General features: G+C 40.7%; 61 protein-coding genes (1 of these 61 running past the window's edge). 36 read left to right on the forward strand and 25 right to left on the reverse strand.

Annotated elements, in window-relative coordinates; genetic code table 11:
- Positions 1–15 precede the first annotated feature (15 nt).
- Entirely contained in the window at positions 16–606 is a 591-nt protein-coding gene (locus tag AC4J95_RS12160; protein ID WP_494550117.1) for a TetR/AcrR family transcriptional regulator, read from the reverse strand.
- Positions 607–717: 111 nt separating this feature from the next.
- Between AC4J95_RS12160 and AC4J95_RS12165 the strand changes: the two genes are divergently transcribed.
- From AC4J95_RS12165 to AC4J95_RS12180, 4 genes are all read left to right on the forward strand, one after another.
- Entirely contained in the window at positions 718–1,794 is a 1,077-nt protein-coding gene (locus AC4J95_RS12165) for an ABC transporter permease (protein WP_494550118.1), read from the forward strand.
- A 1-nt stretch (position 1,795) separates the two neighbouring features.
- Positions 1,796–2,467: an ABC transporter ATP-binding protein gene (locus tag AC4J95_RS12170; RefSeq protein ID WP_494550119.1), complete on the forward strand. Its 672-nt coding sequence runs from the start codon at positions 1,796–1,798 to the stop codon at positions 2,465–2,467.
- 260 nt (positions 2,468–2,727) lie between these two features.
- Positions 2,728–3,732, forward strand: coding sequence for a nucleoid-associated protein (locus tag AC4J95_RS12175; RefSeq protein WP_316401093.1), 1,005 nt, complete (start codon positions 2,728–2,730; stop codon positions 3,730–3,732).
- A 63-nt stretch (positions 3,733–3,795) separates the two neighbouring features.
- Positions 3,796–4,746, forward strand: a complete 951-nt coding sequence (locus tag AC4J95_RS12180; RefSeq protein WP_494550120.1) for a P1 family peptidase — start codon at positions 3,796–3,798, stop codon at positions 4,744–4,746.
- A gap of 206 nt (positions 4,747–4,952) precedes the next feature.
- On the opposite strand, the gene AC4J95_RS12185 is transcribed toward AC4J95_RS12180, so the two are convergent.
- The 5 genes from AC4J95_RS12185 to AC4J95_RS12205 all read right to left on the reverse strand — a co-directional run bounded on the left by AC4J95_RS12185 (position 4,953) and on the right by AC4J95_RS12205 (position 8,959).
- Positions 4,953–5,489: an Asp23/Gls24 family envelope stress response protein gene (locus tag AC4J95_RS12185; RefSeq protein WP_494550121.1), complete on the reverse strand. Its 537-nt coding sequence runs from the start codon at positions 5,487–5,489 to the stop codon at positions 4,953–4,955.
- A 76-nt stretch (positions 5,490–5,565) separates the two neighbouring features.
- Positions 5,566–5,754, reverse strand: coding sequence for a DUF2273 domain-containing protein (locus tag AC4J95_RS12190; protein WP_316401090.1), 189 nt, complete (start codon positions 5,752–5,754; stop codon positions 5,566–5,568).
- Positions 5,755–5,765: 11 nt separating this feature from the next.
- Complete coding sequence (gene amaP / locus AC4J95_RS12195; protein WP_494550122.1) at positions 5,766–6,335, reverse strand: alkaline shock response membrane anchor protein AmaP; 570 nt, start codon at positions 6,333–6,335, stop codon at positions 5,766–5,768.
- Positions 6,336–6,600: 265 nt separating this feature from the next.
- Entirely contained in the window at positions 6,601–8,343 is a 1,743-nt protein-coding gene (locus tag AC4J95_RS12200; RefSeq protein WP_494550123.1) for an ABC1 kinase family protein, read from the reverse strand.
- Positions 8,344–8,497: 154 nt separating this feature from the next.
- On the reverse strand, positions 8,498–8,959 hold the full coding sequence (locus AC4J95_RS12205; RefSeq protein WP_494550124.1) for a DUF441 domain-containing protein: 462 nt from the start codon (positions 8,957–8,959) through the stop codon (positions 8,498–8,500).
- Between the two features lie 149 nt (positions 8,960–9,108).
- Between AC4J95_RS12205 and AC4J95_RS12210 the strand changes: the two genes are divergently transcribed.
- The 3 genes from AC4J95_RS12210 (at position 9,109) to AC4J95_RS12220 (ending at position 11,503) form a co-directional block, all read left to right on the forward strand.
- Positions 9,109–10,059: an aromatic acid exporter family protein gene (locus AC4J95_RS12210; protein WP_494550125.1), complete on the forward strand. Its 951-nt coding sequence runs from the start codon at positions 9,109–9,111 to the stop codon at positions 10,057–10,059.
- An 86-nt stretch (positions 10,060–10,145) separates the two neighbouring features.
- On the forward strand, positions 10,146–10,961 hold the full coding sequence (locus AC4J95_RS12215) for a DUF4097 family beta strand repeat-containing protein (RefSeq protein WP_494550126.1): 816 nt from the start codon (positions 10,146–10,148) through the stop codon (positions 10,959–10,961).
- Between the two features lie 26 nt (positions 10,962–10,987).
- Entirely contained in the window at positions 10,988–11,503 is a 516-nt protein-coding gene (locus tag AC4J95_RS12220; protein ID WP_494550127.1) for a VanZ family protein, read from the forward strand.
- 42 nt (positions 11,504–11,545) lie between these two features.
- Here AC4J95_RS12220 and AC4J95_RS12225 read toward each other — a convergent pair whose 3' ends face one another.
- Positions 11,546–12,235, reverse strand: a complete 690-nt coding sequence (locus AC4J95_RS12225) for a YoaK family protein (protein WP_494550128.1) — start codon at positions 12,233–12,235, stop codon at positions 11,546–11,548.
- Positions 12,236–12,742: 507 nt separating this feature from the next.
- On the opposite strand from AC4J95_RS12225, the gene AC4J95_RS12230 reads away from it, so the two are divergent.
- Positions 12,743–13,498 carry an AzlC family ABC transporter permease gene (locus tag AC4J95_RS12230; RefSeq protein WP_494550129.1) on the forward strand — a complete coding sequence of 252 codons (756 nt, stop codon included), beginning with the start codon at positions 12,743–12,745 and terminating at the stop codon, positions 13,496–13,498.
- Entirely contained in the window at positions 13,491–13,808 is a 318-nt protein-coding gene (locus AC4J95_RS12235; RefSeq protein ID WP_494550130.1) for an AzlD domain-containing protein, read from the forward strand. The genes AC4J95_RS12230 and AC4J95_RS12235 overlap by 8 nt, the downstream gene beginning before the upstream one ends.
- Positions 13,809–13,856: 48 nt before the next feature.
- Here the strand turns inward: AC4J95_RS12235 and AC4J95_RS12240 are convergent, their stop codons facing one another.
- From AC4J95_RS12240 to AC4J95_RS12250, 3 genes are all read right to left on the reverse strand, one after another.
- Complete coding sequence (locus tag AC4J95_RS12240) at positions 13,857–14,165, reverse strand: hypothetical protein (RefSeq protein WP_494550131.1); 309 nt, start codon at positions 14,163–14,165, stop codon at positions 13,857–13,859.
- Between the two features lie 86 nt (positions 14,166–14,251).
- Positions 14,252–15,301: a sensor histidine kinase gene (locus tag AC4J95_RS12245; protein ID WP_494550132.1), complete on the reverse strand. Its 1,050-nt coding sequence runs from the start codon at positions 15,299–15,301 to the stop codon at positions 14,252–14,254.
- A complete protein-coding gene (locus tag AC4J95_RS12250; protein WP_494550133.1) occupies positions 15,298–15,972 on the reverse strand; it encodes a response regulator transcription factor in 675 nt (224 codons plus the stop codon). Before AC4J95_RS12250 ends, AC4J95_RS12245 begins: the two co-directional genes overlap by 4 nt.
- A gap of 129 nt (positions 15,973–16,101) precedes the next feature.
- Between AC4J95_RS12250 and AC4J95_RS12255 the strand changes: the two genes are divergently transcribed.
- Positions 16,102–18,450, forward strand: coding sequence for an ABC transporter ATP-binding protein/permease (locus AC4J95_RS12255; RefSeq protein ID WP_494550134.1), 2,349 nt, complete (start codon positions 16,102–16,104; stop codon positions 18,448–18,450).
- 49 nt (positions 18,451–18,499) lie between these two features.
- Here AC4J95_RS12255 and AC4J95_RS12260 read toward each other — a convergent pair whose 3' ends face one another.
- Both AC4J95_RS12260 and AC4J95_RS12265 read right to left on the reverse strand, forming a co-directional pair.
- The gene (locus tag AC4J95_RS12260; RefSeq protein WP_494550135.1) at positions 18,500–20,119 is read right to left on the reverse strand and encodes a hypothetical protein; all 1,620 of its coding nucleotides are present in this window, start codon (positions 20,117–20,119) and stop codon (positions 18,500–18,502) included.
- Positions 20,120–20,302: 183 nt separating this feature from the next.
- The gene (locus AC4J95_RS12265) at positions 20,303–21,496 is read right to left on the reverse strand and encodes a YdcF family protein (RefSeq protein ID WP_494550136.1); all 1,194 of its coding nucleotides are present in this window, start codon (positions 21,494–21,496) and stop codon (positions 20,303–20,305) included.
- A 290-nt stretch (positions 21,497–21,786) separates the two neighbouring features.
- Here AC4J95_RS12265 and AC4J95_RS12270 point away from each other — a divergent pair, with 290 nt between their 5' ends.
- Complete coding sequence (locus tag AC4J95_RS12270) at positions 21,787–22,272, forward strand: GyrI-like domain-containing protein (protein ID WP_494550137.1); 486 nt, start codon at positions 21,787–21,789, stop codon at positions 22,270–22,272.
- Between the two features lie 47 nt (positions 22,273–22,319).
- Here AC4J95_RS12270 and AC4J95_RS12275 read toward each other — a convergent pair whose 3' ends face one another.
- From AC4J95_RS12275 to AC4J95_RS12290, 4 genes are all read right to left on the reverse strand, one after another.
- Complete coding sequence (locus AC4J95_RS12275; protein ID WP_494550138.1) at positions 22,320–23,612, reverse strand: serine hydrolase; 1,293 nt, start codon at positions 23,610–23,612, stop codon at positions 22,320–22,322.
- A 142-nt stretch (positions 23,613–23,754) separates the two neighbouring features.
- Positions 23,755–24,549, reverse strand: a complete 795-nt coding sequence (locus AC4J95_RS12280; protein ID WP_494550139.1) for a TPM domain-containing protein — start codon at positions 24,547–24,549, stop codon at positions 23,755–23,757.
- Positions 24,546–25,616 (reverse strand): TFIIB-type zinc ribbon-containing protein, encoded by a 1,071-nt coding sequence (locus AC4J95_RS12285; RefSeq protein ID WP_494550140.1) that lies wholly within the window; start codon positions 25,614–25,616, stop codon positions 24,546–24,548. The genes AC4J95_RS12280 and AC4J95_RS12285 overlap by 4 nt, the downstream gene beginning before the upstream one ends.
- Before the next feature lie 29 nt (positions 25,617–25,645).
- A complete protein-coding gene (locus AC4J95_RS12290) occupies positions 25,646–26,881 on the reverse strand; it encodes an SPFH domain-containing protein (protein ID WP_494550141.1) in 1,236 nt (411 codons plus the stop codon).
- Positions 26,882–27,063: 182 nt separating this feature from the next.
- On the opposite strand from AC4J95_RS12290, the gene dnaX reads away from it, so the two are divergent.
- From dnaX to AC4J95_RS12345, 11 genes are all read left to right on the forward strand, one after another.
- Positions 27,064–28,809, forward strand: a complete 1,746-nt coding sequence (gene dnaX, locus AC4J95_RS12295) for a DNA polymerase III subunit gamma/tau (protein ID WP_494550142.1) — start codon at positions 27,064–27,066, stop codon at positions 28,807–28,809.
- A 121-nt stretch (positions 28,810–28,930) separates the two neighbouring features.
- Positions 28,931–29,245 (forward strand): YbaB/EbfC family nucleoid-associated protein, encoded by a 315-nt coding sequence (locus AC4J95_RS12300; protein WP_494550143.1) that lies wholly within the window; start codon positions 28,931–28,933, stop codon positions 29,243–29,245.
- 28 nt (positions 29,246–29,273) lie between these two features.
- Positions 29,274–29,870 carry a recombination mediator RecR gene (recR, locus tag AC4J95_RS12305; protein WP_207106848.1) on the forward strand — a complete coding sequence of 199 codons (597 nt, stop codon included), beginning with the start codon at positions 29,274–29,276 and terminating at the stop codon, positions 29,868–29,870.
- Positions 29,871–29,930: 60 nt separating this feature from the next.
- Positions 29,931–30,575: a dTMP kinase gene (gene tmk / locus AC4J95_RS12310; protein WP_494550144.1), complete on the forward strand. Its 645-nt coding sequence runs from the start codon at positions 29,931–29,933 to the stop codon at positions 30,573–30,575.
- A 12-nt stretch (positions 30,576–30,587) separates the two neighbouring features.
- The gene (gene darA / locus AC4J95_RS12315; protein ID WP_010740793.1) at positions 30,588–30,917 is read left to right on the forward strand and encodes a cyclic di-AMP receptor DarA; all 330 of its coding nucleotides are present in this window, start codon (positions 30,588–30,590) and stop codon (positions 30,915–30,917) included.
- 1 nt (position 30,918) lies between these two features.
- Positions 30,919–31,857, forward strand: coding sequence for a DNA polymerase III subunit delta' (gene holB / locus AC4J95_RS12320; protein ID WP_494550145.1), 939 nt, complete (start codon positions 30,919–30,921; stop codon positions 31,855–31,857).
- 26 nt (positions 31,858–31,883) lie between these two features.
- Positions 31,884–32,696, forward strand: a complete 813-nt coding sequence (locus AC4J95_RS12325) for a PSP1 domain-containing protein (RefSeq protein ID WP_316401065.1) — start codon at positions 31,884–31,886, stop codon at positions 32,694–32,696.
- The gene (locus AC4J95_RS12330) at positions 32,696–33,043 is read left to right on the forward strand and encodes a DNA replication initiation control protein YabA (protein ID WP_316401295.1); all 348 of its coding nucleotides are present in this window, start codon (positions 32,696–32,698) and stop codon (positions 33,041–33,043) included. The genes AC4J95_RS12325 and AC4J95_RS12330 overlap by 1 nt, the downstream gene beginning before the upstream one ends.
- An 83-nt stretch (positions 33,044–33,126) precedes the next feature.
- On the forward strand, positions 33,127–33,981 hold the full coding sequence (gene rsmI / locus AC4J95_RS12335; protein ID WP_494550146.1) for a 16S rRNA (cytidine(1402)-2'-O)-methyltransferase: 855 nt from the start codon (positions 33,127–33,129) through the stop codon (positions 33,979–33,981).
- Positions 33,982–34,132: 151 nt separating this feature from the next.
- Positions 34,133–35,347 (forward strand): ammonium transporter, encoded by a 1,215-nt coding sequence (locus tag AC4J95_RS12340; protein WP_494550147.1) that lies wholly within the window; start codon positions 34,133–34,135, stop codon positions 35,345–35,347.
- 24 nt (positions 35,348–35,371) lie between these two features.
- A complete protein-coding gene (locus AC4J95_RS12345) occupies positions 35,372–35,716 on the forward strand; it encodes a P-II family nitrogen regulator (RefSeq protein WP_316401062.1) in 345 nt (114 codons plus the stop codon).
- A gap of 38 nt (positions 35,717–35,754) precedes the next feature.
- Here AC4J95_RS12345 and AC4J95_RS12350 read toward each other — a convergent pair whose 3' ends face one another.
- Positions 35,755–36,294 carry an SHOCT domain-containing protein gene (locus tag AC4J95_RS12350; protein ID WP_494550148.1) on the reverse strand — a complete coding sequence of 180 codons (540 nt, stop codon included), beginning with the start codon at positions 36,292–36,294 and terminating at the stop codon, positions 35,755–35,757.
- Positions 36,295–36,823: 529 nt separating this feature from the next.
- Here AC4J95_RS12350 and AC4J95_RS12355 point away from each other — a divergent pair.
- From AC4J95_RS12355 to AC4J95_RS12385, 7 genes are all read left to right on the forward strand, one after another.
- The gene (locus AC4J95_RS12355) at positions 36,824–37,927 is read left to right on the forward strand and encodes a baeRF6 domain-containing protein (protein ID WP_494550149.1); all 1,104 of its coding nucleotides are present in this window, start codon (positions 36,824–36,826) and stop codon (positions 37,925–37,927) included.
- Positions 37,928–38,119: 192 nt separating this feature from the next.
- Entirely contained in the window at positions 38,120–38,320 is a 201-nt protein-coding gene (locus AC4J95_RS12360; protein WP_010745638.1) for a cold-shock protein, read from the forward strand.
- A 134-nt stretch (positions 38,321–38,454) separates the two neighbouring features.
- Positions 38,455–38,820, forward strand: a complete 366-nt coding sequence (locus AC4J95_RS12365; RefSeq protein WP_494550150.1) for a hypothetical protein — start codon at positions 38,455–38,457, stop codon at positions 38,818–38,820.
- A 660-nt stretch (positions 38,821–39,480) separates the two neighbouring features.
- Positions 39,481–39,954: a hypothetical protein gene (locus AC4J95_RS12370; RefSeq protein ID WP_494550151.1), complete on the forward strand. Its 474-nt coding sequence runs from the start codon at positions 39,481–39,483 to the stop codon at positions 39,952–39,954.
- Positions 39,955–39,957: 3 nt separating this feature from the next.
- Positions 39,958–41,172: an efflux RND transporter periplasmic adaptor subunit gene (locus AC4J95_RS12375; RefSeq protein WP_494550152.1), complete on the forward strand. Its 1,215-nt coding sequence runs from the start codon at positions 39,958–39,960 to the stop codon at positions 41,170–41,172.
- Positions 41,173–41,859 carry an ABC transporter ATP-binding protein gene (locus AC4J95_RS12380; protein ID WP_494550153.1) on the forward strand — a complete coding sequence of 229 codons (687 nt, stop codon included), beginning with the start codon at positions 41,173–41,175 and terminating at the stop codon, positions 41,857–41,859.
- Positions 41,856–43,055, forward strand: coding sequence for an ABC transporter permease (locus tag AC4J95_RS12385; protein WP_316405409.1), 1,200 nt, complete (start codon positions 41,856–41,858; stop codon positions 43,053–43,055). Before AC4J95_RS12380 ends, AC4J95_RS12385 begins: the two co-directional genes overlap by 4 nt.
- A gap of 83 nt (positions 43,056–43,138) precedes the next feature.
- Here the strand turns inward: AC4J95_RS12385 and AC4J95_RS12390 are convergent, their stop codons facing one another.
- The 4 genes from AC4J95_RS12390 to AC4J95_RS12405 all read right to left on the reverse strand — a co-directional run bounded on the left by AC4J95_RS12390 (position 43,139) and on the right by AC4J95_RS12405 (position 45,357).
- Entirely contained in the window at positions 43,139–43,525 is a 387-nt protein-coding gene (locus AC4J95_RS12390) for a type II toxin-antitoxin system HicB family antitoxin (RefSeq protein WP_494550154.1), read from the reverse strand.
- A gap of 22 nt (positions 43,526–43,547) precedes the next feature.
- Complete coding sequence (locus tag AC4J95_RS12395) at positions 43,548–43,742, reverse strand: type II toxin-antitoxin system HicA family toxin (RefSeq protein ID WP_494550155.1); 195 nt, start codon at positions 43,740–43,742, stop codon at positions 43,548–43,550.
- Positions 43,743–44,046: 304 nt separating this feature from the next.
- Positions 44,047–44,979: a membrane protein insertase YidC gene (gene yidC, locus AC4J95_RS12400; RefSeq protein ID WP_494550156.1), complete on the reverse strand. Its 933-nt coding sequence runs from the start codon at positions 44,977–44,979 to the stop codon at positions 44,047–44,049.
- Positions 44,980–45,084: 105 nt separating this feature from the next.
- Positions 45,085–45,357, reverse strand: coding sequence for an acylphosphatase (locus tag AC4J95_RS12405; RefSeq protein ID WP_316405407.1), 273 nt, complete (start codon positions 45,355–45,357; stop codon positions 45,085–45,087).
- A 118-nt stretch (positions 45,358–45,475) separates the two neighbouring features.
- Here AC4J95_RS12405 and AC4J95_RS12410 point away from each other — a divergent pair, with 118 nt between their 5' ends.
- From AC4J95_RS12410 to AC4J95_RS12435, 6 genes are all read left to right on the forward strand, one after another.
- Positions 45,476–46,237, forward strand: a complete 762-nt coding sequence (locus AC4J95_RS12410; RefSeq protein WP_494550157.1) for a TrmH family RNA methyltransferase — start codon at positions 45,476–45,478, stop codon at positions 46,235–46,237.
- 128 nt (positions 46,238–46,365) lie between these two features.
- Positions 46,366–46,863, forward strand: coding sequence for an HD domain-containing protein (locus AC4J95_RS12415; protein WP_316405405.1), 498 nt, complete (start codon positions 46,366–46,368; stop codon positions 46,861–46,863).
- A 251-nt stretch (positions 46,864–47,114) separates the two neighbouring features.
- Positions 47,115–47,747, forward strand: a complete 633-nt coding sequence (locus AC4J95_RS12420) for a YczE/YyaS/YitT family protein (protein ID WP_494550158.1) — start codon at positions 47,115–47,117, stop codon at positions 47,745–47,747.
- A gap of 163 nt (positions 47,748–47,910) precedes the next feature.
- Positions 47,911–48,474 carry an elongation factor P gene (gene efp / locus AC4J95_RS12425; RefSeq protein ID WP_494550159.1) on the forward strand — a complete coding sequence of 188 codons (564 nt, stop codon included), beginning with the start codon at positions 47,911–47,913 and terminating at the stop codon, positions 48,472–48,474.
- 164 nt (positions 48,475–48,638) lie between these two features.
- Positions 48,639–49,340 (forward strand): MarR family winged helix-turn-helix transcriptional regulator, encoded by a 702-nt coding sequence (locus tag AC4J95_RS12430; protein WP_316404757.1) that lies wholly within the window; start codon positions 48,639–48,641, stop codon positions 49,338–49,340.
- Between the two features lie 65 nt (positions 49,341–49,405).
- Entirely contained in the window at positions 49,406–51,184 is a 1,779-nt protein-coding gene (locus AC4J95_RS12435) for an ABC transporter ATP-binding protein (RefSeq protein WP_494550160.1), read from the forward strand.
- A 65-nt stretch (positions 51,185–51,249) separates the two neighbouring features.
- Here the strand turns inward: AC4J95_RS12435 and leuD are convergent, their stop codons facing one another.
- From leuD to AC4J95_RS12455, 4 genes are read right to left on the reverse strand one after another with little or no spacing between them, the layout of a single operon-like run.
- On the reverse strand, positions 51,250–51,831 hold the full coding sequence (gene leuD / locus AC4J95_RS12440) for a 3-isopropylmalate dehydratase small subunit (RefSeq protein ID WP_494550161.1): 582 nt from the start codon (positions 51,829–51,831) through the stop codon (positions 51,250–51,252).
- Positions 51,831–53,204, reverse strand: a complete 1,374-nt coding sequence (leuC, locus tag AC4J95_RS12445; protein WP_494550162.1) for a 3-isopropylmalate dehydratase large subunit — start codon at positions 53,202–53,204, stop codon at positions 51,831–51,833. Before leuC ends, leuD begins: the two co-directional genes overlap by 1 nt.
- Before the next feature lie 2 nt (positions 53,205–53,206).
- A complete protein-coding gene (gene leuB, locus AC4J95_RS12450) occupies positions 53,207–54,256 on the reverse strand; it encodes a 3-isopropylmalate dehydrogenase (protein ID WP_494550163.1) in 1,050 nt (349 codons plus the stop codon).
- 51 nt (positions 54,257–54,307) lie between these two features.
- Positions 54,308–55,822, reverse strand: coding sequence for a 2-isopropylmalate synthase (locus AC4J95_RS12455; RefSeq protein ID WP_494550164.1), 1,515 nt, complete (start codon positions 55,820–55,822; stop codon positions 54,308–54,310).
- Between the two features lie 603 nt (positions 55,823–56,425).
- Here AC4J95_RS12455 and AC4J95_RS12460 point away from each other — a divergent pair.
- A protein-coding gene (locus AC4J95_RS12460) for a peptide ABC transporter substrate-binding protein (RefSeq protein WP_494550165.1) crosses the window boundary here: on the forward strand, positions 56,426–57,047 show its beginning. 1,040 nt of this gene lie beyond the right edge of the window; 622 of the gene's 1,662 nt are visible here — the first part of the coding sequence; the start codon lies at positions 56,426–56,428; its stop codon lies off the right edge, out of view.

Genomic DNA, 57,047 nt, shown 5'->3' on the forward strand with positions numbered 1-57,047 from the left:
ACGCTGAAGTTCGCTTCAGCGTTTTTTTATGCCTTCAAGCAGCCAACGAGTTTTAAAACGAAAATCTTTGAGTAATTCTTCTTCGTCCCAGTTGTTCGCAAGCATATCTGTTAATGAGTCAATCACCAGCTTCATTGAGAAATATAAAAAACTGATTTGTTCAGCTGAGGTTGTCATCTGAAAGTCATTTTTCACTAATAGTTCCTCCCAAGCAGCGACACCATGATCTGCTTCTGGTCGATAAGAAAAGAGGTAACTGTTTTGCGCTAAGAGAACTAGTTGGCGATATCGAGAGGAATCATGGTCTAGATCAACATACAACAGCAGAAAGGCTTCGATTCCTTGGAAGAAGTCGCCTTCTTGTCGGGTCATATATTCAATGATCTCGCCATGAATCTGCCCAGCGTAGTAGTGAATCAAATAGTCATAAGCATCATTCAAATCTTCAAAATATTTATAGAAAATGCCTCGGGACATTTGCAAAGCATCAACGATTTCGCTGACTTTGACTTGACTGACAGGTTTCTCATAAAAAATCGTCAGAAGTATTGTTCGAATCTCCGCCTGACGTGTTTCTGGTAAGTTTAGAAATGTTTTCTTCGGCATGGGTGACCTCCCCAAAAGGTTATCATTATTTTTATATAGTATAGCATATGAGCAAAATCGGTGACATTTTGTCACCGAAAGAGTATTCTTTCTTCAGAAAGGGTGAGAGAGATGTTTTTAGCTTGGAAAGAAATTCGCTATGCGAAATTAAGATATGGATTGATCGTTGGAATTATGATTCTTGTGGGGTATGTGGTCTTTATGCTGTCAGGATTAGCCAATGGATTGGCAGATGGTAATCGGACAGCGATCGATGATTGGAGGGCTTCGACAATTATTCTATCGGAAGATAGCAATAAAATCGCAAATGCCTCACAGCTCCAGAAAAAGGATGTCGATCGGGTAACAGCCAAAGAAAAAGCAGGCGTTGGTATCTATTCCACCGCAGTTGAGGAAAAATCAGGCGGAGAAAAGACAAACGTTTCTATTTTTGGCACAGATACAGATAATGATGCATTTATCGTTCCGAAAATTATTAAGGGACGATTGTACAAAAATAATAATGAAGTGATCGTGTCTGAAAACCTATTGTCAGAGGGGTACAAACTGCATCAGAAGATAAAAATAAATGATCAGACATTGAAAATTGTCGGTGTTACAAAAGAAACGACCTATACACTGGCACCCGTGATCTATTTGGATTACTCAACGTTTAAAACGTTGAAATACGGTTCTCAACCGACTGGAAATGAGCCAATCAACTTGATTGTGACAAAAGGAGAAACGACCATCGATAATCCAAATGGGCAGACAAAACTAGATAAAATGACGCCTGAAACCTTTATCGAAAATATTCCTGGATATACGCCAGAAAAATTAACATTGAATACGATGATCTATTTCTTATTCATTGTCGTAACAGCGATTATCGGGATTTTTATGTATGTAATTACACTGCAAAAAACCGCGATCTTTGGCGTGATGAAAGCTCAAGGAGTCTCAACGAGTTATTTGGTTCGGTCGATTTTAGCGCAGGCATTTCTAGTAGGAATCATTGGCGTTTTTGTTGCTATTGTTTTAAGCGTGGGGACTAGTTTAGTCTTACCAAGTGCGATGCCGTTTTCGGTTCATTGGACGGAGTGGGCGTTGTACAGTGTCATTTTAGTATTTGTTGCAATGATCGGCGGCTTATTCTCCATGCGCACGGTAACCAAGGTCGACCCAGTAACAGCGATTGGAGGAGAATAGGATGAGCAATGTATTAATGATGGAAAAAGTCGTAAAAAAATTCGGCCAAGGACATACAGAAGTAACAGCATTAAAAAATGTTGATTTTAACGTAGCGGAAGGCGAGTTTGTCAGCGTGATCGGACCTTCGGGTTCTGGGAAGAGCACCTTTTTGACGATCGCTGGCGGCTTGCAGACACCGACAGAAGGAACGATTACCATCAATGGATCTGATTTTGGAAAAATGAATGAAAAAACGCGTTCAAAAGCTCGTTTCAAAGAGATCGGGTTTATTCTGCAAAGTTCTAATTTGATTCCCTTTCTAAAAGTCCAAGAACAGTTTCAATTGGTAGAAAAGATTGAGAAGGAAAAAAATTCAGCAAAAATCGAAGAGCTGCTGAAATCTTTAGATATTTGGGAGCTGCGGGAGCAATACCCTAAAGCATTATCTGGTGGAGAACGTCAACGGGTGGCTATTGCTCGGTCCTTGTTCAATGATCCGCAGTTGATATTAGCTGATGAGCCAACCGCTAGTCTTGATTCAGATCATGCTTTTGATGTAGTGAAGCTATTAGCCAAGGAAGCCCATGAACGCAATAAAGCGATCGTGATGGTTACCCATGATGAACGGATGACTCAGTGGAGTGATAAAATTTATCAAATGAAAGACGGCGAACTTTTAGTGAAACAATAGTTGCCATTTTCCCTGTTTCCTGTGTATGATAGTTTAGTTGCCAGTTCTGCTTTTGGCAGTTTACTAAGTCTGAGCTGTAATCATCAATTTTAGAAATATAGATAACTTCCAGCTTAGTAGGATGGCATGCGTACGAAGATAAGGCTTTTCGATCTTTAAAAAAGTTTCTTCAGTAATGAGCTAGCAGTTCTATTTCTAGCTTTTGCAGGATTAGCAAATACAGAAATGAGAGCATCAATTTTTTAGAAAGCAGGGAATCCATGGATATTTATTTAAAAAAGGCCGCACTCCATATTGTTGATCGAGAATCAGGTGATCCGATTTACAGTCAAAGCGAACTAGATTTAACCAAAGAATATGTTCGCGAGTATTTAACGAAAAAAATTCAAAAATTATCTTCTGCCCAAACCAAAACAGGAACCTTAACAGAGGATTCAACCTTTGCCCTATTGAGCCAACAGGCGGAACATGATTTTCTATCTGTCAGCGAAAGAATCGTGGCTCGCTGGTACGAAGCGTATAAAGAAAGTGAAGAAGCGCCTAGCGCGGATGCTTTTGTCGCACTGTATGAAGAAGATACACAAATGTATCTGGCTTTTTTGAAGGTTAATTATCATGAAGGTTATACCCATATCGTTGATTCCGACGATGCTGGATTGAAAAATGAATTGATCGTGCATCGTGCCTTGCTATCAAGTAAGACACAAAAAGCCGATGAAGGCATCGTCGTTAACTTGGGTAATTTGACTTATGAAATGATTGAGAAGAAATATCCTTTCTCTGGTGAGAAACGGTTGTATTTTTCAACGCAGGTGATCGAAAGCCGTCCAGCTCCTTCTTTAGAAGAAAATGTTCGCGTGATAAAAAAAGTAGCGGAAAAAATCGGAGCTAAGTTTGAAAATCAAAAACATGATGTGATCGCAGATGTGAAGGAAGCTGTTTACGATGTAGTCGAAGAAAGCGGTCAGATTGATGCGAAAGTCGTTGCGCAAAAAGTCTTCAAGGACAATGTGTCAGCTCAAATGGCTTTCCAAGAGGAAGTTGTGGAAAAGGGCTATGTAGACCAAGCACCGCTTTTACGTGAAGTCCGTGAGATCACCGAGAAGAAATACGGCAAACAAAAGCTGAAGCTATCGAACGGCATCGAGCTGATCGTACCGTTAGATGTTTATCGGAATCCCGAATTAATCGAATTTATCAACAATCCTGACGGCACGATCTCTGTGACGATCAAGAATGTCGATGAAGTGATCAACCGTCTGTAATAGGCGGTTGTTTTCTTTTATGGGAATAGGCTAGAATAGAGAAAATATCTCTGGAGGAAAAAGATGGAAGCATATCAAGATTTTTTTCGCATTGGACAATATACCGATCCTGAAGCGATGACAGGCTGTACCGTAATTCTTTGTGAGGATGGCGTGACAGGCGGTGTCTCTGTTCGAGGCGGTTCACCAAATACACGCGACACGGATGCTTTGAAGTCTGAGAACAATCGGAAATTTGTCCACGGTGTAACGTTATCCGGCGGCAGCGCCTTCGGCTTAGCGGCAAATGCCGGGGTCGTAGACTTTTTGGAGAGTAATGGAATTGGACGAGACATGGGAATCACGTTTGTACCGAATGTTGTAGGGGCTAGCTTGTTTGATTTGCGGATCGGTCGTTCCGATGTTCGTCCGAATTATCAAGCTGGTCAAAAAGCCTGTGAAGAAGCTTTTAACGGACAGTATTTTCAGGCAGGGAATTACGGTGCCGGAACTGGCTGCAGTGTTGGCACGATCAATGGTGCGAAAAACGCCATGAAAGGCGGGATCGGTCTCCACACGATTCGACATGGAAAGCTATGGGTCACTGCAGTGATCGCGGTTAATGCTGTTGGTGATGTCTACGATGAATCGGTCGGGAAAATTATTGCTGGTGCACGTAAGCCCGGCGAAAGTAAAATTGGTTTTTCAGAAGAACTGTTTCTTGACTATTATCAAAATGAAGAAGCTTTATTTGATGGCAATACGGTGATCGGCTGCGTAATGACTAATGCGACTTTTCCAAAGGCGAAGATGAATAAATTAGCAGATATCAGTCATAATGGGATTGCACGAGCGATTCGTCCATCTCATACAACTTATGATGGGGATACTTTATTTGTTCTAGGAGCCAATCAAATCAACGCAAGTTTTGAGTCAGTATCGATTCTTGCTGTTGAAGCTGTTCGTCAGGCAATTGTAAAAGGAACACAAGCAGCAGAGACCTATGGCGATTATTTGGCTTATCAGGATGTATAGTAGAAAACAGCCAAGACAGTATGTTGTCTTGGCTGTTTCCTTTTAGTCATTTACTTGGTTCTTTCGGATATCCGTTGCTGCTAAACAGTAACGTTTATGGCTTTAGTACAAAATACTGATCCACACTCGCCTTTGCAATAAACTGCGAAAAGAGTAACTCGCAAAAAGACTAACCAAGGTTCGGCTAGTCAGTGGGGAAGTTTGATTTATTGGACACGTGGTTCAGATTCTAAGTTGTCGCTGATTTTATCTGTTTGGTTGCCAATGGCATTCTTCGCACGATTTGTTTGTTTCGATGCGAATTTTCCAGTTGTTTGGGCAGCGCTAGTTACTTTATCTTGAACTGTTTCACTGTCTTCTTCATATTCTTCGCGTGTTTTGATGTCTACAACATTGACATTGACTTCAATTACGTCTAGGTGAGTCATTTTGTCGACTTCTTCTGAGATCAATTTTTTCATTTGGTCATAAATGTTTTCAATGTCTTTGCCATATTCAACGACCACATCCATATCAACTGCAACTTGTTTTTTGCCAACTTCAGTGCTGATTCCAGAAGTAACATCGTCGCTGTTCACTAGTTTGTCTTTGATGTTAGAGAAGAAACCGCCGTCTACAGTCAATAAGCCGTCTACATTCTCCAAAGCAATGCCGATGATTTTTTGAATTACCTTGTCTTCATAAGTTAATTCGCCTTTAACATCTTTTTTTGGTTCTGTTGGTTTGATTGTTGTGTTATCCATTCTTGTTTCCTCCTAATTTTGTTAATGTATTAACTTTTTTATCAAGAAAAAGTTTATCCAGATCTGATTGGGTTAACTATTTTTTTAAATAGTCATCTAATACATGATTGTTCTTTAGATAGATGCCGAGAGCTACACCGATGATTGTGATCAAAATCAGTAAGATCGTTTTAAAAAAGCCGATGGTAAAGAATAGCACAGCTAAGATAAAACCGAGGATACCAAAGATCACAGGTAGTTTGTCTCGTGTTAAAAATTCTTGCATTGCTGTTCCTCCTATTCTACGCGCGGCCGTGTCACCGTTGTTTCCATTGGGGTTGGTTCAAACGCTTGAAGCTTTACTTTGATCGAAACCTTTTCTTCTGGTCCTAATAAATCCCGAAGCATAGTTTCGACATTCTTTGCCCAGTGATCTGTCTGACCGACTAAGCCTGATGTTTTCTTCAATTGCCCGCGAACATTCACTCTAATTTTATTTTTCGTCGCTGCCACATTAACTTTGGGATTGTCCATAAAGTCTTCCTGTTTGATACTTGTCCGAACATAACCTTCGATTGCTCGTTTATCCAAAGCTAATTTTCCGCGTTGTTCTTTTAAAACAAATTTGGTTACTCTCTTCGGATAGAATAGGATCACGAAGATTCCGATCACCGTTAAGATCGCTAAAGCTGCTGCTACCCAGAATAAATAGAGCTGAGCATATTCATTAGTTAGTACAAATTGCTGCAGTGAACTGAAATCTAACGGATTTGAAGCGATAAAGTAATAGATTGCTACGACGGATAGAAAAATAGAAAGTAAAACCAATGAAAAAATAATTAGGATGGTTTTGAGAACTTTGTTCATACCGCACCTCCTCACTTCAATATTTTTAAATTGTTTACAGTAAAATAATAAAATGTTACCCCTTTTTTGTAAAAAAATATGCTTGGTTTTTGATTAGATGAACTATTTTATTCTGATTAAAACGTTATAACTAGAAGAATAATTATTTAATTAACGTTTTTTCGTTTTTTTTATCATTGTAGAAAAAAAAGAGGGAGCAGGACTTTTGAATAAAAAAAAGAAGTGTGCTAAATAAATCAGACACACTTCTAACTATGAAAAATCATTATTTTTCTTTCCATTTGCGGTAACGTCGATAGAGACTTTCGATGACTAAAAACAAGATGGAAAGTCCGGCTACCGAATAGCCAAAGACGCCCAAGTCTGAGATCAAAGTATCCCCTTGAGGAGAGGTTTGGACTAAGATCGAAGAACCAATTACTAAAGCGGATAGAATCAAGCCAATCACCAGCCGATTGACCATTGCTTCTGCCCGTTCTAGAAAATTATGCTGGTTTTTAACCTCAAGATTCAGCTTCCCTTTGCCCTTCGCAAAGGTATCGAGGACATTCAGTGTACGGCTTGGAATTTTTGGCAGAGCCTTTAATGAAGATAAGTAATCCATGCCAGTTTCTTGCAGCTCGTCCTTGAGATTTAATTGTTGCAGGAAGTATTTTTGAGCAAAAGGCGCGACCACTTCGAACAGGGATAGATCTGGATTAAGATCCTCGATCACGCCTTCCAGTGTACCGAATGCTTTGATCAGCATCGTAACGGAATCATCGATCTGGAGATTGTTATCATGACAAATGATCACCACCTGAGAAAATACTTTTTGCAGGTCAATCTCCTTAACGGGCAAATTCAAATAGCGATTCAAGAAATCATCCAGCTCGTAGGTAAATTTTTCCTCATCAAAGCTGCCGACTTGTTTACAGATCGAGTGAACAGCGTTAGTAATCCGTTGATTGTCTTTGCTGTAGATGGCGATGATCGTATTGCTCATTTTGGACTGCATCTCACGATTGATAGTGCCCATCATCCCAAAATCAATAAAGTTCAGTCTGAAAGGCCGTAGCTGTTCATTTCGAGAAAGAGTGATCTCATAGGGGATATTACCGATTTTTCCCTTGCGCTCCTTGGTTTTGAATAGCTGATCTCTTCGATTTTCTTCTTCACTCATCAGTTGTAATAAAAGATTGCCCGGATGGGGATCGGCATGGAAGAAACCGTCCTCGAAAACTTCTTTCATAAAGTGTTCGATTAATAACTGACTGATGGTCTTTTTCAGATCTTTATAGGTCGTTTCACCATGAACGATCTTGTCGTCTTCGGTATTGATCAGCTCTCTTAAATTCGTGCCAGGCATCAATTCCATTATGATGACTTTTTTTGAAGAGTAAGCGGGCTCCATCTTAGGTACCCGAACTTCTTTCCATTCGTTGTTCAAACGATAAAATTCCTCAGCTAAGACCAGTTCCTTTTGAAAATCCAGCTCATTTTGTAACGACACACGAATCTCTTTCAAAATATTTTTGAGATCGATCACTTTGCTCTCCGGTACCCAATTCGCGATGGGAATCGCCTTTTCGAATAAGGACAAATCTAGTTCGATTTCAGAGGCAATCCCAGGGTGTTGGACCTTTGCCACGACTTTCTGACCATTTTTCAAACGCGCGTGATGTGCTTGAGCGATTGAAGCAGAGGCGAAGGGTTGCTCGTCAAAGCTCTCGAAAATTTCGGTCAACGGCAGCTCCAGCTCTTTTTCAACCAAAGCTTTAACTGATTCAAAGTCATCCGTTTTTACGTCATCCTGCAGCTTGCGCAGTTCTTTTGTAAAGTCCAGTGTGAAAATGTCTGTCCTTACTGACATCATTTGGCCTACTTTGATGAAAGTGGGGCCAAGTTCTTCAAAGGCTTTTCTGACCTCTTCAGGATTTTTTTGTTGAGTAATATTTTTTACAACGCTATAGTGGTTGATGATTTTAACGATTTGACGCAGTCGTGCTGCTCTCGATTTACCTCTCATTGCTACACCTCCTAGCTCGCACTAAGTCAATTATGTTTTTTTCAGAAATAGGATCAGCAAACGTTCATTTCTATCTTACAAGAGATTTTTGCGATATACAAACAAACCCCTAATTATTCTTTTCAGAAGAGAATTAGGGGTTCATTCATTTATTTTAGTGATTTGTCACAACTTGGATGACCTGCATGATGCAATAAGTAATACCAGCAGCGATCACAGGTCCCGCAGCGACTCCCTTTAAGAAGACTACACCCATGATCGTACCGAAGACTAAGGCCACGGTTACTTCCGGCGACTGATTGATTAGCCCGACCCCTTTAGAAGATAGGACCGCAACCAAAACACCGCATAGTGTTGCCACCCAACCAAGCGGTGATTTTAAAGTATTTAACAAATCTTTCAGGACGATATCCCCAGTGGCGATCGGGACTAGGATTGTCGCTGATATCAGTGTAACACCCCAATTGATTCCTTGTTTGTTTAAGATCGATAAAAATTTATCTGAATGGGGAATTAATTTTAGAACTAAAATCGCGATTGTCGCGATCATTAAACTTTGATTTTTTGCAATCAAGGCAATCAATAAAATGACACCTAAGAAAAGCCAACTCTCCATCTTCTCACTCCTCGCATTAATGAATTCATTTTTCTTCCGGAAAATATGCCTGATATCCACAACGTATTTACTATACAAGATATTTCGATAAGTTGCGACTTTTTTCCGAAGCAACTTTAGTGTAAGCTTTTAAAGGAAGGGAGAAACAAATGAAAATAGGATTACGTACGATTAAAACCGCAGTGGCTGCACCTGTTGCGTTGTTGTTGGCCAGCGGTCTAAACTTGGAATCTGCTGCTTCGGCGGCTATCATAACCATCTTGACGGTCACAAATACGAAGCGTTCTACTGCAAAAACAGCATTGAATCGGCTTTTTTCTTTAACCTTAGCAACAGTGATTGCGGCCTTTTGTTTTTTACTTTTGGGTTTCCATCCGATTGTGTTTGGCTTGTATTTATTAGGCTTTATCCCGTTGTCGATCCAGTTCGATTTAGCTGATGGTGTCGCAGTTAGTTCTGTGCTGATCACCCATTATTTAGTAGCAGGGGAGATGCCATTGAGTTTGATCATGAATGAGTATATGTTGATGATTATCGGTGTTGGCTGTGCTCTAATAGCGAACCTCTACATGCCGAATACGGAGAAAAAAATTCAAGAAGATCAAACCGTTGTCGAGGTTTCAATGAAAAAAATGCTAGGACAGATGTCTAGCTATTTGAACCAACCGGCCAAAGAAGAACAGCTGCGGCAAGAATGCTTATCTTTGCGAGACTTCGTTCGTGAAGCACAAGTACGAGCGCAAGAATTCGAAGAGAATCGTTTCTTTTCTGGTAATAGTTATTATTTTGAATACTTTGCGATGCGTCGTTTACAGTTAAAAGTTTTGTCCGACATGCTGCAAATTTTGAATCGACTAGATGCAGAGCCAGAAGATGTGCACGAATTGCGGGAATTGTTTGAGTTTACATCTCAGACCTTGGCAGAAGACAACGATGGCTCAGCGATATTAACTAAAATTGCCGAAACAGATCAACGGTATCAGCAAAAGAAATTACCGGAAAATCGTCAAGCTTTCGAAGAACGCGCGATGCTTTTCCAGTTGTTTCAATTATTTCAGGATTTTATTGAGATCAAAGCTGGGTTTACTCGTAAGAAGTAATGAGAAAGAATCAGTCTTTTGTCCCATGTAAACGGTTGAGAAATTCTTTATGATAAAGGTAAGAAAAACAGGTGAGGGGTATAAGTATGAAAAAGATAGTTTTAGGGTTAATTCTAGTAGGAGCTGCGTTGGTATGTATGAGCAGTTTATTTTTTAATAATCGAATAAGAAATGAAGAATTCACAACAACAAAAAATGTACAGCGCTTAGTCGTGGATGATCGCAATATGCCGGTGGATGTCGTTGGAGTGTCTGGAAATCAAACTAAGATCAATTATAAAAGAAGCAGAGATATTAAATATAATATCAAACAAACAAGTAATACATTGACATTAGAACGTAAAAGAAGTATTGGCTTTAACTTTAGTTTCTTCAATTTTGGCAACCGCAATCCTAGAGTGACGATCGAAGTGCCGAAAGCAAAGTTGAAAGATTTACAAGTTGAAACGTCAAATGGTAAGATCACCGCAGAAAACCTTGTGTTAGACAATTTGGATTTGGAAACAAGCAACAGTAAAATGACAATCAATAAGGTGGATGCCGAAACAGTAGATGCTGAAACCAGTAATGGTAAAGTGGATCTGACACATCTGACTTTCGATGATGGATCATTTGAAACGAGTAACAGCAAGATGAACCTGCAAGATTTGAACTTCAAAGAAGGCGAGTTCCAAACATCGAACGGTAAGATCGATCTGATGAATCTGAAACCTGCCGAGTCACTTTCCTTAACTACCAGCAACGCTAAAGTTAGTGGAACTATCATTGGAGACAAGGATGATTTCGCAATCACTTCTAAAACCAGCAATGCTTCGAACAGCTTAGGCAATGATGATGATGGCTCAAAAGAATTGGAGGTAAGGACTAGTAATGGAGATATTGAAGTCGTGTTTGTCCGGTAAGTGATTTCTCTAAAGGAGGAGGAAGAATGGTCAATAAAAAACTTGGCAAAGTGCTGCTCGTAATTTATTCGCTGATACTAATTTGGATATTACTATTTAAATTGAGGCTTTCCTTTTCTAGCATTGCAGCAAGTTTAGAACATCCGATGAGGTCTCTCAACCTTGTTCCTTTTCAGGGCTCAACGATTGTGAATGGTGAAGTTGCAATAAATGAAATCATTTCGAACGCATTGATTTTTGCACCCTTGGGCGTTATTTTAGGAATCTCAGAAAAAAACAGTTCCTTCATAAAGAAGTTGGCCTTTATCCTATTGCTCTCATTGTTTATTGAAGGAATGCAATTCATTTTGGGAATCGGTGCTACCGATGTGACCGATATACTAATGAATTTTTCTGGTGGATTCGTAGGACTTATGATCTATCAAGGATTGAAGCTTGTTGTACCGGAAGCTAAGCTGGATAAATGGCTAGTGAGGATCGGTACAGCATTCGGAATTTTATGTTTTGGCCTCGTCATGTTCATATTGTTTGTGAACCGTTAGTATAAAGATACAGAAAAACACTTCAGTAACTATGCTGAAGTGTTATTTTTTATGCAAGATATTCGTATTTCGCTGAAACCGCCACACTAAGAACGTTTCGGAAAGTGCCAAATAAAGAAACAATCCCGCAATGATCAAGACCGCCTTCGTCTCAATCATTCGATAAGAGAAAACGGAGACGATTGCACCTGCAATGAAAGCCGTGACCACTAAAAGAAAATGAATGAAGCGCGTTTTTGCTCCTTGATCCTTTGTACTCAAGTAATCATATAAATTTGTTGCCACGCCTTTTAGATTGCCAGTGGTAAATAAATTCGTGTAGGCTAGTCCATTGATTTTATCAAAGGAGACCCATTGAATCGCAGCAGTAAAAGCGATCATGATGGTAATGAGGGCCGGATGGGGCTGTAAGAAATCTAAACTGATCACTAAAAAGATCGCTGCCTCAAAGTAAAGCAGGAATAATCGCCAAAAATGCAACTCTTTCTTTTTAAAATAATCAATCATAAACTTTGCTAAAAGAATACCAATAAAAAAGAAGAGGGTGGAAAGCAATTTTTTTCCAACCATGCTCCATTGCCGTTCGTAGGCTTGGATGATTGCTAAAATGATATTACCGGTTTGAGCCGAAGCAAACGCACCATAACGAATATAGGTATAACTATCCATCATGCCGCCGATGAAAGTCAGCAGCAAACCAACCGAACGATTCTCATGAAAACTATTATCCATTTGTTACTCAACTCTTTTCGCTGACTATCTTACCACATTTTTTCAGAAAATGGATAATCAGTTTCACGATCTATGTGTATACAATAAATAGATTGCCGCTACTAAGCTGATCAAACTGAGTCTCAACTAGCGAAAACTTGAAATTCTCATACTGCTTTTGGGAAGAGTCTGAAGGCATGCCTCAGCTGGCGATTGGATTCGACAGGAACAGAGAAGCAGGAATAGTTGAAAACGTACATGAATTTTCCATAAGAATATTTTAAGACTTTCCTTCTTTTTTAGGCGGAAAGCAGATGTTCTTTCTATTACTAAAAAAATAATTCGGATTGTCGGCAAAAACAATCGTTAAGGCGATTGGGAATGGAGATCAACGCTCGATTTTCCGAATGATTGAGAGCTGGTTTGCATGGAGTTAAGATGTTCGTGGAGTGCTATCTTTTTCGGAAGAATGTGTTAGAATGAAAATGCTTTTTATCCTGTGAACGTGAAGGGAATTGAGAACTCACCATGTCTGTAAAAAAAAGGACACCATGGTTAGAGGCGTTATATGCGGTTATGCCGCTTTGTTTTAGTTATATTCCAGTTGGCTTAGCCTGTGGAATGCTCTTACAAAAAGCTGGATTCAACATCTTATTAACAGCCTTGCTTTCGATGCTTGTTTTTTCAGGAGGCGCACAATTTTTAGTCGTCTCGATGATTAGTGTACATGCATCATTTGTGTCCACTATCCTAATGGTTTTCTTCTTGGAACTGCGCTATGCATTGCTAGGTTCCAGTTTGTCGCATTTTTTTAAAAAAGAAAAACGATCATTTATCGCCTTGTTTTCACAATCAATGAACGATGAAAATTATGCAGTAAATTATTTGAAATACTCCACCGATCCTGATTGGAATCGTAAGAAAGCCTTATACGTCAACTGGTTTTCAATGGCTTCTTGGACAGGGAGTACGGTGCTGGGAACTATTTTTGGTTCTGTGATCCATGTTGATACGGAACTGGTTCACTTTGCTTTGACAGCGATGTTTATCTTTATGTTTATGATGCAACTGAGCAACGGTCTGTTATTAGCTACTGGTTTGTTTTCTGGCGGGTTAGCAGTTATTTTCATGCTAGTCTTCAAAAATACTTTCGGGTTGATCTTAGCAACTTTGCTGGCCTCTTTTATCGGCTATTTGATCGAGCGCTTTTGGAAAACCGCTCATACAGAAAACGACGGGCCAGATCATTATGATTTGACTGGTGGGGAGGTTCACCATGAGTAATACCTCTTTGCTGCTGTTGATTCTTTGCTTATTTGGTGCTTCCTACTTGCCGCGCCTTTTTCCCATGCTGTATTTTTCACAACGGCAGGTACCGCAATGGTTCAGTGATTGGATGAAATATGTACCAATCTCATTATTTGCGGCTTTGGTATTTAAGGATGTATTTATTAGCGACAATCATTTTGATTTGATCGGCAATGTCAGAATTATCGCGATGTTTTTAGTAGCCGGAGTTGCTTACAAAACCCGGTCAATGGCTATTTCAGTTATTACCGGATTAGCAGCGGTCTTCTTATTATCGATGCTTTAAAAAACGAGACACTCTGAAAATGAGTGCCTCGTTTTTTCCTGTTTGATGTTAGTTTTGATACTCAGCGATCGGCCGATAGGTAAGGACCTGCATCTTTCGATAAAATTCAGCTGGTAGGTTTTTCCATGATTGCAAAAGATTATGGAAAAAGCCGCCATCTGCATTGATGATATATTCGTTCAATAAAAGACCAAACGATTTCTTTGGCTGTTCTTTGATTAATTTTTCGTAGACTTCGGTTGCCTGCTCTTGATCTTCTGCAACAAAAAGTGTATTGACTTCAACGTATGCGCCCTCGATATTTTGTGTCTCTTCAACAAAATAAACCGATTTCGTAACTTTTTGCTCCTCTATCATTTGGGTCACCCTTTCTTTAAGTTACTCATAGCTTACAAGATAAATATTAACTAATGATGAATTAATTCGCTTTTTACGTCATTTAATTATGAATTTTTCGGGTTATTTGGCAAAAAAAGTTTAAAGTTGCTACCTTTATTAGGTGAACTGTTGACTTTGATTGTCCCATGATGTAGCTCAACGATTTGCTTTGCTAAGGCCAGACCAAGTCCATTCCCTTTGGTTTTACGGCTGGTATCACTTTGATAGAACTTATCGAAGATTCGATTAGCAACTTCTTTTGTCATCCCAATACCTTCGTCACTGATTGTAATGATTTGTCCGTCCTTTTCATTTTTTAAATGAACGTGAATGTTGCTGTTCTCTTGGCTATATTTAATCGCATTATCCATCAGATTCAGCCAAACTTGATAAAGAAACTCCTCATTGCCATAATACTCTGTCCATGGTAGATCCAAATCCAAAGACAAGTTCAATTGTTCCCATTTTGGTTGTAAGAAAAGAATCACTTCACGAATCTGTTCATCCAAGCGGAAGGTTTGAAAGTCCAATCCGATCCCTTGGTTATCCAGTTTGCTCAATTTTAAAATATTGTCGGTCAAATGAGTCAGCTGCTGGGTACCATCTAACATTCGTTCTAAGTAAATCTGTCTTTCTTCTTTTGATAAGTCCTCATTTTGCAGGAGCTGGACATAACCTTTGATCGTCGCGATCGGTGTTTTGAATTCGTGGGAGACCGTCGAGACAAAATCATTGCGCAATGTTTCAATACTACTCAATTCTTTTACCATGACATTGAAATCATGGTAAAGTTCCTCAACATCCTCTATTTGATCCTGTGCATCTAATTGGATCGTGAAGTCGCCTTTAGCCACTTTACTCATGGCTTGCCGCAAGTCACCGATCGGCTGCAAGATTCGTTTTCCCACAAAAAAAGAAAGAACCAATCCCAAAATCAAACTGATCATAAAGATGATTCCTAAAGGGAAAAAATGGGAATCTCGTTCCGGTTCCAGGAGTTGAAAATGATTGCATACAAAAAGCAAAGAAACAAAGACACCTAATACAATAACCATGATCAAAAAAATGATTCCGACAAAATACATCCATAATTGGGAAAATAATCTTTTTCTCATGAGTGGATGACCGCCTTATAGCCCAATCCGCGAATCGTTTCAATCGAAAAATCAGTATTATTTTCTAAGCGCGACCGCAATCGTTTAATATGTACATCAATCGTTCGTTCATCAGTATCGGAGTCTAATCCCCAAATTTCATCCATCAACTGTTGGCGTGTGAAGATTTTATTGGGGTAGGCCAGTAGTTTATATAGTAGTAAAAATTCTTTTTGCGGCAGCGTTTCGGTTTGTTCAGAAGTCTTGATTTGATAAGTTTCTTGATCCAGTCGCGTATTTCCTACGACCAGTTCTTTCGTGTGAACGATTTGCGCCCGCCGCAGCAAAGCATCTACCCGTAAGATCATCTCGTTGACATCGATTGGTTTTACCATGTAGTCATCGACACCGATTGTAAAGCCGCGTTTTTTATCTTCAAACGAATCCTTCGCAGTAATAAATAAAATCGGCAAATCATAATCTGCCTCGCGTAAGCTTTCAGCCAATTCATAGCCATCCATGTCTGGCATCATGATGTCGCTGATGATCAAATCGATGAATTGCTTGTCCAAAATATCTAAGGCCTCTACGCCGTTCATCGCACGAAATACTTCGAAGCGTTCGTTCTTTAATGCAGATTGATAAAGTAATGATAAGTTTTCATCATCTTCTACGATAAGTATTCGATTCATTTGCGTTGCCCTCCTTTTTGCTTAATAATAGTAGCAAATCACTGTGAACCTAGTGTGAATTTTTGTTCATTTTGAGTTAATAATGCCATGCTATCTTTACGATGTAAACAGAAAGAAAAGGGTGACGCAATGTTAGAATTAAAAGATATAAAGAAATATTATCGTGTGGGTGATACCACCACGAAAGCTTTAGATGGCGTATCAGTCGCATTTCGCCGACAAGAATTTGTCGCAATCCTAGGAGCCAGCGGGTCGGGTAAGACGACGATGCTGAATGTGATCGGCGGCTTAGACAACTACGATTCTGGCGATATGATCATCGATGGTAAATCAACAAAAACCTTTAAGGATGCCGATTGGGATGCCTACCGAAATAATTCGATCGGGTTTGTTTTCCAAAGCTATAACTTGATCAGCCATTTAGGGATCATTGATAATGTAGAACTTGGGATGACTTTGAGCGGCGTCGCCAAAGACGAGAAAAGACAGCGAGCTGAGGATGCACTACGCCGAGTAGGTCTAGCTGATCATATGCACAAGAAGCCGAATCAGCTTTCCGGTGGGCAAATGCAACGGGTGGCGATTGCACGAGCATTAGCCAATGATCCTGATATCTTGCTTTGTGACGAGCCAACCGGAGCATTGGATACGGAGACTAGTGTTCAGATCATGAACTTGATCCAAGAATTGTCTAAAGAAAAATTAGTGATCATGGTGACCCATAATCCTGAATTGGCGAATAAATATGCCGATCGGACGATCAGATTTTCTGATGGTCGAATCATGGATGATTCACATCCTCATATTGAAGGGAAGAAAGGCGAACAATTTCAGCTAAAACGGACAAAGATGAAATTCATGACTGCGTTGAAGCTGTCCTTCAATAACCTGCGAACCAAGAAAGGGCGGACTTTTTTAACGGCGTTTGCCTCAAGTATCGGAATTATCAGCATCGGAATCGTCCTCTCTTTATCAAGTGGATTCCAGAAACAAATCGATAGTACTCAAGCTGAGACGATGGCGAAGTATCCTATCACGATTTCGAAAACCACAACAGATCAAACGGCGAATCGTGACCGAGCGCTCGGTTCAGAAAAAGCCAGTGGTTCAACCAAAGACACGAAAAATAGTGTCGTCGCAAAAATCAGCGATGAAGACAAAGCCCAACATACAAATAAAATCAATCAAGAGTACGTAGATTACATCGAGGATATCGATCCAAAACTGAGCAACAACATCGGCTTTACCCGTGTGGTTGGTATGAATCTGTTGCGTGATGTAGATGGTGATGTAAAACCAGTGAAACTATCGAATGAAGCACCGGACAGCGGTCCTTCAATGATGAGCGCGATGTCCAGCATGACAGGAATGGGTGTATCTTCATTTCCAACTCAGCTGGATAAAAACTCTGGCAACTTTTTAGAAGATAACTATAAGCTGTTATCCGGCGAGTATCCAAAAGCCGATACAGACGTCGTATTGATCGTTGATGCGAACAACAGTACCAATATTAACTCATTGAAAAACCTAGGCTTTGATGTCAAAGACGGTGAAAAACTGGATTTTGATCAAATCGTCGGTACTGAATTCAAATTAATCAACAACAATGAATATTATTCAAAAATTCCAACAGGCAATTTTATCCCGAATAATGACTACAAAGCAATGTACGACAATGCCAATAATGATACATTAAGGATTTCCGGTATTTTACGAGTAAAACAATCGTCAACAATGAATCTTTTAGCACCTGGAATTGCTTATAGCAATGAATTGACTTCCAAGATTGTTAAGGACAATGAAAATTCTGAGATTGTCAAAGCGCAAAAAGAGACTGATAATAATGTCATGACGAACGAAAAATTAGACGATGCGACGAAAGAAAGTACGTTGGCTTACTTAGGCGGAGATAGTATTCCCAGCAGTATCATGATCTATCCAAATAACTACAAAGATAAAGAACAAATCTTAAGCTATTTAGATGATTTCAATAAGGGAAAGAAGAAAGAAGACAAAATCATCTATACTGATTTGGCGGGAACGATGACTGAGTTGACTGGTGGTTTGATGGACGCCATCACGTATGTATTGATTGCCTTTGCCGGAATCTCATTAGTGACCAGCATGATTATGATCGGTATTATCACTTACACATCAGTAATTGAACGGACAAAAGAAATCGGTGTTCTGAAGGCCTTAGGGGCACGGAAGAAAGATATTACCCGCGTATTCGATGCAGAAACGTGTATCTTGGGTGTTGCTTCAGGAACGTTGGGCGTGGTGATCGCATACTTAGCGACTTTCCCAATCAACGCGATTTTGTACAACATGACTGATTTGAAGAATGTTGCACAATTAAATCCGGTTCACGGAATCATTTTGATCATCGTCTCAACAGTGTTGACGATGATCGGTGGACATATCCCAGCAAGAATGGCAGCGAAGAAAGACGCTGCGATCGCATTGCGAGCAGAATAAAAAGCAGGACAGCTTCTCAAATTGTTTGGGAAGCTGTCCTTTTTAATTTCTAGAAGGTACCGTTATTCACACCATCAATCGGTAAATTTCCTCCAGTTACACTATATAAACGTAAAGTATAAGAACCGCCGCTGCCTACGGTGATTGGATTTCTTGACTGGGAGCTGCGAGCAGTCGGACCAAAACCATTCACTGCGCCGTACCACTTGTCTCCTTGTCCTCGTGAGAAACGCAATTTATACGTACCTGGAGGCAAATTGACTGTTAGCTGCTCACCGCCTCTGATATAGGCTGATAAAATCGTGTCAGTGTTGTCTGTATTATTGAATTTGACATAATAATCATTCGTAGCGCTAGCCAATGTGTGAATTGCGACTGGAGTCCCCGTATTTGTACCCACGAGAACACCACTTGCCGGCCGTTCTTCCGGTTTCTTCATGACGTTATCTTGAACATAGGTCTTAATATCCGTTATCGTTTGATCGACTTGTTTTTTCGTTTCAATATTTGCTTCATTGGTTCCTGTTTGAGGAAGACTCATGGCATCGCCTTCGGGTTTGACGATGATTTCTTTTTCGATGGTATGCTTCAGGTTTTCGTTTTGTAATTTTTGATTCAATTTGGTGCGGATTGAGGTATCCAGAACAGTAGCAAATAGTCCATTTGGATTATTTTTTTTGTACTCCTCGTTTGTTGTATCTTTGATTTTTTTCAAAGTCTCTTCCAAGTTATCTACCAACAGCAATTTTACTTTGTATTGATCATCATCTTGTTTAGTGATCTTGGAAATTTTGGGAGCTACAGCTGAAGGAACATCTCTTTTCAAATTTGTTTTTAAGTTACTCAGGAGTTTTACTTGCTGGTGAGCGTCGAGATCTTTTGAATCTGTCATAAAAGAGTTTTTAGAATTGCTGACGGTTTGCTGGACCGGAGCTAAACCGTCATCGTTGAATGTTGCAGTAACTTTTTCATTGTCATCTTTGACGGTAACATTGACGGTGAATTTTTTCATTTTCATTTTCTTGTCTGATTCCAATTGTTTGATTAAGCTTTTTTCAACCGCCTCATCAATCGATTTGGAGTAATTCATCAAATATCCACTGTCTGAGTTTAAGCGCGCGTAATCAATCTCATCAATCTTGATCGATAGCTCTTCTGGATCGATCTCTTCAAGGGCTGGCAGCCAAACATTTACCTTGTATTTATAATTCTTTTGATCTTTGTCCATTTCTTCATACTGTGGTTTGATTTGTTCATCGAGGTCTTTGAAGTCACGTTTAGCTAAAACAGCCTTCCAAAGCTTTGGATCAAGTTGGGAGATTCCCTGCGAATTATAAAGTTGCTTGAGGACGGCATCAGGTAGAATGGTCGAATCTGAGATGATCCCTCTTTCTCTAAGAATATCGGTCATCATTTCTCGTTCGGCAGGAGATAAGGTAGTGGTCGTACTGGGTGTGGTTATGTAATATTTGCGTGATGACGAGGGTGTCGTTCTGCTAGACGAAGGCGTAGTAGCTGATTCTGACGTATTAGTTGATGAGGAACTGGAGGAACTTGCTGTTTCTTCACTAGTAAAGAGCTTATCGATTGCTTTAGAATGCTCAGACACTTGATTGGAACAACCGGTTAAAACCAACAGGAACAAGCCAACAATAAATAATTTTTTCATTTTTTCTGCTCCTTTCTTTGGAAACACTGAAGGGGACGGACAGTGTGCAAAAGAGCCGATAACTAAAAAAATATGAAAATTTAATGGCAATTGGTTAATAAAGTATATAGTCAAACGCTCCTTTTTTCAAGCGAAACTAGCAAAAAAGACCAGAAAAAATCTGGTCTTTTGAATAAAAAATTGTTAGCCAACAAAAAAGTAATTAATCACGGCTATAGCTGCAAATCCAAACGTGATTAATCCGCAAATAATAAGGTGGAGACGTTTGTTCATTAAGGCTACCGCAATAAATTCTCTTAGAAAAGCGTTTGGCAGGTAGTAACGAGCAGTCTTTGAACCGATGCCGTCGATTTTCAATCCGACATCTTCAGCATACATACCCGCTCTGAAAATATGGTAATTGTTCGAAGTAAAAATAGCGTGATAACCGCCTGGTTTTTCACGTTCCATGATCTCTTTGCTGAACTTCATATTTTCTAATGTATTAGTAGACTGGGTCTCCATAATGATATCTTCATCAGGAATCCCTTGCTCTAGGGCGTATTCTCGCATCGCTTGAGCTTCTGGGACTTTTTCATCAGGACCTTGCCCACCGGACATCAAAAGCTGCGGCGGCGATAAGGTCTCTTCACTTTGTTTACGGTAAAATTGAATCGCCCGATCAATCCGTTTTGCTAATAAGGGAGTGACCTTTTCACCACCAGTCAAGCCAGCACCCAAAACGATTACATAATCTTGATTATATTTTGGCTGATTGAATTGATAAAGCAAAGAAATCGATAAAAAATTCCAAAAGACGATAAAGAAATAAATCGCAATTGTTGTTGGTGCCGATAAAAGAATGACTGACCAATCCGGTAATAATCGAGGTCCAAAGGTCTGTAGCGTGATTAATGCGATAATAGCCAAGCCTAAGATCAGGGTTAATAAATTTGGCAGTCTGCGGGATTCATGCCGCAAAACGATAAAACTGTTACCTATCAAAAAAATAATGGCCGCATAGATACCGAACAGAACCGTTACCAGGAATAAGACAGCCAATAACCCAAGAATCCCTGCGCCAATCAAGGAGCCTTCAGTAGCTGTGACGAGCGCCACATATCCCATAAAACTGACCAGTGCTAGATTGAGCAGCCAGCCGTTGCGCAGCCGACATTTTTCTTTGAAATAGAAATAGCTGAATAATAAAAAGAAAAATAGCGGAATTAAAATATAGAACGTTTTATTTTGGATCTCTAAGATACAAAAATACAGGATCAAAAAAATTCCTGTCCATAGTGAAAATTTGCTAAATCGTTTTTGCTTGAAGCGAACCATTAAACCAATTAAAATGACAAAATAAATGGCTAAAGCAATAAAATCTCGTTGTAGGTCCATCTCATCACACCTTTCGTTTTTAGATAGTATTATTTTTTCGAGATCAAGCGGCCTTTCACTGAACCTAATTAACAGGGAGAAACTGGCAGCTCTCTGTTTCAACAGCTCGATATTTCTATGTCAGTATATCAAAGAAAAGGTCAAATGCGCAGTTAAGAACTATCAGTTGGTTTTCTTTCATAAGATTAGTAAACTGAAAGAAAGAATATCGTTTTTATTTTTGCGGTGCACAATACAAGGCGAAAGAAAAACGCTCTTTAATTCATTGACACGAACCTGGAGGGATTTGTATGGAAATCAAAGGAGTCGATCGGATTGATTTGCCGACAACTTATGTAATTGGTAAAGAAGGACGCGGATTAGCAGAAGAGGGTCCGTCATGGGTACCACTGTTGTGGGATCAAATGAATGCTCATTTTGAAGAAGTGATCGGTATTTTAGCTGGACAAGAGATGAAGGACCTGCAATTATGGGGATTGATGAGCGATGGGGAGCATTGGTTAGAACCGTGGCAAAAAGAAGGACGCTATTTGGCCGGAGTCCAAGTGTCAGCAGAAGCAGAGGTTCCTGAAGGCTGGGTTCGCTGGGAGTTGCCGCCAATGAGCTATCTGACTGTCAAAGCCAGTGCTGAAAAAATCGAAGACGCAACAAACCTAATGCTAGGTGAGATCTTTCCCTTAGAAAAACTGGAGCTTGCTGGTGCCATTCATGAGCATTACTTGCCGCATTTTGCAGAAGGAGAAGTCGAATTGTATTTTCCCTTCAAATCAAAATAAAAAAACTTTCGACTTTAGCATTCGTGCAAGGTCGAAAGTTTTTTTATTTATGCGAAAAAGCCAGTGATTTTTTGCCAGATCAATTCAAAGGTGCTAGCTTTTTCAACGTCTGTTTTCGTTACAAGATCGGCTGTCGCACCTTCATTTTTTTGAACATAGCCTAATGTATCTTGAGTTAGTGCAACACTAACAGTGCCGATTTTTTCATTTTTATGGACGGGAGCGATGATCGAATTATTGTCTAGTAAGGAATGATCCAATGTTGTTTTGATCGTCAGATTCTTCGGATCCATGTCGCTGCGTACCCAAAGTTTGACAGGTTTTTCCATGGCTAATCCAACTGTCTTTTGTTTGCCTTCTGTAACTTTCAACTCTTTCTTATCGGAAGGTGTTTGACCGGCTGTAGTCACGTCCTGCTGACTCCAATTGTTCAGGCAGTAATCCATTAATTTACCCGTTTCGGCAAATCGGGCATTTTCATCATTTGGTTGATCTAGGGCATTCAGGATCACCGTGATTACTCGGCGCCCATCTTTTTGGATTGTACCGACAAAACATGCCCCAGCTAAATCAGTGGTTCCCGTCTTCAATCCGTCAACGCCTTCTTTGTAATTAGGACCGTCGAACAACATGACGTTCCAATTCTTGATTTCGCCTGGTTGACTGGAATTAGGTGCGAAAGTTTTTTCTTTGATCTTCGAAACTTCTAAAATCTCAGGAAAATCTTTAATCAAATGCTGAGCCACGATCGCCACATCTCTTGCAGACATTAAGTTTTCATCGTTTTCTTGGGTGCCGGGGTAAATATGGTCACCTAGATAAACATTACTTAATCCCGAAGAGTTGATGATAGTAGCATCTGTGATTTCCCATTTATTGAGCTGTTCGCGCATTTGATTGACAAAAGTATGCTCATTGCCGGCAACAAGTTCAGCTAAAGCAACAGCGCACGCATTGGCGGATTGAACGATCATGGCTTCAAACAGATCCCTGACCGTATACTTCTGTCCACGAACTAGAGTCACATTTGATAATTCAGGGACTGTACTCAATTCTTCAGCGTACTCAGAGATGGGTACTTCTTGTTCCCAAGAGATCTTCTGCTGCTTGATTGCATCTAAAACGAGGTATGCCGTGATTGTTTTAGTTATAGATGCTACGCCTTTGGGAGTATCGCCGTCTTGATTAAAAAAAACTTTTCCGGAGTCGGCGTCAATGGCATAGCCTGCATTCGCATTGACTGAGAATTCATCTGCCGCATGGACGGGAATCGCTATGAGGCTTTGGAAAAAGAGTACCAGAACAACCAAAACAAGGGGGAAACTTTTCTTTTTATTCATTGATGGGCTCCTTTATTTCTATTAACCCTAAAAGTTTAGCAAAATCAAGGGGTGAATTCAAGAAAATACAAGAAAACCCCAGAGTTTTTCATTAGTTTTAAAAGACTCTGGGAAGAATGATAACGATTTTTATTTTATTTGCTTAAAAACTGCGTCCGCCGCCGCCAAAGGTTCCACCACCTGTGGAGTGTGTTGAACTTCCGCCGCCTCCGCCACCATTGTTGTTGGAAGGCTTTGGAATACGTCGAGTTGTAACGAAAGAATTGACTAACTGGTCTTGTCTTTCCGTTAAATCTAATTGAGCGTTCTGGCGATAAGGATAACGGTAGGTTCCAGTTTTTAATTGATAACGCAATCGTACAGAAACGAAGAAAGCAATAGCCGCCACTGCTGCAACGATCAAACCGATGATAAACTCGAACGGTCTAATGGACTTGTAACGCGTGATTTTGCCAGTTTTCTCATCAACTCGATAAGAACCACCTGGTACCCCAGCGTCAACAAAATCTTTGGTGTCATACAAATAATTGGCTCCAGCCTGGTAATAGTCACTGTCTTTCATAGCGGCAGCGACACTATCTAGGATTTTATCTACGCGTTTATCTGTCAGGTAATCAATCATATTCCCTGAAGTTGAAAGATAGATCTCTCGTTGATTCATATCCAGCAAGAGAAGAGCGCCATTATTATCTTTACCTACACGATCCATTAATTGCATATCCGCAAAATCTCTCGGTTCTTCTGTATTCGTATTAGTAGTCAAGATAAAGACTTCGCCTTTGATTTTTTCGTTTATGGCATCGGCTTGATTGGATAACTCGGTTCGTTCTTCTGGCGTAAGCAGGTTGGCTTGATCATCTACTGTATCGGAAGCTGCCAAAACCTTCATCGGACTAAAGAGTACCAAGAAACCGATGAATAATAGCATTTTTTTCATATGAGATACCCCACGATCATTGCGATTATCATGATTGCCGCGAAGATACCACCTGAGAATAAGCCTAAACGTTTATTGCTGATCGGCAGGATACCGCTGACCTTGCCGGTTTGACCGTTCATGGCATAGTAATAGGTTTTATCTGAAGCATCTTGATAAGTCACGAGCCAGACTGGCAGCAGCATATAGTGATTATCTTGCTTTTCAACATCGACTGACTGATTGCTGCGTGTGAAGGTTGTATAGCCCGAAACTGTATCTCGTAGCAGATCTTCCGTATATTCAGATAGTTCATGATCGATTTGCTCAGCCAGGTCCTTAATCTCGATATCTCGCTTTTCCGCTTGGAAGCCGGATAAGTACTCGGTGTGAAAGTCTACAGCTTGATCAATTGGAAAGGGCTGAACACCCTCTACCATTTTTTGCTGCAAATTTTTCTTCAAGGCGTTTTTCGTAAGATGTCTAATTTTTGCTTTTCCTTTACGATAAACTTGATAGACTTTCGTTTCAGTGTATTCTATCTCTCCGACGATCCAGACCCGTAACGAAGTACCTTTACCAGTCAAATTGCCGGCTGTCTCCGCATCAACTACCCAATAAGGAAAATAGACACCGGTCATTTTTTCGATTTGATCCTTGTTGAAAAAATCCTTTGGGATAAAGCGTTTCTTTTGTGTCCAGGCTAAAAAATCTGCGACCGCTTTTTCACGATCAATTTTGAATGGTAAAACTTTGTTCGGTAAAAACTCTCCCGTCAAACGTCCTGATAATACGACGGGATTATGACAAAAGTAGCAATAGGTTGCGGCGGTAGTGTGATCAGTGACGATTTGAGCGCCACAGCTGGGACAGAGAAAGAGATCGACATCACCCGTGCTTGTTTCCTCAGCATTGGCAGTTTCTGCTTGTCCGTCCGCGGTTGGAGCTGCTTCTTTGGCTTCAAATTTTTCGATGTCTTCCACTGTAAAAATGCTTAAGCAATAGTCACAGTGAAATTTTTGATCACTAGGATTGAAAGTCAAGGGACCGCCGCAGTTGGGACAATGATGCGTCAATACATCTGCCATTTGCAGGTCCTCCTAAGGTTAATAATAATTTAGTCTAACGGAATACCTTTGAAGGGTTTGCCGCAATGTGGGCAGAATTTTGGCACACCATTGCTCAAGTCAACCACTTCACCGCATTCACTGCACTTCATTTGGATTTTTGCTGCCGTTGCCGGAGCAGGTTTTGCTTCACCACAATTGCTGCAGAATTTTCCAGTATTCTCCTCGCCGCATTTTGGGCAGGTCCATTGATCACCAGCAGGCTTTTGCTGCGACTGTTGATTTTGTTGGATTTGCTGATTATTACTTTGCGAAGCTTGATTTAAAAAGTCTCCGCCAGCGTTCATTCCCATGCCCATTCCGAAGAATCCAGTAGCGGCACCGGCGTCATTTTTCCCAGCAGCTTCCATCCCACGAGCGACGGAACCTTGCACATAACCTTCACGGACACTTGGATCGCCTAGCATTGCGCCTTCATTTCGCATATTGATCAATTTTGTCGAGTCATCCGTGTAGGAGATGCTGGCAACAGCCACCGATACGATCTCCATGCCGCGAAGCTCTTTCCAGCTTTCATCGAGTGCGTTAGATAAATATTTACTTAGCTCTAAACTTTTTGATGGCACATAAGAGATACGTTGACCATCAGCAGACATTTGATTAATTGACGCTTGTAAACCAGTCAGGAATTCCTGCAAGTATTGCTCATTAATATCGCTGATGTCGACTTGGTTCATATTTCGCGGGATCGCGTTAGCGAAAAATAAAATCGGGTCTGTTACTTTGATTGAGTACGTTCCGTGTGCCCGTAAGAATAGTTCCGCATTGTAAAAATTGTCAAAATAGTTTAACGGTGTACTGGTACCAAACTTGATTCCTTTGATTTCCTGTAAATTAATGTAAAATACTTGTTGTTTTTGTGGTGTTACGCCGCCAAATTTGAAACGACTGAAGGTTTCTGCAACGGCATCTTTTAATGAACCATTGAACATAGACGGAGCAGAATTATTTTCCACTGTATAGTAGCCTTCTTCAGCCGTGTAATCGATGATTTTGCCGCCATCTACTAAGAGCATCATCATATTTGGATAAACATGAATCACAGAGCCATCTGTAATCACATCACTGGTCCCTTTTTTGTTGCTGCCGCGTTTGTCATCTTTTCGAACGGCAATGCCTTTTGTCATAACTGTTGTTTGTCCCATGTTGGCTGGTTCGATAATCTCAAGCCATTGATCGGCCAGACCTCCGCCTATACTGCTAGTTGCTGCTTTAAATAGTCCCATGAATATCCCTCCATAAAAACGTTTTTTCTATTATACCACAGGGGTTTTTCGAAATAGAAAGGATGAACTTCCACAGATTAAAAGACACTAAACAATTGCTTCTGACAATCGGTTTCTATAGTTTTTTTACACGAAATCACGTATAATAGAAAGCAGTGATTTTAAAGGAAAAGAGGAGAATTATGGCGTATCAAGCACTTTACCGCGTTTGGCGGTCGCAGCGGTTCGATGATTTAGTCGGACAAGAAGCAATCACAAAAACGCTGAAAAATGCGATCCAACAACAGAAAACTTCCCACGCCTATCTATTTACCGGCCCCCGCGGAACAGGGAAGACCAGTGCGGCGAAAATTTTTGCCAAGGCCATCAATTGTCCGAATAGTGTTGATGGGGAACCATGTAACGAGTGTGAGATGTGTCGTTCGATCACTGAGGGACGACAAGAAGATGTGATCGAAATCGATGCGGCCAGTAACAATGGGGTAGAGGAGATTCGCTTTATCCGTGACCGTGCGAATTACGCACCAACTACGGCAAAGTATAAAGTATATATCATTGATGAAGTTCATATGCTTTCTACTGGGGCCTTTAACGCATTGTTAAAAACATTAGAAGAACCTAAAGAACATGTGATTTTCGTTTTAGCGACGACAGAGCCTCATAAGATTCCGGCAACGATCATTTCACGAACACAACGATTTGATTTTAAACGGATCGATGTCCAAGCAATCATTGGACGAATGGCGTATATTCTTGAGCAAAGCAATCAACCTTACGAAGAACAAGCGTTGTCTGTGATCGCACGAGCAGCTGAAGGTGGGATGCGTGACGCACTAAGTATTTTAGACCAAGCGATTTCTTTCAGTAATGAAAAAATTACGTTAGAAGATGCGCTGGCTGTGACTGGCAGCTTAACTACTGAGATGATGGACAGCTTTATCGGGTCTTGTCTGCAGCAAGATGTCAGTGGCGCTTTAGAAGTTTTGGAGAGTATTTTAGCGGAGGGGAAAGAAGCACGCCGCTTAACAGAAGATCTGCTACTTTACTGTCGTGATCTATTGATTTATCAACAGGCACCAAAGCTGTTGGAAAATCGTGCTGCGTATTTAACAGATCCCTTCAAACAATTAGCAGAGTCGACTGCTTCTGAACGATTGTATAGCATGATCAAAATATTAAGCGAGACACAAAACGAGATTCGCTTTACCAATCATGCGAATGTCTATTTAGAAGTAGCAACAGTGAAGTTGGCAACACCAACAACAGCGATCGATTCAGCGCCAGTGACTCAGCCGGTAAATTCAACAGCACCAGCAACGGGACAATCAGTCGATCAATCAGAATTAACAGCTCTGAAAACGCAGCTTCAGCAGCTGCAGAATGAAATGCAGCAGTTAAAAGCCAACCCAACAGTAGAAAAAGAAGAACGCAAAGCAGCACCGAAGAAGACTGCCAGCAGTTATCGTGTGCCGACCGAACGTGTCTATCAAGTATTGAGTGAAGCGACGAAAGATCACTTAGTCAATGTGAAGAATGTTTGGGAAGATTTACTGATGGCATTACCTGTTACTCAGCGGGCGATGTTGAAAGCCAGCGAACCGATGGCGGCAGGACCGGGGTTACTGCTGATTGCTTTTGATTATGAGATTGTGTGCCAACGGGCAGATGGCAACGATGAGTTACGCTTGAATATGCAGAACAGTTTAAGTATGATGATCAAGGATTATACACCCGACTTTGTCTTCATCACTCGTGAAAGCTGGCCGCGTTTGCGCCAAGCTTTTGTCAGTCAACATCATGACCGTCCAGTAGCGGCTGAAGAAAATGACACGGCTGATGAGATTAGTCTGATACCAGAAGAAACCAATGAAGTTGTTGAACAGGCTAAAAGTCTGTTTGGCGATCTTGTGACAATTAAAGATGATTAATAAAGGATGCCAGTTTTTCTTCTTGCTTTAGCAAGTTAGTAAAATGATAGATGGCATGAAAATCAAACTAATTTTTTGGAAAAAATAATTTATTAATATGAATAAGGAGCGAGCAGATAAAATGATGCGCGGAATGGGAAACATGCAAGGCATGATGAAACAAATGCAAAAGATGCAAAAAGAAATGGTGAGGGCTCAAGATGAATTAAACGCAAAAGAATTCACTGGCAGCTCAACCAATGATTTAGTAACAGTAACATTTACTGGTGACAAAAATATGAAAGCAATGACGATTAATCCAGAGTTGATCGACCCTGAAGATCCAGAAATGCTGCAAGACATGATCGTCTTGGCAGTTAATGATGCAATCACGAAGATCACGAAGGAAACAGATCAAACAATGGGCAAATATACAAAGGGACTTCCTGGAATGTAAGCGACTTTGTTCAGAGAGGAAGGACACCATGCAATATCCAGAACCAATTGCGAAGTTGATTGAAAGTTATATGAAGCTGCCGGGGATCGGTCAAAAAACCGCTACTCGCCTAGCTTTTTTTACGATCGATATGAAAGACGAGTCAGTCAATGAATTTGCACGCTCATTGATCAGTGTCAAAAGAGATTTGCGTTTTTGCAGTGTTTGTGGGAATATCACGGAGGAAGATCCTTGTGAGATTTGTTCTGATACGACTCGTGACCGCAGCACGATTCTTGTGGTGGAAGAACCTAAAGATGTAATGTCGATGGAAAAGGTTCGTGAATATCACGGTCTTTATCATGTTCTTCATGGAGTATTATCACCAATGGAGGGGACAGGGCCAGAGGATATCAATATCGCGCCTTTGATCAAACGTCTCCATGATGATGAGATCAAGGAAGTCATTATTGCAACTAACGCCACCACTGAAGGCGAAGCGACTGCGATGTATTTATCGCGTCTCATTAAGCCGGCTGGAATCAAAGTTACTCGACTAGCACATGGTTTGTCAGTCGGGAGTGACATTGAATACGCTGATGAGATTACTTTGCTAAAAGCTGTGGAAGGACGTCGTGAATTATAAGCATGCACGGCGTTTTAAAAAGATACAGATAGATCATAATTAATTTTGGGGGACAAGAACGTGAACGGATTATTTATTACGATTGAAGGGCCTGATGGGGCTGGAAAAACCAGTGTCCTGAATGAACTCTATCCTAGACTACAATTAACGGCGAAAAGATCCATCGTCAAGACAAGAGAACCCGGAGGCATCCCGATCGCAGAAAAAATTCGTCACGTCATCCTTGACCCTAGCAATGACCGAATGGATGATCGAACTGAGGCGATGCTCTATGCGGCAGCGCGTCGGCAGCATCTGGTGGAAAAGGTCTGGCCAGCACTTGATGAAGATAAAATCGTTTTGTGCGACCGCTTTGTTGACAGCTCGTTAGCCTATCAAGGAGCTGGACGAGGCATCGGCATAGAAGAGGTTGCCAAGATCAATGAGTTTGCGATCGAAGGCACAACACCAGATGTTACATTGTATCTGGATGTAGATTCCGACACCGGCTTACAACGAATCATGAAGAATCGAACCAATCAAATTGACCGTTTGGACTCAGAAGGGTTACAATTTCATCAGAGGGTCCGACACGCTTATCTAAAATTAGCAGAAGAAAATCCAGATCGGATCGTAAAAATCGACGCTCGGAAGCGTTTAGACGAAGTCGTGAGAGATTGTTTTTACGAGTTGTTGACACGTTATCCAGACTATTTTCAATCATGAGAGGTGTAAACTATGAAACTTATTTTAGCGATCGTCCAAGACAAAGACTCAAATCGTTTAGCCAATGAATTTATCGATGCCAATATTCGGGCCACTAAGCTATCTTCCACTGGCGGCTTTCTAAAAGCTGGCAACAGTACTTTTATCATTGGTATTGAAGATGAACGAGTGGAAGATGCGTTGGCTTTGATCAAAGAGACCTGCCAAGCACGTACGCAATATGTCACAACGCCAGTTACTTTAGACATTTCGTTAGACGGTCAAGTCCCTTATCCTGTTGAAGTTGAAGTCGGCGGAGCGACAGTCTTTGTGTTGCCAGTCGAAGGCTTCCATCAGTATTAATATGGAAGAAGCGAAAAAACTCCAGACAATTCAACCAATCGTTTTTCGCCAATTACAAAACAGTTTTGAGCATGGGCGTTTGGCCCATGCTTATCTTTTTGAAGGCGACCAGGGAACCGGCAAAGCAGAGTTAGCTCTGTGGTTTACGAAGCATCTCTTCTGTTTTAATCTACAGGATGCCATGCCTTGCGAAAAATGTAATAATTGTCTGCGGATAACCAGCAAAGATCATCCCGATGTCGTTGAGATTGAGCCAGATGGTCAATCCATCAAAGTCGACCAAATCCGAGCCCTGCAAAGTGAATTGACTAAGAGCGGCTTTGAGTCTGCAAAAAAAGTCGTGATCATTCATCAAGCGGAGAAAATGAATACAAATTCGGCAAATAGTTTGCTGAAGTTTTTAGAAGAACCGCCAGCCAACTTTATGATTATTTTGGAAACTCAATCATTAGGAAAAATTTTACCGACAATCCGCTCTCGTTGTCAGATCATTCACTTCCAAGCGTTGTCCACAGAACGCTTGCAGTCTCGTTTAGAAGCGGAACAAATCCCTGCAAAAACTGCGAAACTCTTAGCGAATTTAACAAATAGTTATACAAAAGCTGTTGAAATCTCAAAAGATGAATGGTTTAATGAAGCTAGAGATGTTGTTATTCAATGGTTTAATTATCTCGAAAAAAATGATCCGCAAGCGTTTATCTATGTTCAGAAAAAATTGGTCAAGACATTTAAAGACAAAACGCAGCAGCAATTTGCCTTCGAAATGTTGGCATATTTTGTCAAAGAGAAACGTGATCAAGTGATGAAGCAAAACCAAGCAGACCTAAACACGTACAATTACCTGCTGGAGGAAGTTTTATCCGCTAGTCAGAAACTAGAAGCAAACGTATCATTTCAAAATATCGCAGAACAAATAACGTTGCGCATCGTATTTGCTTAACGTTATTTAAGAGAGTAGGGAAAACCATGGTTGAAGTTGTGGGTGTTCGTTTTCGCGAAGCAGGACATATCTATTATTATGCCCCGGGCAAAAACGAATATTTTTATAATGATAAAGTCTTGGTCGAGTCGCAGCAGGCGCACCAGATTGCGACAGTGGCAATTCCAAAAATAGAGATTGATAAAAAGGATTTGTCCGATGACTTAAAAACGATTTTACATAAAGCGTCAGACAAAGAATTAAAAAAAGTAGCTCAAAACGAGGCCGATGCAGAAGCGGCTTTCAAGACGGCTAAAGAAAAGATTCGTGCACATGAGTTAGAGATGAAGCTGATCCAAGTTGAATATACCTATGATCGCAGTAAGATGATCTTTTATTTCACAGCGGATGGACGAATTGATTTTCGTGAACTGGTCAAGGATTTAGCTGGCGTTTTCCGGACGCGCATCGAGCTACGGCAAATCGGAGTGCGTGATGAAGCCAAGATCCTTGGTGGAATCGGCCCCTGTGGTCGACCGTTATGTTGTTCGACATTTTTAGGTGATTTTATCCCGGTTTCGATTAAGATGGCTAAGGATCAAGGATTGTCGTTGAACCCAACAAAGATTTCTGGTCTGTGCGGTCGATTGATGTGCTGTTTGAAATACGAAAACGGCGAGTATGAAGCAGCAAAGAAAGAAATGCCTGATTATGGGAAAGAGATCAATACGCCAGAGGGACGTGGGAAAGTGATCGGCTTGAATCTGCTAAGCAAAGTGGTGAAGGTCCGCTTATTCGGTCGCGATGCAACGATTGATTTTGATTACCAAGAATTAGTTGAAGCAGGTGACTTGTCATGATGGATCGACGCTCATTATACGACGGCTTGAATCAACTAGAGCTAGACATGCAGAAGAATCTTGAGGACTTAGTTTCCATGAAAGAAAATTTGTTAGAGCTTATAGAAAAAAATGCCACATTAGAGATGGAAAATGAACGCTTACGGGAGCGGATTCGTGAGATTGATGAGAAGAAATCGCCGGTCTTGGATGAACGCCAAGAACTATCGGAATCCCGCTTGAATCTAGAGAAAATCTATGAGGACGGCTTTCATGTCTGCAACCTGCTTTATGGATCAAGACGTGAAGCGGATGAGCCCTGTGCATTTTGTCTAGATGTTATTTATCGTGAAAGCAAGCAGAAATAATCAGAAGAATATGAAGTCTGAGTAAATGAGGCCTGTGACAATAATTCTGTCGCAAGCCTTTTTAAATGGAAGGAAGAGCGAGCATGAAGATCCAAAAAAGTTTCGCGCAGGAAGTGGGAACACTTTATCTAGTCCCAACACCAATCGGTAATTTAGAGGACATGACTTTTCGCGGGGTCAAGACATTGCAGACGGTCGATTTAATCGCTAGTGAGGATACGCGCAATACTCAAAAGTTGTTGAACCACTTCGAAGTGAAAGTACCGCAAAAAAGTTTGCATGAACACAACTATAACGAACGTATTCCAGAATTGTTGGATTTTCTAAAGAACGGCCGATCCATTGCCCAGGTCAGTGACGCTGGGATGCCATCGATCAGCGATCCGGGTCATGAATTAGTTGTTGCTTGTATAGAAGAAGATATTCCTGTCGTCGCTTTGCCTGGAGCAACTGCCGGCATGACCGCGTTGATTGCTTCTGGATTAATGCCGCAGCCATTTCATTTTTACGGCTTCCTGCAACGAAAGAAGAGTACGCAAAAAAAAGAATTAGCTGATTTAAAAAATCAGACGGCGACCTTGATCTTCTATGAGTCTCCTCATCGGGTTAAAGAGACGTTGAAAAATATCTCTGAAGTTTTAGGTGACCGAAACGTTGTGATCTGTCGTGAGTTGACCAAACTTTATGAGGAATATCTGCGAGGAACAGCGGCAGAGTTGATCGAGTATTTGTCGGAGCACTCTTTAAAAGGGGAATGCTGTCTGCTGGTTTCCGGTACGACGGAGCCAGCAGAGGAGGAAATATTTGAAGGAACGCTGAAAGAGCAGGTGGATGCATTAGTGGAAGAGGGACAACCTGCTAAAGAGGCGATTAAAACAGTTGCCAAACGACATGGATTGAAGAAGCAGGATGTTTATAAAGAATATCATGAATTGTAAGAGTAGGAATTTGTTCCTACTCTTTTTATGTGAAGTTTTCTGACATAAAAAGTCATAAAATTAGAATAAAATGAAAAAAATGAGTAAAAACACTTTTTTTATTTGAGTTTGATGTTAGAATACTTAACATAAAGAGAAATGGAGTGGTTTGATGGCAGCAAATATTGCATTTATTTTGATTTGTTCAGGTTTGGTTTTTCTCATGACCCCCGCATTGGCGTTTTTCTATGGCGGATTGGAACGGAGAAAAAATATTCTGAACACAATGATGATGGTAATCTGTGTGATGGGGTTAGCTTCCCTGATTTGGGTAGTGATTGGGTATTCACTATCATTCAGCGGCGGCGGAGATTTTATCGGAAACTTAGATAAAGCATTTTTCAACGGCGTTTCCATGACGAAGGGTGATGGAATCCCAGAAGGACTATTTGCCTTCTTCCAAATGATGTTTGCTTTGATTACAACGGCAATTTTAACAGGATCAGTTGCCGGACGAATGAGATTCTCAGCGATTTTCCTATTTATCGCGATTTGGTTGATCGTAGTCTATGCGCCAATGGCTCATATGGTTTGGGGCGGCGGTTTCCTTGATAAGATTGGTTCAATCGATTTTGCCGGCGGAAATGTCGTGCATATCAGCTCTGGAATTTCAGGTTTAGTCTTGGCAATCGTATTAGGTCGCCGTCGTGAGTATCATCTTGGCGATTATCGGCCACATAATGTTCCCTTCGTAGTATTAGGAACAGGTCTTTTATGGTTTGGCTGGTTTGGTTTCAATGGTGGTTCTGCTTTGGCAGCAGATGGATTGGCAATTCATGCGATGATCACTACGAACACAGCTGCAGCTTGTGCTATGTTATCTTGGATGCTGATTGAGAAAATTTTAAATGGCAAGCCAACTGTTGTGGGTGCTTGTACTGGTGCCGTCGTAGGTTTGGTGGCAATTACTCCTGGAGCAGGCTTTGTATCGATTTGGTCAAGTCTTCTGATTGGTGCGCTAGTAAGTCCTTTCTGCTACTTCTTTATTTCAGTTATTAAACAAAAGCTTGGATTTGATGATGCGTTAGATGCCTTTGGTTGTCATGGAGTCGGCGGGATTTTCGGCGGAATCGTAACAGGAATTTTCGCGGATCCTTCAATTGGAGGAAGAACTGGTCTGATTTATGGTGAAACACACTTATTTATCGCACAAATAGAAAGTGTACTATTCACATTGGTATTTGCTGGTGTAGCTAGTTACTTAATTATTTCATTTATCAGAGTCTTCATGCCAATTCGAGTATCACAACAGGAAGAAGCATTAGGACTTGATCAGATTGAGCATGATGAAAATGCATATCCAACATTTATGGGAATGGATTCATAAGAATATCAGTATGAGGAGGACGCGATGAAAAAAGTTGAAGCGATCATTAGACAGGAAAAATTAGAGGCAATTAAGGAAGCAATCGACAAAGAGATTGAAGTTAATGGAATGACCGTCAGCCAAGTACTTGGTTGTGGTTTACAAAAAGGTCAGAAGACCCATGTTAGAGGGCAAGAGATTATCACAACTCTGCTGCCGAAAGTATCAGTCAGTTTTATTTTAGCTGATGAAGATGTGGAGCGAGTGATTGATTTGATTTTAGAAACTTGTCAGTCGGAGGAATGTGGAACAGGAAAAATATTTGTTTATCCGATTGAAGAAGCAATTCGTATTCGTACCCGTGAATTTGGTAAAGCGGCGATTCAATAAAAGAATCCTGCCTGAGAATTTTCTTAGGCAGGATTTTTTTATTTTAGAATGTCGTCTTTTATTTTTGCAAATTCCGCTTCTGTCAGGATTCCTTGATCCAGTAAATCTTTCATCTTCAAAAGTTGTTCGGCCTTGCTTAATTGGTTCTCGGATGCTTTCTCTTGATTAGCAGGTTGGATATTTTCGTTTAAGCTGGCTAATATCTTTGGTGCCTCATCTTCTGTTAGAACAATTTTAATCATTCCTTCTAAAGAGGTGACCTCCAATATATCTAAACTGGTTTCTTTGATCAAACGAAGCCCTTGCAGATTCGCCAATGGAATAACTTTGAACGCATCACCGATTATTCTCTTTTGTCCCATGATAAAACGTTGGTTCGTTAACGCGTAAGCATAAAAGCCGTCATTTTTTGTAGCAGATGTCCGATTATGCAGACCAATAAAACAAATCAAGACTTCTTCATCAGGTCCTAGATGATTTTCAAGTACCGAAAAAAGTCTTTCGCCCCATTGGCGGTCTGACCCTGAGAAGAATTCGACTTCTTGACAGAATTGGTACATTTCCTCAGCAGTTTTCATGATCCACCCCTTTGATGTGTTAGTTTCAGTGTAGCAAAACTTGGAAACGCAAACAAATTTATTTTTGAGCGAGCTTTTTCGAAGGTGTTTGTGAGTCTGGTGGTCTGAGTGGTTATGGACTGATAGCTAACTCCGTATAAGGGAATCATTTTTCGGAAAGCGCAAAAAAATGAATTGGATTGTCGTCACGCATATCATTCTACTACACCTGCTAAAGCAGGTTGTAGAACTGACAAAAAACCACCATAGCCGTCACTATGGTGGAAATGAAGGTTGTTATTTACTCTTGGTAGGAGTAAGTATGAAAAACCAATTCGGGATAATTGGTATGAATTCATGATAAAGCATTCAGTAAATGAAATCATGAATAGCTGTTTGTTAATCGCTAAGAAATGTATTAGAAAAGACTTATGCAAATTACAGTAAAATTTTTCTGTTTATTTCATAATGAAAGGGTTGCATTTCATTTTTAGGATATTGATTGCTATGGTACACTTGGGTTGGAAGATTTAATTAGGAGGGTACATTTATGGCAAATATCAGTAAAAAGTTACTAACTGAATTGACTTCAGAAGAGGCAACCGGTCCGTTTATCACATTTATGTTGAATACTCACCATGCGCATCAAGACGTTGAAAAAGATCAAATCATGTTTAAAAACTTTGCTAAAGAAGCGAAACGGCGCTTTGAAAAGAAGTACACTGATCACAGCTTTGAACCATTCCAAGAAAAAATCGATCAATTATTAGCAGATGGAGATTTTTGGCGCAGCGGCACGAAAAGTGTTGCGGTAATCTTAACCGAAGATGAAACGTATATTCATCGTTTAAGTATCGCAGTGGACGATCAGTATTATGTCAGTGATCTCCCATATCTATTGGCAATCATAAAAAACGCGCAATTCAACTATTCATACTATTTAATGGCTTTAAATAGAGACTCTATGAAACTTTACCTTGTTCGCAACAAAGAAGTTGAGGTGATCGAGCTTCCAGAAGGCGCACCGAAAGATATCGTGACAGCTTTAGGTGACGAACTAACGGGTGGTAATCTAAGCGCCTCATCTAGGGGCGGAGATGTTGGCAGTGTTCATGGTGTCAGCACTAAGGATGAAGAAGTCGAAATTGACTGGGTAAATTATTATCAAGCGGTTGACAACTTCCTGAAGGAACTGGATAATCCAGAACAGTTACCAGTCTATCTTTTTGCTTTGCCAGAAAATCAATCACAATTCAAAAAGATTGCTAAAAATCCTTTTTATTCGGATAAAGCAGCGATCAGCGGATCTCCTGCTCAAGTAACGATCAATGATATCAAAAAGGAAGCACAAAAAATAGCGGATCAGTTAGCTGAGGTAGAAACACAAACCAATCAAAAGTTGATCAATCGAAAATTTATCGATCAATTGGTAGATATTGTACCGGCAGCAATAGAAGGGAAAATTTCTCATTTATTTATTGCAACATCAAACCTTGTTGATGGCTACGGAGAAGACCCTGATATTGAGTATGATCGTCGTCAAGTACTAAATGAAATTACCGACAATGTTATCAAAAATGGTGGACAGGTCTTTGTTCTAGACCAAAAAGATGCACCAGATGAAAAAAGCTTATTGGCGATTCTACGGTATTAGCGAGCAAATATTTCAAATACATTAAGAAAAAATTTTTTAAGCGATAACCTAGTGTTATCGCTTTATCTGTGTTATACTTCTAATTGTAGTTTTTGTACGGTAATATTGGCAAGTTTGTTTCAGACAACATCTTTCCTATTTCACCATTCAAGTAATTACAAAATTAATTTTTATCCTAGGAGGATGTTTAACATGGAACAAGGTACAGTAAAATGGTTCAACTCAGAAAAAGGCTACGGATTTATCACTGCTGAAAACGGAAATGACGTATTCGTACATTTCTCAGCTATCCAAGGCGACGGCTTCAAAACTTTAGAAGAAGGTCAAGCAGTGACTTTCGACGTTGAAGAAGGCCAACGTGGACCTCAAGCTACAAACGTTAACAAAGCTTAATTTTAGTAGACTTTTATGCCGGATGCGAAAGCATCTGGCTTTTTTTTTGTGCCTAGACACCCAATTTCGGACAAAACTTTGTCCGAAACAAATAAACTACTATTCCCTTTTGTTTTTCATTGATGGAGCTCGAGATGGGTTATATGAGTGATGAACAGAAAAAAAGAATGGTCATTAAGGCAGTATTGATCAGCATAGGAACCATTGTAGTTTTCAGTATTCTTTGTGGGAAGCTGTCTGAGGGATTGCCGATAGATTTACCACAAAATATTTTCCAGAAAAATCAACATTTTGTCGCAATAGTTGGTAATAGCACTTTTGAAATTCACAGTACCTTGTTTTATCCAGCATTAATGGGCTTCATTTATAAGCTTAAGGAAGTTCAATATGGCGTGATTCCGAGGGAACCCTTTATTAGAAAGAATTTTTTATCGGTAGTTGCGGTTTCCTTATTCTGTAGTTATGTACCAGTTTTTGTTGAGATGTTGATAAATAGTTAGAAAAATAGGTATTCGAGTTACCGGATTGGAATGGAGGAATAGAATGATTTTTGAGTTAGGTTTGTTTGTATTTTTTATGGGCTGGATTTGTATTCTTTTGTAGGACTATTCTCCTTAATAAGGGTCTTGAAAGGTGCATATTGCTATGATGAATTAGAAAGGAAAGTAATTTTTGATGCATTTGCTATAAGTATGAGGATTATTCTTATCGTCAATCTGAGCTTTCGTTTGTATTTCCTGTTGAATGGACAGGATTCGTCTCACTAGGAGGATTTTATAATGGAGGATTGATAAGCGATTCCCTATTACAATTTGATAGTTTTCTATTTGACTGTTCTATTATTGGGATTTGTTATATGACTCGCCGATATCACTTCGGGCTAATTCAAAAAAGAAATATTATTTTGCCGATTATTATCTTCCTAGTACTTCTAATCAGATCTTTTCTTGTTTTGTTAATGCTGAGATAGGTAGCGCTCGTCACTTACATTTGAGTGAGGAGTCTATTCACTCGTTCAAGACAAAATAACCTATTTTTATGATCGTCCTTCAAAAATGGAAGGGATTAATAGTATAATGATAATTATTTGTGAAATGATTGCTAAGGAGTGTTGCACGATTTTCATGAATGATTGAAAATTGTTGAGATGGAGTGATTAAATGGAAAAGCATTTGAAAAAGGCAAAAACATGGAATATGGTTATGATTGTACTGACACTGATCACAGTTCTTATGGGAATAGTCGAGATTCCGAAAACGTTGAACCCGAGATTTATCGAGAATGAGGTACTAGGAGATTTTAATCGGCAAATGTTTAATTACTTAAATAGTCCGCTGACAAAGACTATTTCTATCTTATCATTAGTAATTTCGATAGTTTTGTTGGTTCTTTATTTTAGAGCAAATAAGAGTTTATCAGAGGATATTATACCATCAAAATTGCCGTACTATTTTTATATTGGATGGAGTCTCGTGTCTTTAGCCATTGGATTAGTGATGGCACCTAAGATGGAAGTAGAAGGAGTCAATATCTCTTTCGTTACGACAATTGTGGGAATTGTTACGAATTTCATATTCTTTATTCCTGCAATTCTAGTGATTATCAATCTATTTAAAGCCGAGCCAGAGGAGTAGCGAATGAAAAAGAGAAAAATGACAAAAAAGCAAAGAATTCGGTGGAGCATTATTGCAGGAGTGGCAGCATTAGTAGTATTTATCGGTGTTCTTGCTTATTCCCAAATGAAATCGACAACAGTCAAAGAAAATCAATTCAAGACAGTGACATTGAAAAAATCAGATCCACTGACTTTTAATGGGATAGTGGAAGCGACCCACACGCAGGATTATTATTTTGATCAAACGTTGGGGAAGATTTCTGAGATCAATGTTCAAGATGGACAGGAAGTCGATCAAGGCACGACGCTCTTAAGCTACACCAACACGGAATATCAAGAGCAGGCGGATGAACAGAGTACGAACCTGGATAAGCTGTATCTCGCCGTATCAAATGCACAAGAATCTTTGGCTATGGCCCAAGATAAGCAGGCGAAAGAGCAGCAAAAATTGAATGACGCGATCACAAACTATAATAATACGAATGAAAATAGTGAAGAGGGCGCTGCAAAAAAGGAACAATACAATCAAGAGAAAACGCAGTATGAAAGTAGTGTGGAGGCTGCTGGCGAGGCAGTCGTTCAGGCGCGACAAGCGCTGGAAAGTGCCAATGTGGAGCTGAACTCAGCTTCGCAAAGTGTGACGAAGATGCGGGGAAAAGTCAGTTCAACGATTGCCAGTGCAACAAAAGGAACGGCCTATATCAATGAAAAAGGCAAGAATGATCCTTCAGTACCAGTAGTAAAGATTGTCAGTAATGAGGTCACGATCTCAGCCAAAACATCTGAGTATGATTACCCGCAGGTCCATCAGGACGCGGCTGTGACCATCAAACCGATCACGACCAATCAGGAGATCGCGGGAACAATCACCCATGTAAACAAATTACCTGACCAAGCAGAGGCTGCTAGTCAAGCTGGAGCAGCGACCGGAGCGGCAACCAGTTCAGTTTCCAATTACAGCTTCATCGTGAAGCCGACAGAGGAATTACAGTACGGCTATAACGTCCAAGTTGTCCTGCCTCTGACTGAGATTCGTATACCGAAAAAAGCGGTCAGGGAGACTGGTGACAGTCATTACGTCTTTGCTTATCGTAAGGGGAAAGTTCGAGAAGTGACTGTCGAAGTCGAGGACAAAGGCGACTACTATCTTTTGAAGAATGGTCTTAAGGATGGCGATCGGATCATTTCAAATCCTGACAAATCATTACGCGATGGTCAGGAAGTGGCGGTGGACTAAATGATCGAACTGAAAAATATCAACAAGTACTACCGCAATGATGAAGAATCGCTGCATGTGTTAAAAGACATCAATCTTAAAGCCGATGCTGGTGAAATGATTGCGATCATGGGACCATCCGGATCAGGCAAATCAACCTTGATCAATCTATTAGGCTTTATCGATACAAAATTTGAAGGTCAGTATTTATTTGAAGAGGAGAATCTAGTGACGACCACTGATGATCGTCTGTCTAAGACACGTAACCAGATGGTCGGCTTCGTTTTTCAAAATTTTAGCTTAATCGAAAACTACACGGTCTACGAAAATGTGGAGCTGCCGCTGCTTTATAATGGCTATGGCTTCCATCAAACGAAAGAAAAGGTGATGGCAGTATTAGAAAAGGTCGGGATCGCGGACAAGGCCGAGAAGCATCCGCGCCAACTGTCCGGTGGTCAGCAGCAGCGTGTTGCGATCGCGCGTGCCTTGATCAATCAGCCGAAGTTTATTATCGCCGATGAACCAACCGGGGCTTTGGATACCCATACCTCAAATGAGATCATGGAGCTGTTTAAGGAGTTGAATCGTCGTGACCGGGCAACGATCTTTTTAGTGACTCATGATCCAGAAGTCGTTCCTTATTGCACGCGTCTCGTCAAAATCAGAGATGGTGCGATCACTGATGACAAGGCGGTGAACGAAGCATGAAGTTCTATGTAAACTGGCGTTCGTCTCTAGGGTCAATCTTTAAGAATAAGAAACGCAGCGCGTTGACCATGTTTGGGATCATCATCGGAATTGCGGCCGTGATCGCAATTTTATCAATTGGACGTGGCTTTGAACGGGATACGATTGAGAGTCTGACCTCAGATGATTCAGAAGAGCTGAAGGTGGATATCAATTTTATCCCCAACAATGATGCGTTATATTCTTCTAATATTGATATGATCCAGTCTTCTGATTTCAGCATGTTGAAAAATGTTGAAGGGATCAAGTCCGTAGCGTATCCGAAACCAGATTTGAGCTACATCTATAAAGAGGTGAAGGTAAAAGATAAGACGAATCATTATCGCATAGGGGTCGTTTCTGAAAAGGGCAAGTCTGTGCGCTATGGACGAGCAATCAGTGCTTACGATAATCAAACCCAAAATAAAGTCGTGACGATCGATACCAACTTAGCGAAAGATCTTTTCGGATCAGCTAAAACCGCGGTTGGTCGTGGTTTCGAACTAGATAAGCAAGTATTTACGATCATCGGTGTTTTCCCAGCCGGAGCACAGGAAACGATGTTCTCCGAAGGGACAACCAAAATCCTGCTGCCGCGCCAAACCTACATCCGTTTCTTCGGAAATGAGCAGGATACAAGCACCGTTGTTCTGACGTTGGAGGATGGGGCTCAGCTCAATAAAGTGACAGATAGAGCGATGAAAAAGCTGAAAGACGCCGGAGCAATGCGCCAGCAAGGGGAATATCAGGTTTCTAATATGGCAATGATGACCGATGGGATCAGTCAGGTACTGAGTACGATCACACTTTTCATCAGTGCTGTTGCAGGAATCTCATTGTTCATTGCCGGCGTCGGTGTGATGAATATGATGTATATCTCTGTTTCAGAGCGGACCAAAGAAATCGGGATACGCCGAGCATTGGGGGCGACCCGCGGCGCGATCCGCATGCAATTCTTACTTGAAGGGATGACCTTGACGCTCGTTGGTGGGGTCATCGGCTATCTGTTAGGAATGATTGTCGCCTATGCGATCGGGAATGTGATGGATATCTCGGTATCTGTTGATCTGTTTACCGTCGTTCTGGCGGTGGGTGTTTCCAGCGGAATCGGCTTGATCTTCTCAGTCATGCCAGCTTCTGAGGCAGCGAAGAAAGATCTGATCGATATTTTGAGGTAAAAAAATTTCATTAACATAAGCGTTCATTAAGCTATCTCAATTTTGGGATAGCTTTTTTTGGAAAAAAAGAAGGCTAGCAAACACTAGACTTCCAATTTTTCTTTGAGCGCTTCAGTTAGAGTGGCTGAAAAGTTAATCCCAGCCTCTTTACCCAGATCATTCAAATACTGGGGGATTGTCAGTGTTTTCTTCACTGGCTTACTATCAAATTTCTTACGATAAAATGCCAGATCAATATCGATTGGGATCAATAAATCCCCAGACTCTACTTGGATACTTTGATGATCAGTGGGAGTCGGGAAGCCTTCTTTTTCATCTTCCGCATCAATCAACCATCCAGCTAGTAAATCTTTTGCCATGTATAAGGCTTCATGCATATCCTCACCAAATGTTGAAGCATCGTTTAAATCAGGAAATACCACATTAATACCATCCTCAGCAAAGCTAAACACAGCATAATAAATCACCATATAGATCAATCCTTTCGTAAGCTTATCTTAAGCCAGCCTGCTTAAAAATATTGTTCAGTGTTCCAATTGGTATATCTCTGTGACTGTGAAACGGCACAGGGACCTTCCCTTTCTTAGTCGGATGTTTGTAGAATCTATGGCTCCCTCGTGGAGAATCAAAATACCAGCCATCGCTTTTGAGAATCTTAACTACTTGTTTAGCATCCATTTCTAACATCCTTCACATGATTATTTTAACACGTATAAATACACGTGTAAATGCATGAGCTAAGGGTCGATATTTCTATATGGTCTGAGGCGGCTGATAAAACATGAAAACCATGCCCATTATTAAAATACGAAAACAATTCAAAATTGAGTGAAGAAAAAATTAGCCGATTCGATCTGGCTTCTTACTTACTTGTTTTCACAGATTTAACTTAATATACGATTAGGTCCGAGTTAGTTTCATTAACGAAAAAAGTCCCGCAGGCTCATAGTATCATTCCTATGAGTCTGCGGGACTTTCCCAATTTTTTAGTTTATTTCTTGCGTTGCTGTTTACCGGCATTGCGCCCGTTGGCATTTTTATTTTTGTTTTTAGGCTGGTTTACTTGTTTTGGTTGAATAGGTTCAGCCTTTTTAATCGGTTTTGTGACTACTTGTTTTGGTGGATTTTTCTTTAATTCTTCTTGAATCTGCGCTTTGATACGAGGACGCATCAAGACGTTTGTGATGAAGGTTTGGATACAACTGAAAATCCCACCGATTACCCAGTAAAGCGCGACACCCGCAGGTGAAGTGAAGGACATGAACACAATCATCAACGGTGAAGCGATCATCATGCTACGCATCGTTTTCTTCTGCTCTTCAGGCACGCCGATCAAGGAGATGTACCCTTGAAGTAGGTAAGCGACACCGACGAAGACCACTAACAGATAACTCGGCTTAGCGAGGTCAATCCCGATAAACGTCGAATGCTGAATTCCTTCTGAGAAACGAGCAGTGTAGTACAATGCGGAGAAGATCGGCATTTGGATTAGCAATGGTAAACAACCCATACCGCCCATCATGCTCACATTGTTTTCCTTGTAGACTGCCTGCATTTCACGCTGTGCTTCCATTTGTTCTTCTTGGGTCGTAGCTTGTTTTACTTTTTCTTGTGCAGCGTCAATTTGTGGTTTGATCGACTGCATTTTTTCTGATTGGATCAAAGATTTCTTCGATTGGTTGATTCCTAACGGCATGATGATCAAGCGTACGATGATCGTCAAAACAATGATCGCTAAGCCGTAAGACCAGTCGAAACTAGTAACCATCCAATTTAGGAAGTTCTCCAGTGGAACAACAAGCATTCGATAGACAAGACCTGAAGTATCTGGCGTGCCATCACTATTTGAACGGACACAGCCGGATAATAGTAAAAGAACGCCCAAAAGGCCGGAGCCTAAAAGCCAATTTTTAAATTTTGTCATTTATTTCTTCCTCTGCTAATAAAAATTTATACAGGAAATACTATACTAGATAACACAAGCCTTTTCAATCTAATTCGAAAAAAGTCAGGGAACCTTGTCAATTTTTTAATACACAACATTGAATTGATCGTAGTCCTTAATGGTAGGGTCTTCATATTGCTCAATGTGGGAAACGCGGGCAAACGGATTTTGCGGAACCTTGAGTTTTTCCAGCAGCTGATCGATTTGTTCTCTCGTACCGACTGCTTCGATCGTCACGCTGCCGTTGTCTTCGTTTTTGACCGTACCGGTCAATCCAATCTCCACGGCCATTTGATATGTTGTATAGCGAAAGCCGACACCTTGTACACGTCCAGTAACATTTATATGTTTTTTCATCAGAAAACCTCCTATTTATTTTTCTCTTATTCTCTATGATAACGAGTTTTGCTGGTTGTTACAAGAATTCACGTGCTATAATGGCAGACGAAATGATAATTGAGCGAGGAGAAACACGTTGAAGGAAATCCAATCAAGTAAAAATACATTAATCAAAGAAACCAAAAAATTGCAGCAAAAGAAATATCGCCAGCAGACAAATAGCTATTTATTGGAAGGCTTTCATCTGATCCAGGAAGCAAAAGCCGCCAATATCACGCTGAAGGAAGTTTTTATCAGCCAACGGGGATTGAACGAATGGTCTGACTGGGTCGAAGAAAATCTGGCAGACTATTATTTAGTATCCGATGAGGTACTGAAAACACTAGCCAGTCAGCCAACCCCGCAAGGTATGATCGCTGTGGCAGAGATGCCGCAGGAAGACTCGACAGATTATTCAGGTGCTTGGTTGCTACTTGATAATGTCCAAGATCCCGGCAATGTTGGAACGATGATCCGAACAGCTGATGCGGCTGGTTTTGCTGGAGTTATCTTAGGACAAGGCAGCGCGGACCTGTACAATCCGAAAACGTTACGCAGTACACAAGGAAGTCTTTATCACCTATCTGTGAAAAATGGAGACTTGGCAGAGATCATCCCTCAATTCCAACAAGCGGGTAGTCCAGTACTAGGAACAGCCTTAGATAAAGAAGCTAAAGAGTATCTAACAGTAGAAAAAATGACTGACTTTGCATTAGTGATGGGAAACGAAGGACAAGGAATGGCGCCAGAATTACTGGCTATGACCGATCAAAATATTTACATTACGATTAAAGGACAAGCTGAATCCTTGAACGTCGCGATTGCTGCTGGCATTCTAATGTTCCATTTTCTTAAATAAGTCTTCACATTTTTATAACTGTTATTAAGGAACCCTTAAACTTTTTTCACAAAGTCATGGAAGCCTATTCAACTAATGATAGCCGTGTTATAATGGGCGACAGAACGAAGAAAAGGGGCTTTTTATCCATGACAGAAAACTGGCGTGATGACGAAGAATACGTTTCTTATATTGAGGATTTACTAGCTACCGATGAAGTCCAAAGACTAGCAGATTACACCCAACATATGAACTCAACAAGACTGGAGCACTCAATCAGTGTTTCTTACAATAGCTATAAATTAGCAAAACAATTCAATGGCGATGCAAGAGCGACTGCTCGTGCGGGTCTGTTACATGACTTGTTTTACTATGACTGGCGGACAACAAAATTCGATGAAGGTTCACATGCTTACATGCATCCACGGATCGCTGTGAAAAATGCAGAGAAGATCACCGAATTGTCTGACCTTGAACGTGATATTATTATTAAACATATGTGGGGGGCAACAATCACTCCTCCGAAATATAAGGAAAGTTATATCGTTACGATGGTTGATAAATATTGCGCCATTAAAGAAGCAGCCGTGCCTTTAGTAGACAGATTCAATTCCTACAAAGCGCGCTTAAAGAAAGAATGGAACTAACTAAACAATTTTAGGCACCAAACATTTTGTTTGGTGCCTTGTTTTTGCCAGTTTTTCTTCTTGCTTTAGCAAGTTAGAAAATGGTATGCGAAACGAAAATAAGCCTCATTTTTCTGATCTTTAGAAAAATGAATACCTCAAAAAGAGATAGCCTCAAATGCTAATTTTTATTTATTATTATAGCAAGTAAAACAGTTTACTAAATAAGAAATTCAGTCATAAAGCAAAAGCAACTATTTAATTCATAGAAAGTGAGGTACAAAATTATCAAACCAAATGTAGCGAAACAATTATTTTTTGCGGTCATCGGAACATTTATCGCAGCGATCGGTATTCGTCTGATCGTCGTCAGTGGCCTAGGAGCAGATGCGATCAGCACGTTAGTCTTAGGCATCCTGCAGCATGTTCCATTAAAGTTCGGCACAGTCAGTATGCTCTTTAACGGTATCATTTTAGTCATAATCTTTCTTTATGATCGGAAAATGATCGGACTTGGAAGTATTATCAACAGCTTTGGCATCGGTTTTTGCTTAAACTTATTAGACTGGATGGGGATTCTACATACGATTCCTGAGAGCATGGGGCATTTGTCAATCATCGTTGGAGCTATCGTATTCGGTTTTGGCACGGGCGTTTATTTGTTAGCGGATTCAGGATCAGGAGCCTATGAATCGTTGATGATCCTATTAAAGCGCGTACTGAACAGTTCGGTCAAAGTCGCGCGGATCATTTTAGACGCGGCCTTCTTTTTGACTGGCTTCTTACTAGGCGGACATATCGGCTTAGGTACATTGATCGTGCTCATATTGATGGGTACTTCCTTAGAATTCACCTTGAATCATTTGCCGAAGCTGCGATTTTTCCGAGTGCAGGAAGCAAAATAGATGAATTTTACCGTTCGCGGCTCATTTTCCCTAGTATCTATAGGGGGAATTTGCTACAATGAATAAGGTTCATTTTATAGCAGATTCGGGTCCGATTCACGATCCATCGAATTTTCAGATAGAAAAATTCGAACATATAAAATAGGAATAGGAGTGCTTAATAATGATTGCAGCAAGCGACTTACGTGCAGGTATGACCTTTGTTCAAGGCGACAAATTGATCAAAGTATTAGATGCCAGCCACCACAAACCTGGTAAGGGAAATACGGTTATGCGTATGAAATTACGCGACGTTCGTACAGGTTCAACCTACGATACGACGTTCCGTCCAGATGAAAAATTTGAAAAGGCGATGATGGATACAAAACCTGTTCAATATTTGTATAGCCAAGATGATATCGCTATTTTCATGGATCTAGAAACCTATGAACAATACGAAATTCCAATCAAAACCGTTGAAGAAGAAATGAAATACTTGCTTGAAAACATGGAGTTGAACATTCAATTCTATGGCGATGAAGTTATCGGCTTAACCTTGCCAACTACTGTGGTCTTGAAAGTGGTTGAAACCCAACCATCAATCAAAGGCGCGACAGTTACTGGTTCAGGTAAACCAGCAACAATGGAAACAGGTCTAGTCGTGAACGTTCCTGACTTTATTGAAGAAGGCGAAATGCTGGAAATCAATACCCAAGAAGGTACGTACCAAAAACGCGCGAATAAATAATAGAGGAAACACCATGATCACAAACGGATCGTGGTGCTTTTTTTGTTTGATTGAGAGAATAAAAAAATAGCAAAGTTGTTGACAATAGTTCGGTACCGAACTATAATAACAAACGAAATAAAGTTCGGTACCGAACTTTTATGATAAAAGAAGGGGATTTTAATATGAGTGAGTTTACAAAAGACTTAATGCGACAATTACGTTTTATCAGTTCTGCCAGCAATGCGTTCATGAGCAAGAGACAAAAGCTGAACGGTCAGCAACGTGTAATAGCGATTTTAGCAAAAGAAGATGGGCTGATTCAAAGTCAATTAGCTGAGATTTTAGATATCCGTCCAAGTTCATTAGCTGAATTAATGAAAAAGATGGAAAAAAGCGGAGATGTACTACGAAAAGAAGAAGAAAACGATAAACGAATCAAGCGAGTTTTTTTAACCGAAAAAGGAAAACAAAAAGCGCAAAAATTCAGCTACGTCAGTGAGGATATGAGTGAGGCATTCTTTGCAGGGTTAACCAAAGAAGAACAAGAAAACTTCAGTGAGTATATGCAAAAAATTTCTGCCGGGTGGCAAGAGGAATTTCAAAATCAAGCGGGACGTTTTGTTGACCCAATGGATCGTTTGCGACAGATGCAAGCGATGCGTGAGAAGTTCGCAGAAAACTGGCAAGAGGATTGGCAAAATCTCTCACGAGAAGAACAGCATCGTCTACGCAATCAAATGAGACGAGAGATGCGAAACGCGTCACGAGATTTTTCGCGTAATTTTAATCATGATTTTCGCCAAAATTTCTGGGGCAATCCCAATTTTTGTGATGGACCGGATAAGTCAAAAGATTCAGACGATACAGAGTGGGAAGATTTTTAACAGTTAGAAGTGGTGAGTTTTTCATTGGAATAACTCTCATTACCACGAATTAGGAGGTAATAGGTATGGATCGGGATATGAGTATGGCGCCTGAACAAACAACAAAAGGCGATAAAAAGAAAAGCAACTATAAATTGAAGGATTTTTTACGATTGATCATGAGTGTCAATCCAAAGAAAACACTTTTTGCGATTGGTTTGTTTTTAAGCCTATTAACAAGTGGTGCTAGTTTGATTGTACCGCAATTAACCAAGGGCTTAATCGATACAAGCAAATTGGCACAGATCGATAAGACGATGCTGATTGTTTTAGTTTTGGCCTTTGTGGCCCAATTAGCATTCGGTGCGATCGGCAGTTTCTTATTACGTTATGTCGGTGAAAGTGCCGTTAAAACGTTACGGGAAAAATTGTGGGGTCATCTATTACAAATGCCTGTTGGTTATTACGACGATCATAAATCTGGTGAAAGCAGTTCACGATTAGTCAATGACACAACAGTTATCAAAGATTTAGTAGCCACCCAATTTCCAAACTTTATTACTGGTGCAATTCAACTTGTAGGATCGATGATTATCCTATTTGTCATGGATTGGAAAATGGCAGCAATGATGTTCTTAGCGGTACCGATCATGGCTTTGATCATGATGCCGATCGGTCGGGTCATGTCTCGTTTAGGTCGTCAATTACAGGCCGCAACGGCTGACTTCAACGCTGAGGCTAGCGAAAAATTATCGGAGATTCGTTTGATTAAGTCTAGTAATGGAGAAGAATTTGAAAAAGCCAGCGGCGGTTCATTCATCAATAAGATCTTCAATTTAGGAATTAAAGATGCGAAGGTTGAAGCAATGCTGCAGCCCATCATCACAACAGTCATGTTAGGTTTATTCGTGGGCATCTTAGGCTACGGCGCCGTTCGTGTCCAAGCGGGTACATTAACTAGTGGACAATTAGTTGCTTTTCTACTGTATCTGTTTAACATCATGATGCCGGCAGCCAGCTTCGCGATGTTCTTCTCGCAAGTGCAAAAAGCAATGGGGGCGACAGAACGAATCGAACAAATCTTGAAAACCGAGTTGGAACCTATCGAAACAGGTAAAGCAGTTGATGTGGCAGGTAAGACAATCAAAGCGGAGAATCTTTCTTTCCATTATGTAGCGGATCGCCCAATTTTGAAAAATGTTTCCTTTGAAGCCAAACCAAATACGGTGATCGCCTTTGCTGGGCCAAGCGGTGGTGGAAAATCCACGATCTTTGCCTTGTTGGAACGTTTTTATCAACCAACAAATGGTGTGGTCAAAATAGGAGATGAAAAAATTGATGATCTCAGCTTAACAAATTGGCGTTCGCAAATCGGTTATGTTTCGCAAGATAGTGCCGTTTTTGCTGGAAGTATTCGTGAGAACCTACAATATGGCCTCGATCGGACATTGACGGAAGAAGAATTGTGGCATGGTTTGGAATTGGCTTACGCGGATCAATTTGTTCGTGATTTTCCAGAACAATTGGAAACAGAACTAGGAGAACGCGGTGTGAAATTATCCGGCGGACAAAAACAACGGATCGCCATTGCTCGTGCATTCTTACGCGATCCAAAAATCTTAATGTTGGATGAAGCAACAGCCAGTTTGGATTCACAATCAGAAGAAAAAGTTCAACGTGCGTTGGACCAACTGATGGAAGGGCGAACCACGCTAGTTATCGCTCACCGTCTATCTACGATTGTAGATGCCGATCATATTTACTTTATTGAAAAAGGTGAAGTGACCGGTCATGGCACTCATAGTGAATTAATCGCCAGCCATCCACTATATGCGCAATACGTACAAGAGCAAGTGGTGAATTAATAAATGAAAAGAAAATCGCGTCGAAGCTTTCTAAACAGAAAGTTTTAACGCGATTTTCTTTACTATTAATAAGTCGGCATTTTTTCTTCGTAAGCTGTGATCTTATCTTCATACTGCAAGGTGATGCTGATATCATCTAAGCCGTTGACTAATTTTTCTTTCCAAGTTGGGTCGATTTGAAAGGCATAGCAAGACTCGGATGTTTGCACCTCTTGTTTTGGCAGATCAATCGTAATTGTTTGATCGGCAGGAATCTGGCTGAGAATCTCGCGGACGTCCTTATCCAGCTTGATCGGCAACAGACCATTTTTCAATGCGTTCATATAAAAGATGTCACTATAGCTGCCGGCAATCACCGCTTTGAAGCCGTAATCTTGAATAGCCCAGGCTGCATGTTCACGCGATGAACCAGAACCAAAGTTTTCGCCAGAGATTAAGATTGTTGCCTCTTTTCGTTCTGGTGCATTTAAAATGAACTCAGGATTTGGTGAACCGTCTTCCAAAAAACGCCATTCATCAAAAAGATGTTTGCCGAAACCGGCCTTATCGACTTGTTTTAAAAAGCCTTTTGGAATAATTTGATCCGTATCAATATTATCGTTCATTAGAGGAACTGTTTTTCCTGTATAAATCGTAAATTTTTCCATTAGATGACCTCCTTGCGGCTATCGACGAAGTTTCCATGAATGGCCGCTAGTGCTGCCATTACCGGACTACAAAGGTGGGTACGAGCGTCTTTGCCCTGGCGTCCTTGGAAATTTCGATTGGATGTAGATGCACAATGAACTCCTGCTGGTACACGGTCAGGGTTCATACCCAAACACATTGAGCACCCAGGTTCACGCCATTCAAACCCTGCTTCGACGAAAATTTTATCCAAGCCGATTTTCTCAGCTGCTTTGCGAACGGGTCTTGAACCGGGGACGACGATGGCAGTGACATTGTCATGAACCTTTTGGCCTTCGACGATTTTCGCGGCTTCCTGCAAATCGGATAGACGTCCGTTGGTACAGGAACCGATGAAGACATAGCCAATTGGAATATCTGATGGTGTTTGGCCTGGTTTAAGGTCCATATAATCGTAAGCTTTTTGCAAATCAGCTGAGGTGGCTGCCGGGAAAGTCCCATCGAATGGTACGCCCATCTCGGGATTCGTTCCCCAAGTTACAAAAGGAACAAGTTCGCTGGCATCAAGTGTCAGCACCTTGTCGTATTGAGCATCTTCGTCAGTGTAGAGCTCTTTCCAGTCATTGATTGCGGCTTCCATGTTTTTCGGAGCATACTCGCGTCCTGCCACATATTCAAACGTTTTGTCATCTGGGGCGATGATACCAATCTTTGCGCCGCCCTCAATTGCCATGTTGCAGATCGTCATCCGTTCTTCCATAGAAAGGTTTTCAATCGTTTCTCCGCAAAATTCTGCACCATAACCGACACCGAAATCCGTCCCGTATTTCGCGATCAACGCCAAAATAATGTCTTTTGCATAAACGCCCTTTGGTAGTTTACCAGTGACTTTGATGCCCATATTTTTCGGTTTATTTTGCCAAAGCGTCTGGGTAGCAAAAACATGTTCCACTTCGCTGGTTCCGATACCAAAAGCCAAGGCACCGAAAGCACCATGAGTTGCTGTATGTGAATCCCCGCAGACAATTGTTTTCCCTGGCTGAGTCAGCCCAGTTTCGGGACCAACCATATGAACGATCCCTTGACGTTCACTACCATTATCACAGAGCTCAACGCCAAATTCTTGGCAATTATCTCTCAATGTATCGATTTGTTTTTTCGCAACTAGATCGGTGAAGTTGAAAATATCTACTGTCGGTGTATTGTGATCCATCGTAGCGAATGTTCGCTCAGGATGACGTAAAGTCCGACCAGCTTCACGAATCCCCGCAAAGGCTTGAGGGGAGGTGACTTCATGGATCAAATGCAGGTCAATGTAAAGCAATTGTGGAGAACCTTCTTCGCCATGAACGACATGTCGATCCCAAAGTTTATCAAATAATGTTTTTCCCATAGTTATTTTTCCTCCAATTCTCGAATCACGGCGTCAGTGAACTCGTCAGTTGTTGCCTGTCCGCCTAAATCACCAGTAAAGATTCCTTTTGATAATACGGTATCGCAAGCTTTTTCAATTGCTTGTGCGGCGTGCTCTTCTTGGAATGATTGTCGCAGCATCATCGCTACGGACAAAATCATTGAGATCGGGTTCGCGATTCCTTTTCCCGCGATGTCTGGTGCTGAGCCGTGAATTGGTTCGTATAGCGAAGGACCGCCATCGCTATGACTAGCACTTGGCAATACACCTAATGACCCCGGTAATACTGAAGCTTCATCGCTCAAGATGTCACCGAAAAGATTTTCCGTTACGATCACATCAAAGGCTTTCGGATTTTGAATTAACTTCATTGCGGCAGAGTCAACGTATTGATGTTCTAGCTGGCAATCAGGATATTCTTTCGCGACTTCCTCCGCTGTTGCTCGCCATAATTTACTGGAGGCCAGAACATTCGCTTTATCTACCGAAGTCACTTTTTTACTTCGGCCTTGGGCAATTTTGAAAGCGGAATGGACGATCCGCTCGATCTCGTCTTTCTGGTAACGGGCCGTATCGTAAGCCATCTTATCAGTTAATTCTCGTGGTTCACCGAAATAAATACCGCTGCTCAATTCCCGGACTATAATCAAATCAGTCCCTTCAAGGATCTCAGGTCTCAATGGTGAAAGATGTAGTAGGGCAGAGGAGACTGAGACTGGCCGAATGTTCGCGAATAAATTGAGCGATTTTCTTAAATCCAGCAAACCTTTTTCCGGTGTGTCTGCCATTTTTTCCCATTTAGGTCCACCAATGGCGCCTAACAGGATGGCATCGGCTGATTGACAGGCTGTTAATGTTTTTTCTGGCAGTGAAGCACCAGCTTCATCAATGCCAGCTCCGCCAAAAGGCACTTTTTCAAGTTCAAAGTTATTTTCACAATTTTTCTCAACTGAAGCTAATACTTTTAACCCGCTATCCATAATTTCAGGTCCAATTCCGTCTCCGGCTAAAACAACGATCTTTTTCTTCATGTGCATGCTCCTATCTCATTTTAAGGTGTTCATTTATAAATAACTATCTCGCTAACCATTTTGTTCTAAATGATTGCTGGCTTGGACGTAGGCTTTTGCTGATGCGTGTAAAACATCAAAGTCTACACCAATACCGCGATATTCGCTATTCGTTTTCTCGTCAAACAGAGTGACACGTACTTCCGCTTGGGCATCTTCGCCGCCAGTCAGTGCTTGAATTTCATATTCGGTCAGCTCAGGATCTTGATTAAACAATTCATCAATCGAATTGTAGATTGCTTGAATACTACCTGAACCGATTTGAGAAGCAACTTTCGTTTCGCCGTTTTCATCTGTGATTGAGACGATTGCTCCCTGATAGCCGTTAGAACTGTATTGAACCTGAACATCCGCTAGTTTATATTTCTCAGTTTCTTCGCGGTACTGATCAGCAAGCAGTGCCACAAGATCCTTATCCGTAATTTGCTTTTTCTTGTCGGCTAATGATTTGAAACGTTTGAAGGCTTCTTTACTATCGGCATCATTTAGTTGGTAACCTAATTCCTCTAATTTTGCATTAAATGCATGACGCCCCGATAATTTTCCGAGTGGAAGAGAATTTTGATTGACACCCACCATGGTAGGCGTGATGATCTCGTAAGTCTCTGGATTTTTCAAAACGCCGTCTTGATGAATACCAGATTCATGGGCATAGGCATTATCACCAACGATTGCTTTATTTTTTGGAACCGGAATACCTGAAAGGCGAGAGACTAGTTCACTGGTTCGCTTAGTTTCGTTTAATACGATATTCGATTCACATTGATAGAAGTCTTTGCGAATCGCTAGTGCCAACGCCACTTCTTCTAATGCGGTGTTACCCGCACGTTCGCCGATTCCGTTGATTGCTCCTTCTACACGATTCGCACCATTTTCGATTGCCGCCAGTGCGTTAGCTGTTGACATTCCCAAGTCATCATGGCAATGAGAGGAAAAAGTGATCTCTTCCTCACTGCGAATATTTTCAATCAATGATTTAAAAATACCGCCATATTCGGTAGGATTCGAGTAGCCGACAGTGTCAGGGACATTAATGATCGTCGCGCCAGCATCAATCGCTGTTTGTACTGCTTTTAATAGGAAGGATTTTTCTGTTCGTGAGGCATCTTCCGGTGAAAATTGCACCTTCTTGAACAAACTGCGTGCGTAGCCAACGTGTTCTTTAATGGAAGCCAGAACCTCCTCCCGAGTCATTTTCAGTTTGTATTGCATATGCACGTCGCTTGTTGCTAAGAATACGTGAATTTGCGGATCAACTGCATCTTTTAGTGCTTCATAGGCCCGGTCGATATCCTTTTTCTGGCAACGAGCCAGTCCTGTTACAGTCATGCTCTTGGCTTGACGAGCAATACTTTGGACAGCTTCGAAATCACCAGGTGAAGCGATCGGAAAGCCTGCCTCGATGACATCTACCCCCCATTTTTCTAATTGAAGAGCGATCTGAACTTTTTCTTTTGTATTAAAATTTACTCCTGGGGTTTGTTCACCATCCCTTAATGTGGTGTCAAAAAATTGAATCTTTCTCATTTTTACTCCTCCTTTGGTCAAAAACGGGTATAAAAAAAGCACTCCATCGGAAAAGAACCACTTTCTTCTCCGATGCAATGCGAATAGGGACTTTATGAAATAATTTTCAGAAAGTCCCAGCTATAATAATAAAGTTGCGTTGAAAGACATATTTGATTTCATCATAGCAACCACCCGTTCAATGTCAGAATTTTTAAAAAATTGTTGTAATCATCGTATAAAAAAAGAAAAGAATTGTCAACACAATTATGAAAAAAAGATGAGAATTATTTTTAATTTATTTGTCGATTATGAAATAAGGCTGAATGAAAGAAATTCCTCCTCAGGCAGCTTAAAAGTTTCCTACTATATAAAGAGCTCAACAATCTGTCATGGTGATGTTACAACAGATAATAAAAATTTGGATATTCAACATTATTTCTAATTCAGAAAAAATTTTTTAGCTTAATTGCTGATTCTACAAGTTTTCTTAGGAATGTTTTACAAAAAGCCAAAAATTATTAGAGCATATGGTTTGATTTATTAAAAATAAATGATTAAACTACTCGACATATTCAGAACTTCATAATTATTCTGAAAATTGAATCAAAAGGGGAAAAAGATATGAGGAACAAATTTGCTTATGGTATTATCGCGATTTGCGGGCTCGCTTTGGCGGGTTGTTATGGAGGCAACAGCGCAACAACTGATGAGAGCAGTTCGAGCGCAAAAGCCAAGAACAATGGAACATTTAACTTGGTGGTCCAACAGGAAATGCCGACTGCCGATCTATCAGTCGCGACCGATACGATTAGTTTTACTGCACTAAATAATGTTTATGAAGGAATCTACCGTCTAGACAAAGACAACAAACCTCAACCAGCTGGTGCAAGCGAAAAAGTCAAAGTCAGTGATGACGGCAAGACCTATACTGTCAAATTAAGAGACGATGCGAAATGGTCAAACGGTGATCCAGTAACAGCAAAAGACTATGTCTTTGGTTGGCAACGTACTGTGAAGCCAGAAACAGCCTCAGAATATGCTTATCTATTTGAACCCGTTGAAAATGCAGCAGATATTTCAGCTGGAAAAAAAGCCCCAGATACATTAGGGATTAAAGCAGTCAATGATCATGAGTTGGAAATCAAATTAGCGAAGCCAACACCGTATTTTGATTACTTACTAGCTTTCCCATCATTCTTTCCACAAAATCAAAAAGTGGTAGAAGCAAATGGGAAAGAATATG

This window comes from Enterococcus sp. GPZ-007 (assembly GCF_059374735.1).

Excerpts from the sequence above, each read along its gene's own strand:
- AC4J95_RS12160 (WP_494550117.1), bottom strand. The coding sequence starts at position 606 with ATGCCGAAGAAAACATTTCTAAACTTACCAGAAACACGTCAGGCGGAG.
- AC4J95_RS12165 (WP_494550118.1), top strand. The coding sequence starts at position 718 with ATGTTTTTAGCTTGGAAAGAAATTCGCTATGCGAAATTAAGATATGGA.
- AC4J95_RS12170 (WP_494550119.1), top strand. The coding sequence starts at position 1,796 with ATGAGCAATGTATTAATGATGGAAAAAGTCGTAAAAAAATTCGGCCAA.
- AC4J95_RS12175 (WP_316401093.1), top strand. The coding sequence starts at position 2,728 with ATGGATATTTATTTAAAAAAGGCCGCACTCCATATTGTTGATCGAGAA.
- AC4J95_RS12180 (WP_494550120.1), top strand. The coding sequence starts at position 3,796 with ATGGAAGCATATCAAGATTTTTTTCGCATTGGACAATATACCGATCCT.
- AC4J95_RS12185 (WP_494550121.1), bottom strand. The coding sequence starts at position 5,489 with ATGGATAACACAACAATCAAACCAACAGAACCAAAAAAAGATGTTAAA.
- AC4J95_RS12190 (WP_316401090.1), bottom strand. The coding sequence starts at position 5,754 with ATGCAAGAATTTTTAACACGAGACAAACTACCTGTGATCTTTGGTATC.
- amaP (WP_494550122.1), bottom strand. The coding sequence starts at position 6,335 with ATGAACAAAGTTCTCAAAACCATCCTAATTATTTTTTCATTGGTTTTA.
- AC4J95_RS12200 (WP_494550123.1), bottom strand. The coding sequence starts at position 8,343 with ATGAGAGGTAAATCGAGAGCAGCACGACTGCGTCAAATCGTTAAAATC.
- AC4J95_RS12205 (WP_494550124.1), bottom strand. The coding sequence starts at position 8,959 with ATGGAGAGTTGGCTTTTCTTAGGTGTCATTTTATTGATTGCCTTGATT.
- AC4J95_RS12210 (WP_494550125.1), top strand. The coding sequence starts at position 9,109 with ATGAAAATAGGATTACGTACGATTAAAACCGCAGTGGCTGCACCTGTT.
- AC4J95_RS12215 (WP_494550126.1), top strand. The coding sequence starts at position 10,146 with ATGAAAAAGATAGTTTTAGGGTTAATTCTAGTAGGAGCTGCGTTGGTA.
- AC4J95_RS12220 (WP_494550127.1), top strand. The coding sequence starts at position 10,988 with ATGGTCAATAAAAAACTTGGCAAAGTGCTGCTCGTAATTTATTCGCTG.
- AC4J95_RS12225 (WP_494550128.1), bottom strand. The coding sequence starts at position 12,235 with ATGGATAATAGTTTTCATGAGAATCGTTCGGTTGGTTTGCTGCTGACT.
- AC4J95_RS12230 (WP_494550129.1), top strand. The coding sequence starts at position 12,743 with ATGTCTGTAAAAAAAAGGACACCATGGTTAGAGGCGTTATATGCGGTT.
- AC4J95_RS12235 (WP_494550130.1), top strand. The coding sequence starts at position 13,491 with ATGAGTAATACCTCTTTGCTGCTGTTGATTCTTTGCTTATTTGGTGCT.
- AC4J95_RS12240 (WP_494550131.1), bottom strand. The coding sequence starts at position 14,165 with ATGATAGAGGAGCAAAAAGTTACGAAATCGGTTTATTTTGTTGAAGAG.
- AC4J95_RS12245 (WP_494550132.1), bottom strand. The coding sequence starts at position 15,301 with ATGAGAAAAAGATTATTTTCCCAATTATGGATGTATTTTGTCGGAATC.
- AC4J95_RS12250 (WP_494550133.1), bottom strand. The coding sequence starts at position 15,972 with ATGAATCGAATACTTATCGTAGAAGATGATGAAAACTTATCATTACTT.
- AC4J95_RS12255 (WP_494550134.1), top strand. The coding sequence starts at position 16,102 with ATGTTAGAATTAAAAGATATAAAGAAATATTATCGTGTGGGTGATACC.
- AC4J95_RS12260 (WP_494550135.1), bottom strand. The coding sequence starts at position 20,119 with ATGAAAAAATTATTTATTGTTGGCTTGTTCCTGTTGGTTTTAACCGGT.
- AC4J95_RS12265 (WP_494550136.1), bottom strand. The coding sequence starts at position 21,496 with ATGGACCTACAACGAGATTTTATTGCTTTAGCCATTTATTTTGTCATT.
- AC4J95_RS12270 (WP_494550137.1), top strand. The coding sequence starts at position 21,787 with ATGGAAATCAAAGGAGTCGATCGGATTGATTTGCCGACAACTTATGTA.
- AC4J95_RS12275 (WP_494550138.1), bottom strand. The coding sequence starts at position 23,612 with ATGAATAAAAAGAAAAGTTTCCCCCTTGTTTTGGTTGTTCTGGTACTC.
- AC4J95_RS12280 (WP_494550139.1), bottom strand. The coding sequence starts at position 24,549 with ATGAAAAAAATGCTATTATTCATCGGTTTCTTGGTACTCTTTAGTCCG.
- AC4J95_RS12285 (WP_494550140.1), bottom strand. The coding sequence starts at position 25,616 with ATGGCAGATGTATTGACGCATCATTGTCCCAACTGCGGCGGTCCCTTG.
- AC4J95_RS12290 (WP_494550141.1), bottom strand. The coding sequence starts at position 26,881 with ATGGGACTATTTAAAGCAGCAACTAGCAGTATAGGCGGAGGTCTGGCC.
- dnaX (WP_494550142.1), top strand. The coding sequence starts at position 27,064 with ATGGCGTATCAAGCACTTTACCGCGTTTGGCGGTCGCAGCGGTTCGAT.
- AC4J95_RS12300 (WP_494550143.1), top strand. The coding sequence starts at position 28,931 with ATGATGCGCGGAATGGGAAACATGCAAGGCATGATGAAACAAATGCAA.
- recR (WP_207106848.1), top strand. The coding sequence starts at position 29,274 with ATGCAATATCCAGAACCAATTGCGAAGTTGATTGAAAGTTATATGAAG.
- darA (WP_010740793.1), top strand. The coding sequence starts at position 30,588 with ATGAAACTTATTTTAGCGATCGTCCAAGACAAAGACTCAAATCGTTTA.
- holB (WP_494550145.1), top strand. The coding sequence starts at position 30,919 with ATGGAAGAAGCGAAAAAACTCCAGACAATTCAACCAATCGTTTTTCGC.
- AC4J95_RS12325 (WP_316401065.1), top strand. The coding sequence starts at position 31,884 with ATGGTTGAAGTTGTGGGTGTTCGTTTTCGCGAAGCAGGACATATCTAT.
- AC4J95_RS12330 (WP_316401295.1), top strand. The coding sequence starts at position 32,696 with ATGGATCGACGCTCATTATACGACGGCTTGAATCAACTAGAGCTAGAC.
- rsmI (WP_494550146.1), top strand. The coding sequence starts at position 33,127 with ATGAAGATCCAAAAAAGTTTCGCGCAGGAAGTGGGAACACTTTATCTA.
- AC4J95_RS12340 (WP_494550147.1), top strand. The coding sequence starts at position 34,133 with ATGGCAGCAAATATTGCATTTATTTTGATTTGTTCAGGTTTGGTTTTT.
- AC4J95_RS12345 (WP_316401062.1), top strand. The coding sequence starts at position 35,372 with ATGAAAAAAGTTGAAGCGATCATTAGACAGGAAAAATTAGAGGCAATT.
- AC4J95_RS12350 (WP_494550148.1), bottom strand. The coding sequence starts at position 36,294 with ATGAAAACTGCTGAGGAAATGTACCAATTCTGTCAAGAAGTCGAATTC.
- AC4J95_RS12355 (WP_494550149.1), top strand. The coding sequence starts at position 36,824 with ATGGCAAATATCAGTAAAAAGTTACTAACTGAATTGACTTCAGAAGAG.
- AC4J95_RS12360 (WP_010745638.1), top strand. The coding sequence starts at position 38,120 with ATGGAACAAGGTACAGTAAAATGGTTCAACTCAGAAAAAGGCTACGGA.
- AC4J95_RS12365 (WP_494550150.1), top strand. The coding sequence starts at position 38,455 with ATGGGTTATATGAGTGATGAACAGAAAAAAAGAATGGTCATTAAGGCA.
- AC4J95_RS12370 (WP_494550151.1), top strand. The coding sequence starts at position 39,481 with ATGGAAAAGCATTTGAAAAAGGCAAAAACATGGAATATGGTTATGATT.
- AC4J95_RS12375 (WP_494550152.1), top strand. The coding sequence starts at position 39,958 with ATGAAAAAGAGAAAAATGACAAAAAAGCAAAGAATTCGGTGGAGCATT.
- AC4J95_RS12380 (WP_494550153.1), top strand. The coding sequence starts at position 41,173 with ATGATCGAACTGAAAAATATCAACAAGTACTACCGCAATGATGAAGAA.
- AC4J95_RS12385 (WP_316405409.1), top strand. The coding sequence starts at position 41,856 with ATGAAGTTCTATGTAAACTGGCGTTCGTCTCTAGGGTCAATCTTTAAG.
- AC4J95_RS12390 (WP_494550154.1), bottom strand. The coding sequence starts at position 43,525 with ATGGTGATTTATTATGCTGTGTTTAGCTTTGCTGAGGATGGTATTAAT.
- AC4J95_RS12395 (WP_494550155.1), bottom strand. The coding sequence starts at position 43,742 with ATGTTAGAAATGGATGCTAAACAAGTAGTTAAGATTCTCAAAAGCGAT.
- yidC (WP_494550156.1), bottom strand. The coding sequence starts at position 44,979 with ATGACAAAATTTAAAAATTGGCTTTTAGGCTCCGGCCTTTTGGGCGTT.
- AC4J95_RS12405 (WP_316405407.1), bottom strand. The coding sequence starts at position 45,357 with ATGAAAAAACATATAAATGTTACTGGACGTGTACAAGGTGTCGGCTTT.
- AC4J95_RS12415 (WP_316405405.1), top strand. The coding sequence starts at position 46,366 with ATGACAGAAAACTGGCGTGATGACGAAGAATACGTTTCTTATATTGAG.
- efp (WP_494550159.1), top strand. The coding sequence starts at position 47,911 with ATGATTGCAGCAAGCGACTTACGTGCAGGTATGACCTTTGTTCAAGGC.
- AC4J95_RS12430 (WP_316404757.1), top strand. The coding sequence starts at position 48,639 with ATGAGTGAGTTTACAAAAGACTTAATGCGACAATTACGTTTTATCAGT.
- AC4J95_RS12435 (WP_494550160.1), top strand. The coding sequence starts at position 49,406 with ATGGATCGGGATATGAGTATGGCGCCTGAACAAACAACAAAAGGCGAT.
- leuD (WP_494550161.1), bottom strand. The coding sequence starts at position 51,831 with ATGGAAAAATTTACGATTTATACAGGAAAAACAGTTCCTCTAATGAAC.
- leuC (WP_494550162.1), bottom strand. The coding sequence starts at position 53,204 with ATGGGAAAAACATTATTTGATAAACTTTGGGATCGACATGTCGTTCAT.
- leuB (WP_494550163.1), bottom strand. The coding sequence starts at position 54,256 with ATGAAGAAAAAGATCGTTGTTTTAGCCGGAGACGGAATTGGACCTGAA.
- AC4J95_RS12455 (WP_494550164.1), bottom strand. The coding sequence starts at position 55,822 with ATGAGAAAGATTCAATTTTTTGACACCACATTAAGGGATGGTGAACAA.